This window comes from Streptomyces sp. NPDC089799 (assembly GCF_040684755.1).
GTDB lineage: Bacteria > Actinomycetota > Actinomycetes > Streptomycetales > Streptomycetaceae > Streptomyces.
In genome coordinates this window covers 1-55,518 of record NZ_JBFBGR010000045.1, presented here as the reverse complement: position 1 = coordinate 55,518, position 55,518 = coordinate 1, and the positions used below count along the sequence as shown (strand labels likewise).

Genomic DNA, 55,518 nt, shown 5'->3' with positions numbered 1-55,518 from the left:
GATGTCGTCGTAGGCGAGGGCCCCGAAGTCGATGCGCTCGGCCTCGCCCGCCCGGCCGGGCGGGAAGACCGCCTCACCGTAACGTCCGCCGCCCGTGGCGCCGGTCATGTCTCGGTCGCGGCCGCGGCCGGTGTGCCGCCCCGGGCCCCGTGGAGCCCGGGAAACGGTGACGGCAGCGGGTCGTCTGGGAGTGTCATGGCCGGACCTCTTCGTGCGGTGGTGCGTGCCGGGCGGCCCGTCCCGTGGCCGCCACCCACACCGATCCTCCACCGGCGGCCGCCCGTACGGCCGCCCGCACGGCCGGGGCGCGCCGGGCCTGAGCCGATCGGCCCACGCCCGGGCCCGGGGCCCTATCCCACGGCGTGCCCGCTCGCGGCGCCACGGCCCGCTGCCGCACGAGCGCGCACGCGTACCTCCCTGCGTTCCCGCCTGGCCCGGCTCACCAGCGACTTCGCGGCGCCGTCCCACTCGGGATACGCGAAGGTGAACCCGGCCGAGCAGAGCCGGCCCGGCACCACCCGGCGGCTCTTGAGCAGCAGCTCCGTGTCCGTACGCAGGGCGAACGCCCCCAGCTCGGCCATCCGGCGCGTCGCGGGCAGTCCCACCGGTACGCCCCAGGCCGTGCGCAGCGCACGCATGAACGCGCGGTGCGGGAGGGGGCCGGGCGAGGCGAGGTTCACCGGCCCCTCGATGTCCTCCCGCCCGATCAGGAACTCCACCGCCCGCACGAAGTCCGCGTCGTGGATCCACGAGACGTACTGCGCGCCGCCGGCCACCGGTCCGCCCAGACCGAGCCGCGCCAGCCTCGACAGCACGTCGAACACACCGCCCCGGTCCGGGCTCATCACCATGGCCGAGCGCAGCGCCACCCTGCGGGTCGCGGCCGTCGTGGCCTCGGCCTGCGCCCGCTCCCAGTTCTTCGCGATCTCGACGCTGTACGCCCAGTAGTCCGGGACCCCGGCCTCCGCACCGCCGATGACCCCGGTCGTCTCGTCGTGCGCCGCGTCGAAGCGGTGGGCGTAGACCGTCGCCGTGCTCATCTGCAGCCACAGCCGCGGCGGCCGCGCGGCGGCGGCGATCGCCTCGCCGACCACCCGGGCCGAATCCACCCGGGAGTCCATCATCGCCCGCAGGTTCCCGGGGGTGTAGCGGCAGGAGACGCTGCGGCCGGCCAGGTTGATCACGACGTCGCTGCCGTCGACCGCCTCCGCCCACCGCCCGAGCGTGACCCCGTCCCAGCCGATGTCGCGGGCGCGGGCAGGACGCCGTGTCAGCACGGTGACCTCGTGGCCGGCCGCGGTCAGTGCACGGTCCAGGATCGTGCCGACCTGTCCGGTTCCTCCGGGCAGCACTATCTTCATCGGAACCCCCTCGGATTGGTTCGGCACCAGCATAGCCGCCTTTTTTGAACAGGTTCAACGAAGTGGATGTGCGGTTCTTCGTACCGAACGTGCGGGTAACAGGGCATGGTCCGCCCGGATTTGATAGGTGTGGACCGTATGCCGCGCAGAGCCTGCCGGCTCGGAAGCTCGGAGAGGGGGCTGTGATGGGGCTGCTCCCCACGACCCTGCATCGGTGCCGGGTGTGCCGGGCGGACGAGAACAGCGGACAGGTGCGCACCGTGGTGGTCGTCGAGGGCGGGCTGTCGGTGACCTGGCACCTGGCGCGCTGCCCCCACTACCGGGCCGACCTCATCCTGGCCGGCCGCGACACCTGACCCCTGCCACCCTCCCTCCACCCCCGATGAGCTGTTGCGAAACGGTCATTGATTGGCCGTCAGAGCGCGGGTGACACTGTGGTTCCCGCGGTGTCAACTTCTTCCCGCGGGCGATCGCCAGTCCTCCAGGGGGAATTGACGTGCGCACATTTCGCAACCGGCGGTCGGGGGCGGCCGCCGTGGCGGCCCTCGCCGCCATCGCGCTCGCGGCGGGCCTGACCACACCTGCCGCGGCCGCACCCACACCCGGCCCCTCCGACGCCCCGCAGGGCCGGCAGCCCGCCCGGCCGGGGTCCACCACCCAACTGACCCTGATCACCGGGGACCGCGTCACCGTGGACGACCGGGGCCGCCCGGCCGGCTTCGTCCCGGCCAAGGGCCGCGAGAAGATACCCGTCTCCGTACGCCGCGAGAACGGCCGCACCAGCCTCGTCCCGCTCGACGCCCAGAGCCTGATCGACTCCGGCCGGCTCGACCCCCGGCTCTTCGACCTCACCGAACTCACCCGCCCCGAGTACCTCAAGGCCCGCGGTGAACGCCTCCGGTTGATCGTCCGCTACGACGGTGCCGCCCCGGCAGCCCGGTCCGCCCTCCGCTCCACCGGCGACCTGCGCCCCGACCGCACCTACCCCCTGCTCAACGCCGAGGCCGTCACCGCCACCCCGGCGAAGGCCGCCACCCTCTGGGAAGCCCTCACCGACCGGCAGTCCGGCACCACCCGCCGCGCCACGGCCTCCGGCATCGCCGGTGTCTGGCTCGACGGCGTCCGTACCGCACGCCTGGACAAGAGCACCCGGCAGATCGGCGCCGACAAGGCGTGGGCCGCCGGATACGACGGCACCGGAGTCAAGATCGCCGTCCTGGACACGGGCATCGACAGCACCCACCCCGACCTGGCCGGCGGCAAGGTCGCCGCCGAGAAGAACTTCTCCGCCTCCGCGGACGCCAAGGACCACTACGGCCACGGCACGCACGTCGCCTCCATCGCGGCCGGTACGGGCGCCAAGTCGGGCGGGAAGTTCAAGGGCGTCGCCCCCGGCGCCAAGCTCCTCAACGGCAAGGTCCTCGACGACAGCGGTTTCGGCGACGACTCCGGGATCCTGGCCGGCATGGAATGGGCCGTGGCCCAGGGCGCCCAGGTCGTCAACCTCAGCCTCGGCGGCCCCGATTCGCCCGGCGTCGACCCGCTCGAGGCCGCGGTGAACAAGCTCTCCGCCGACAAGGGCGTCCTCTTCGCCATCGCGGCCGGCAACGAGGGCGAGGCCGGCCCCGGCACCATAGGCTCCCCGGGCAGCGCCGACGCCGCCCTCACCGTCGGCGCCGTCGACGACGCCGACGTCCTCGCCCCCTTCTCCAGCACCGGCCCGCGCACCGGCGACGGCGCCATCAAGCCCGACGTCACCGCACCCGGGGTGGACCTCACCGCGGCCGCCGCCCCCGGCAGCGTCCTCGAGCGCCGGTTCGGCCAGAACCCGCCCGGTTACCTGACCCTCTCCGGCACCTCGATGGCCACCCCGCACGCCGCCGGCGCCGCCGCCCTGCTCAAGCAGCAGCACCCCAAGTGGACCGGCGCCCAGCTCAAGGGCGCCCTCGTCGGCTCCGCCAAGCCCGGCGCGTACAGCCCCTTCCAGCAGGGCAGCGGACGTATCGCCGTCGACAACGCCATCCGCCAGTCGGTGATCGCCGAACCCCTCTCGCTCTCCTTCACCGGAGGGCAGTGGCCGCACGAGGACGACGCCCCCGAGACCCGCAAGGTCACCTACCGCAACCTGGGCACCGCCCCGGTCACCCTGAACCTGTCCGCCACCGCCACCGGCCCCGACGGCAAGCCCGCCCCGGCCGGGTTCCTCGCCTTCGACAAGGCGAAGCTCACCGTCCCCGCGGGCGGCACCGCCTCCGCCGGGCTCACCCTCAACACCCGCCTCGGCGGCTCCGTCAACGGCCGGTACACCGGCCGGGCGGTGGCGACCGGCGCCGGGCAGAACGTCCGCACGGCGGTGGTCGCCGAGCGCGAGGTCGAGTCGTACGCGCTGACCCTCCGCCACACCGGCCGGGACGGCAAGCACCCCGCCACCTACTATTCCGCCCTCTACGGCCTGACCGGCCCCGCCACCGGCCTGCGCTTCGAGAACCACGAGAACTCCCCGTCCGAGACCATCCGCGTCCCCAAGGGCAGCTACCTGCTCGACTCCCGCGTCGTCGTCGACCCGGAGGACTTCGAATCCGGCCTCGACTGGATCTCCCAGCCCCGACTCGACGTCACCCGCGCCACCACCGTCGCCGTCGACGCACGCACCGCCAAGCCGGTCGACGTCACGGTGCCCTCACCCACCGCCGTCCAGGAATTCGTCGCCCCCGGCTACGAACTGCGCGCCGGGGAGACCACGTACGGTTTCGGCTGGTGGCTGACCTCCTACGCCCACCTGCGCACCCGCGGCCAGGGACCCGAACCGGTCGCCGGCACCACCCTGTTCCAGCAGTGGGACACCCACTGGCGGGCCGAGGACGGCGGCTACCACGCCGCGCTCGGCGGCCCGGTGCGCCACCTGGGCACCGGCTACACCCGCCACCTCAAGGACTCCGACCTGGCCACCCTGCTGGTGACCCACGGCGGATCGGCCGGCGGCAAGGAAGGCGCCCTGCGGGCCGTGGGCCGCCTCCCCGGGGGCGGCAACGAGAACGCGTCGTTCTCCTGGGGAACCGTGCCGAACACGGTGAAGTGGCGCCTGTCCGCGGTCGACGGCGCGAAGTGGGAGCTGTCCGCGACCCAGTACGCCGTGAACGAGGACGGCACCCAGGAGGAGGAGATCACCTACGTCGGTGACGGCCCGCGCGCCTACCAGGGCGGCCGCACCCACACGGAGCGCTTCGGCACCGCCGTCGTCGGCCCCCGGGTGGACACCGCGGCCGGACTCGGCCTCTACCGGGAGGGCGACCGGATCCGGGGCACGCTGCCGCTGCTCGCGGACGGCGCGGGACACAACGGCGCGGACCTCCTGGCCAAGGGCAAGACGGTGCTCTACCGCAACGGGGTCGTCGTCGGCAGCAAGAACGCCGAACTCCGTGACGCCGGGCCCTTCACCGTCCCCGCCGCCGAAGCCTCCTACAAGCTGGTGGCCACGTCCATCCGGCCCCAGACCGTCACCCGCACCTCGTCCAAGGTGACCGCGACCTGGTGGTTCCGCTCCGGCACCGCCCCGGCCGGGACCCAGGCGCAGCTGCCGGCCTCGGTCGTCCGCTTCACCCCGGACATCCGTCCTGAGGGCACCGTCAACGGCGGATACCCGCTCAAGGTGCCGGTCACCGTCCAGGGTCCGGCGGCCGGCAAGGGTCTGAAGTCCCTCACCGTGTCCGTCTCCTACGACGACGGGTACACGTGGAAGAACCTCCCGGTCCAGGACGGCGCGGTCACCGTGCAGGGTCCGGCGGCCGGCGGCCACGTCTCGCTGCGCGGCACGGTGGTCGACACCGCCGGCAACAAGTCCGAGGTCACCGTCATCCGCGCGTACCTCACCGACTGACCCGTACCCGCCCCTCGTCCCACTCCCCGACGGCACGGGCCCGGAGACTTCCGTCTCCGGGCCCGTGCCCGCTCCTGAGACGGCTCCGCGCCCCCTGCACGATCATTGATATGACTGTCCGGTCGAAACGCGCGCCTCGCCGGCGCGCCCGTGAACCGGGGGGATCACCATGGAGCACGCCTACTCGTCCGACGGCACGGCCATCGCGTACGACCGGCAGGGAGCGGGTCCGGTACTCGTCCTCGTCGGCGGCACGCTCATGACCCGGGCCCGGCACGCCGCGCTCGCCGCACTGCTGGCCGAGGAGTTCACGGTCGTCTCCTACGACCGCCGCGGCCGCGGAGACAGCGGGGACCACGCCGAGTACCTGGTCGCGCGTGAACTCGACGACCTGGACGCCGTGATCGCGCAGACCGGCGGCGGCCCCGTCCTCCTCTACGGCATGTCCTCCGGCGGGGTGCTCGCGCTGGAGGCGGTGGCCCGGGGGAGCGCCGTATCCCGCCTCGCGGTGTACGAACCGCCGCTCGTCGTCGACGACAGCCGCCCCCCGCTGCCGGAGGACTACGTCGAGCGCGTCACCGAACTCCTGGCAGGAGGCGACCCGGCCGGGGCGCTCACCTACTTCCTGACGGCCGGCCTGGCCATGCCCGCGGAAGCCGTCGCCGGCATGCGCGGCATGCCGTTCTGGCCGCACTGGGAGGCCACCGCCCGCACCCTCCCCTACGACGGGAGGGTGATGAGCGGCCTGATGTCCGGCCGGCCGCTGCCCGCGGACCGCTGGCGGTCCGTGTCCGTGCCCGTCCTCGTCGCCCACGGCGACGCCGGTGACCCCGCGATGAGCAGCGCGGCGAAGGAACTCGCCTCCCGCGCAGACCACTTCACCCTGCGCTGCCTGCCCGGCCAGAACCACAACGTCGACCCCGGAGCCCTCGCCCCGGTGCTGACCGAGTTCTTCACCGCCACCGCCCGTACGCGCAGCTGAAGCCGGTCAGCCCTCCGGCTCCCGCTCCGCTCCGTCCCGCCGCAGGTCGGCATCGGTCAGGGGTTCCAGCTCGCCGCGGGCGTCGAGCCGGTACAGCAGCGCGACGGCGGGGAAGACCAGCACCACGGCCACGGCCGTCACGATGACCAGCCAGTGCAGCGTGGACGGCGCGCCCGCCCCCTCCGCCACCGTCAGCGAGCGCGGGACGAGGTAGGGCCGCTGTGCGAAACCCCATGCGAGCACGGCCGAGGCGATCACGCCCACGGCCGTGACCCGCGACCAGCCCCCGGCACCGCGCAGCAGCAGCCAGGCCGTCAGGACGGCGGCCACCACCGCCACGACGACGAAGAAGAGCCCGACACCGTGGGTGAGGCCGTGCCACACGTGGGGGGCGTCCTCATGGGTGAAGACGAGGGCGAGTACCGCCAGTACGGCGAGGGTGGCCAGGGCGGCCAGGGCCCGCCGCCGGAAGTAGGGGCGCAGACCGGGGAGGGCGAAGCGCACCGAGTCCGCGGCCAGGAACACCGCCCCCAGCAGGGCCGCGCCCACGACGGCCACCAGCCCGAAGAAGACGGAGGTCGGATTGGCCCAGGCGTGCGCCGACGGAGCGGTGCCCGGGGCGGCGCGGCCGGAGGCGATCCCGCCCGCCGCGGCACCGAGGAAGAAGGGGGTGAGGAGCGAGGAGACCGCGAACACGGCCCCGTAGACGCGCCGTCCGGCGATCCTGCGGGTGGGCTTGCGCAGGGCGAACCCGGCGCCGCGCAGCACGATCCCGACGGCGGCCAGGGCCAGCGGCAGCCACATGGAGGAGAACACCGCCTGGAAGAACACGGGGAACCCGGTCCACATGATGACGAAGACGAAGATGAGCCAGACGTTGTTGACCTCCCACACCGGGGCCATGGCGTGGTCGATCAGCCCGCGGGGGCGCCTGCCGCGTTCCGCCCCGCCCGCGGTCAGGTCCCAGAAGCCCGCCCCGTAGTCGGTCCCGCCGGCGCAGGCGTACGCGGCGACGCCGAGCAGCATGACCACGGCGACGAGATCGGCGGTCACCGGCCACCACCCTCCGCGGACCGGGGCCCGTCGCCGCCGTCCGGCGGGGCGGCGTCACCGGCGGGAACGTCACCGGTCGGAACCTCACCGGCCGGAACGGCCGCCCGCGGCCCGTAGGGGGTGTAGGCCTCCGGGCTCCCCACCACGGCCGGCTCTCCCCGCCCCTCGTCATCGGCCCGCCACCGGGTGCGCATCCGCAGCAGAACGGCCAGGAAGGACCCGAAGATGAAGACGTACACCACGACGACCAGCCCGAACATGGCCCACAGGGCGGGGGAGCGGGTCGCGGTGACCGCCTCGGCGACCCGCATGTTCTCGTAGACGATCCACGGCTGGCGGCCCACCTCGGTGGTGATCCAGCCGCATTCGACGGCGATGACGCTGGCCACGCCGGCGCAGGCGGCGCCGCGGTAGAACCAGGGGGAGGCCGGCAGGCTCCGCCGGCGCACCCACACGACCGCGTACCAGAGGGCGAGCAGCAGGAGCACCGAGCCGATGCCCACCATGATGTCGAAGGTCCAGTGGATGAGGGTGGCCTGGGCGACCGTCGGCCGGGTGTCCGCCGGTACGGAGGCCAGCCCGTGCACCTCCGTGTCGGGGCTGAACCCGGCGAGGATGGAGTCGAGCTGCGGGATCTTGATGCCCCCGGTGACCGTCCCGTCCGGGTGGAGCCGTCCGAAGAGGTACTCCGGAACGTGCGTGTCGGTGTTCCAGACGATCTCCATCGCGGCGAACTTCACCGGCTGCTCACGGAACACGGCCCGCGCGATGGCGTCGCCCAGCACGAACTGGACGGGCGTGAAGACGGCCGCGACGGTGAACGGAACGGTGAAGCCGAGGCGGTGGTAGCGGTCGCGGCGGCCGCGCAGCCAGCCGGTGGCGTACACCCCGGCCACGACGAATCCCGCGGTGACCAGCATCGCCACCACGAAGTGCCAGTACTGCGGCCCGAACATCGGAGTGAAGACGGCCTTGCGCACGTCCACGTCGACGGGGTTGCCCTCGGCGTCGAGGGTGAAGCCGCGGGGCGTGTTCATCCAGGAGTTGGCCGCCAGGATGCCGAAGGCGCCCAGCAGGGCGGTCGCCGGCAGTGGAACCCCGAGCAGGAAATGGGTGCGCGGCGGCAGCCGGCGCCAGCCGTAGAGGTAGATGGCGATGAGGACGGCCTCCAGGAAGAAGCCCCAGGCCTCGACACCGAAACCGATCCCGAACACATCGCCCCACCTGCCCATCAGGCCTGGCCAGAGCAGCCCGAACTCGAAGGACAGCACGGTCCCGGTGACGACCCCGATCGCGAACTGCACCGCCATCACCGCCGACCAGCGCCGCGCCAGCAGCAGCGCGGTCGCGTCGCCGCGGCGCAGCCCGTAGCCGTGCATGATCAGGGTGATCAGCGGCAGGGCCACGCCCATCGGCACCAGGAGGATGTGCGTGGCCAGGGTGAACGCCATCAGTGACCTGGCCGGCAGCATCTGCGGCGGTGCCTCGGCCAGCAGCTGGAGCGCGCTGTACATGCCTGCCTCCCCGGCGGCCGACGCGGCCTCCGGCGCCACCCAACCACCGGGACCGGCGGGTGCCGCCCCGCGGCACCCCTCGTTCCGCCACCCGGCCCAGCACCTTCCCCCGCCGGGCGGTGCTCACCGCCGGACCGGACCTCGCCCGGCAGGCGCCCGGCCGTGTCTCACGGCGCCTCTGCTGCCCGGCGAACCGCGGGCGGGCCCCGGCTTCCGGCGCCATGACCTGGCGCGGCTGCCGAGGCCTGCCGGACGTGCAACCTTCCGGGAAAGGGGGGTCAGTACGAGGCTTCCACCGGACTGATCTCGAACTGTCCGCACACCTGGAGGCGGAAGCGGATCTGCTCGGCCTGGAAGCTGTTCGGCGGGAAGACCTTGACGTAGGTCGACGTCGGTCGGCAGTTCGTCTCCACCACGTCCGGGGTGTTGGTGTGGATCAGGGCGGTGACGGTGTTGTCCGGGGCGATGGACACGGTGTTCACCCGCTCACCGGTACGGATCGCAGAGGTGCCGATCTGGCGGTGCCGTGAGTCCAGGACGCTCACGCCCGGGTACCCGCGCAACGTACAGGTGTGCGACGTGGTGTTGGTGAACAGGATGGGGTAGATGAGCGACCCTTCGCCGTCCGGCTGACCGATGGCCAGGTCCAGGTCGGCCAGACGGCAGGCCGGGGTGGCTTTGTGCTGCTGGGCCGACGCCTGGGTGGCGCCGACCGACGCGCCGGTGATGGCCAGGAGGGCTGCGGCAGCGACCGCCGCCGCCCGGGTCAGGACATTGCTCATGGCGCCAACTCCCGTGTCAGCGAAGTGAATTGCCCGCTTCGGAGTGCGACGGACTCCAGGTGGACGGAGCCGATGGCCAAGGGCCCGGTGGGGGAGCCGGTGATCCGGCTCGGCGTGTGCGTGCCCGACCGGGCGGTGCACTCCTGCGCCTGAACAGCGCGGGCCTGATGACATCACTCTACCGGTCCAAGGTCTCCCCGGCCTTTCGGCGGCGGTCTGCCCCGGCGCCGCGCCGACGCGGGAGCGGACTCCGCCGTCCGGCCCATCAAGGGCTCCGGTCACGAGGCCGAAGAGGATCAGGCGGACCCGTCCGCCGACCAGGCATCCCGTGTTCCGGACGGGCCCCGCGCCGCCCCCGCCGCCCCGCCCTCGCCGCCCCGACGGCGGCGGCCCGTACCCCGGCCGCCGTGGCCCGGAGGAGAACCCGCATGCGTGCCTTCCCGCCCCTGACCGCCCTCGCCACCGCCACAGCGCTCCTGCTCACCACGGCCACCGGTGCGACGCCCGCCGAGGCGGCCCACCACCCCGACGGCGCACCGCTGGTCAGGGTGTCCCACGGGGACCCGTACGCGGACTGCACCATCGGCGCGCGGTCCCCGGACAGCGTCGTCTACCCCGGCACCGAGGTCGAGCCGTACCTGTCCGTCGATCCCCGCCACCCCGAACGCGTGGTCACCGTATGGCAGCAGGACCGCTGGAACGACGGCGGCGCCCGCGGTCTGGCCGCCGGCTGGACCGAGGACGGCCGCACCTTCCACCTCAGCACGCTGCCGTTCAGCCTGTGCGCGCCGGGCGGCGCGGACTTCGAACGGGCCACCGACCCCTGGGTGAGCACCGGGCCGGACGGCATCGTCTACGCGAGCGGGGAGGGCGTCGACTTCACGAAGAGCACGCGCACCGGCCTCCTCACCGTCACCTCCCGCGACGGCGGCCGCACCTGGCAGAACCTCACCACCACGCACGTCGACGAGCAGCCGTTCTTCAACGACAAGCCCTCCATCACCGCCGACCCGGTCCGCAAGGGCACCGCCTACCAGGTCTGGGACCGCCTCGACAACCGTCCGCCCGGCCCCGGCCTGCTCGACGGCCCGGGCTACATCTCCCTCACCCGCGACGGCGGCCGCACCTGGAGCGAGGCCCGGCGGTTCGTCGACACCAGCGCCGTGCCCAACACCCAGACCATCGGCCACCTGATCGTCGTCGACCGCCGCACCGGCACCCTGTACGACTTCTACGACCGGATCACCGTCGCCGACGACCTGACCACCGTCCTCGATGCCCGTTACGAGGTGGTCACCTCGACCGACGCAGGAGAGACCTGGAGCGATCCGGTCACCGTGGCCCGCGACACCTCCGTGCCCGAGGTCGACCCGAACGACCCCGCCAAGCCGCTGCGTGCCGCGTCCACCCTCCCCAGCCCGGCCGTCGACCCCGTGACGGGCACGCTGTACATGGCCTACGAGGGCTCGGACTTCTCCGGCGGCCGCTTCAACTCTGTACAGCTGGTGCGCTCCACCGACGGCGGACGCACCTGGGGGGCCCCGGAGCTGATCAGCCCGGAGGAGGTACCTGCCTTCTCCCCGTCGATCGCGGTCGACGAGCGGGGCACGGTCGCGCTCACCTACTACGACCTGCGCTTCCTGGAGCCGGGCAACACCACCACCCTGCCCACCGCCTACCAGCTGGCCACGCTGCCGCACGGAGACCCGGAGCTCCGGACCGAGCGGCGGATCTCGCGGGTCTTCGACTGGCTGCAGGCGCCGTTCGCCGGGGGCTACTTCCTCGGCGACTACCAGGGTCTGGTGGCGGTCGGCAAGGGCGTACGGGCGGTGCTCACCGAGACCCACTCCGACGCGCCGGAGAACCGTACGGACGTGTACAGCGGCACCTTCCGCACCGGCTGACCGGCCGCGAGGGCACGGCAGGGGGCGCGGTCAGCGCAGGGTCGGGACCCGGGCGGCGGGACGGTCGGTGCTCCGCCCGCCGTGCGGACCGCGCCGCACGATCCCGCCCCCGTACGCCCGGTCCGCCGGCGCCGCGGGGACGGGGGACGCCACGGGCCGGGTCAGCAGCAGCACCCCGCGGGCCGCCGTCGCGGCGCCGGCCACGCACAGCAGCAGCCCCGCCGCCCCGCCCTGCAGCCGTTCGCCGAGCAGGACCACGCCGATGGCGGCAGCGGCGAGCGGATTGGCCAGGTTCACCACCGCGAGCGGCGCGCCGAGGCCGCCCCGGTAGGCGCGCTGCGACAGCAGCAGGCCGGCCCCGGCGAAGACCAGGACGAGCAGTGCCACCCCCGCGACCCGGAGGCTCGGCAGCGATCCGTCACGCCCCGCGGCCGTGGCAACGGCCACGGTCTGGGTCAGGGCGGAGGCGACGGCGGAGGCCAGCCCGGAAGCCGTGGCGTGCCGCAGCCCGGAGCGGGAGGCGCGGGCGGCGGTCAGTGCCAGGATCACCCCGGTCGTCGCACCGGAGACCGCGAGCGCCTCGGCGAGGGAGAGGGTGTCCTCCGGGGCCGGCCCGGAAGCGGGGAGCAGCAGCAGGGCCAGCCCGGCGACGGTCGCCAGGGTCCCGCGCCACTCGGTGCGGGTGACCCGGCGGCCGGCCCGTCGCGCCCCGAGCGGCATGGCGGCGACCAGGGTGAGCGCCCCCAGCGGCTGGACCAGGGTGAGCGGGCCGTAGCGCAGGGCGGCGGCGTGCAGCAGCGCGGCGCCGGCGTTCAGGGAGGCCGACCACCACCAGGCGCCATTGCCGAGCAGGGCGCGGGCGGTCCCGGCGGCGGAGGTCCGGGCCAGCCGTTCCTGCGCGACGGCGGCGGAGGCGTACGCCAGGGAGGAACCCAGGCTGAGGCCGATGGCGAGCGCGGTGGCGTTCACCGTACGCCGCCCACGCTGCCCGGGCCGCCCACGACGCCCACGGCGCCCATGGCGTCCCCCGGCCCGGGCCGGGGGACCAGCAGCAGGGCCGCGCCCAGCAGCACCGCGGCCACGACCGAGTCGAGCCAGTAGTGGTTGGCGGTGCCCACGATCACCAGCAGGGTGACGAGGGGGTGCAGCAGCCAGAGGGTGCGCCAACGGGACCGCGTCACGGCGATCATCCCGAGGGCCAGCATCAGGGCCCAGCCGAAGTGCAGCGACGGCATCGCCGCGAACTGGTTGGCCGTGGTGTCCGCGGCGGGGGAGGCCCCGTAGACGGACGGCCCGTAGACCTGCGCGGTGTCGATCAGACCGGCGGAGTGGAGCATCCGCGGCGGCGCGAGGGGGAGCGCGAGGTGGAGGGCGAGCGCCGCGCCGGTGAGGAGGGTCAGCACCCGGCGGGCCCACAGGTAGTGGGCGGGCCGCCGCAGATGGAGCCAGACCAGGAAGAGCGCGGTGGCGGGGAAGTGGACGGCCGCGTAGTAGGTGTTCGCGGCGCGCACGAGGGTGTCCCCGTACAGCAGCAGGCCCTGCACGACGCTCTCGCCGGGCAGGTGCAGGGCGCGCTCGGCGTGCCGGATCCACTCGGCGTTGCGGAAGGCGTCGCCGGTCCGGTCCGCCGACAGCGTCCGGCCCGCCTTGTACACGGCGAAGAGCGCGGTCACCAGCAGCAACTCGCGTATGAGCCGGCGGCGCGCACTCCCGGATCCGGCCGGCCCCGCCGCCTCTTCCCGTTCCGCGGGTCCTGGAGGACGTTCCGGTGCATCCGGTCCCCCGGGTCTTTCCGGCCCCTCCGGGCGTGCCAGGGGTCCGGCCTCGATGCCTTGGGCGGTCATGGCCGGCCCTTCTTCCTGTCGTACACAATCGAAACACTCGCGTATCGGTACACTATCGTATCGATACGGTGTTGTATCGATACGCGGGTGTTCCTTAGACTGCCCCCATGACGTCGACCAGCGCGCGCCGCTCCAAGATCACACCGGAGCGGGAGCAGGAGTTCTTCCGTGCGGTCCTGGACGAGCTGCGCGAACACGGCTACGACGCGCTGACCATGGAACGCGTCGCGGCCCGGGCCAGCTGCGGCAAATCCACGCTCTACCGCCAGTGGCAGACCAAGCCCCGGCTCGTCGCCGCCGCACTGCGCGCCAACCGGCAGGGAGCCGTGGCCGCGGTCGACACCGGTTCGCTCGCCGGAGACCTCCGGGAAACCGCCCGGAACGCAGCCGGCACCTCGGGCCGCGACACACGGCTCACCCAAGCCCTGGGCCACGCCGTCCTCTGCGACGAGGAACTCCAGTCGGCCCTGCGCGAAGCCCTCGTGGAGCCGGAACTGGCCGCCTACGACGCCATGATCGAGCGGGCGGTGGAACGGGGCGAAATCAGCGCCGACCACCCCGCCGCGGAGTTCCTGCCGGCCCAGCTGATGGGCGTACTGCGCATCCGGCCGCTCCTGGAAGGCCGCTACGCCGACGCCGAGTACCTGGTCCGCTTCGTCGACACGGCGCTGCTCCCGGCACTGGGCCTGGCCGCTCCGCCTCCGCCGGATTCCCGAACCGCTTTGTAGGCTCACGCGGGAGCGCCCGACGCGCTCGGGTACGTACACGCTGCGAGAGCACGGGACGGCGGCCTCATGACCACAGCACGGGATCTGCTGATCGTCGCACTGGACGGCAGGGCGGAGCGGGTCGTCGAACAGGGCGACCTCTCGCTGGCCCTCGCCGGTGCCGAAGTGATCGACCTCCTGCAGGCAGGGGCCCTCCGGCTGGCCGACGACCGGATCGTGCCCGCCGGCGAACCGGCCCCCCGGGACGGGCTGTTGGCCGAGGCGGCCGCATCGCTCGTCCGGACCGAGCCGCACGAGTCGCTCGACGACTGGCTGTGGCGCCGGGGCCGGGGCCTTTCCACGGCCTACCGGTCCGTGCTGGAGGCCGAGGGGGAGCTGACCAGGGAGTCCCGCCGCGGACTCTTCGCACGCGCCGGTGAACACGTTCCGGCGGACTCGCCGGCCCGTCACCGGGCCCGGGAACGCCGGGCCGCCGCCGAACCCGTCCTGGCCGCCCTCGCCGAGGCCGCCGGGGTCCACGGCGAACGCACCGGGGAAGCTCCGGACATCACCGATGACGCGGTCGCGGCCGTGCTCGCCGCGGTCAACGACGCCGTGGTGGAACTGGCGGCCGAACGGCAGCGGCGCGCCATCGACGAGGCCGCCTTCGACAACATCTGGCGCGGTCCGGCCGGCTGACGCCACGAAACCCGCCCCGTCCCGGCCCGCCCCCGGCCTGCGGTGGTCCACCCACCGGACAGGTACAACCATCCGCCCGCCCCCCGCGTCACATCTGCATGAGTCACTACCAGCCCTCCTCCGGCTCCGGATACCCCCGTCCCCAGCAGCCTCAGCAGCCCTGGCAGCCCCAGCAGCACGGGCCCGCCGGCATGCCCACGAGCAAGAAGATCGGCATCGGCTGCGGGGGCCTCGTGGGGCTGCTGCTCCTGCTCGCCGCGTGCGGCGCGATCGTCGGCGGGGACAAGGACTCCAAGAAGAACCCGAAGCCGGCCGCGTCCGTCGGCGCAAGCCCCACGGCGACCGCGCAGACGCCCGGATCGGCAGTGCCCTCCACCGCGGAGACCCCGGGACCGGACGGGAGCACACGGACTCCGGGCAGCAGCCGTTCGTCCGCCAGGACCCAGGAGAAGCGCTCGCAGGCCCCGGCGCCCCGAACCTCCACCCAGGCACCCCGTACGAAGCCGACCCCGACCCCGACCCGCGACAACGGAACGAGCGGCGGCAGCGGGGGAAGCGGAGGCGGCGGCAGCGCGGGGACGGTGACCCCGGGCGCCTACTGCTCGACCCAGGGCGCGACCGGCCGCACGAAGGCCGGGACGCTGATGCGCTGCACCAAGAAGGCAGGGGAGGCGCGGGCCCGCTGGCGCGCGGCGTGACCGCGAGCCGACGGGTACCGGGCCTGCCCGGTGAGCCGTGAACGGCAGGGGTCAGCCGGAGGCGGCCAGGGCGCGCAGGTGACGGCCCAGCAGCCGGGCGTAGCCCCGCTGGAGGACGGGGACGAGCGGGCCCGCGAAACGGGTGTACCAGGCGGCGGGGCGGCTGAAGGCGGTCACCTCGAACCACACGGTGCCGTCGGCGGCGATCTCCACCAGGAACGACTCCTCCCCGCACTCGGGGTGGCCGGTGAGGGTCCCGTAGGCGAAGCCGGCCCGGTCGGGGTCCTCGGGCACCCAGATGACCTCGCACGGGACGCCGATCCGCAGCGGGCCGGCGCCGAGCGAGATCTCCACCCGGGCACCGGGGACCGCCGGGCCGTCGGCCCGGACGCGCGCCCCGGTCGCCCGGTGCATCCGGAAGTCCGTGACGGCCGAGCCCGCCGCCGCGAAGACCGCGCGGCCGTGCCCGATCCGGGTGCGGTGGCGCAGGTGGTGGTACCCGGCGGGCAGCGGCCGCAGCCGGGTCGCGCCCCGTTCGGGGTAGGTGAGGACGGGCCGGCCGGGGTCGCGGAGGTCGGTCATGGTGGGGGTCCTTCGTTCCGGAGCGGGGGCCGAATGCCCTTGAACGCGTTCAAGTCTCTGCCGCGACCCTACGGGTTCTCTTGAACATGTTCAACACCGTGGTGGATCCAGTGGAACTGGCGGGCTCGGCGGGCTGGAGGTCAGGAACCGAGGAGGTCGGTGAGGTCGTCGGCGTGCTCCTCCTCCTCCTCGAGGATGGATTCGATGAGGCGCCGGGTGGTGGGGTCGTGGTCGCCGAGCCAGCGGGCGATCTCCTGGTAGGTGGAGATGACGATGCGCTCGGCCAGCAGGTTGTGTTCCAGCATCGCCTTCAGGTCCTTCTCGTCCGGCGCGGTGTAGTCGGTGTGGGCACGCCGGGCGAGGGTGGCGGGGTCGAAGTCCGGTTGGCCGCCGAGTTGGGCGATCCGCTCGGCGGCCCGCAGGCCGTGCTGCATCTCCTGGGACGTCCGCACACGCCTTCCCGACCGCCGGGAACGGCATACCGGATTGATCCCGAGACCACCGTTTCGCACCGGAATCAGCGGAACGCCGGTGCGGGCGCCGGAGCCGGTGCCGGCACAGCCGGCTCCGCCGGCAGTGGCCCGGCCCGGTGCGGCCGGCTCAGCCGGCGTCGGGCAGGCGTACCTGGAGGTTGCCGTCACCGTCGGTGCGGGTGTCGAAGGCCGGCTGCGGGGCGGTGGCCGGGCCGCCCACGTTCCAGCCGTCCGAGAGGCGGAAGACGCTGCCGTGCCAGGGACAGGTCACGCATCCGTCGACGACCTCGCCCTGCGAGAGCGGGCCGGAGGAGTGGCTGCACCGGTCCGCCAAGACGTGGAAGACGTCCTCGGACTCCCGCACCACCAGCACCGGCACCTCACCGACCATCCGGCGCACCCCCTCGCCCGGGGCGAACTCCCCGACGGCTCCGACCGTGTGCCAGCCGGGCGCCACCACATGGGCCACGGGCTCGGCCTTGTTCGCACCGGCGGCCTGGCGGTAGGCCAGGTGGCCGCCGAGCGCGGCCCCGCTGCCGGCCGCCGCGAGTCCCGCGACCCCCAGCGCGCGCCCCAGCCCGTCGCGGCCGCGCGAGCGGGCGGCCCACGACGCGCCGTACAGGGCCACCGCGGTGGCGATCGACGCGGCGTGCAGCAGGCCGGTGCGCCTCTGCTGCGGTTGCGCCTCGGCCCAGTCGACCCAGCCCGACCACGCCGCCGGGGCGGCGGCGAGGAGGCCGACCCCGACGAGGCGCCGCGCAGCGCGCTCCGAGCCGGGCACCAGGTCGAGAACGCCCGCGGAGATCCACGCGCCGACCGGGATCTGGACCAGCGCCGGGTGCAGCGGGTGGCCGAGGGGGAGACCGTGCAGCAGGTCGCGCAGCCGCCCCAGTGGCAGGGCCCGGACGGCCCGGCCCAGCGGCTCGGCGACCGCGTCGAGTTCCTCGGCACGGGCCACCGCGTCGAGCGCCTTCAGAATCCGGACGCCGATACCGTCACTGTCGTCGCCGCCGTCCGACCGGGCGGCGGTGACACGGCCGATGAGGGTTCCCATGAGGACCAAGCTGCCCGCTTTCCCGCCCCCGTGCGGTCCCGGCTGAGCCGGACGGCGTAGCAGACGACGGTGACGACGGGGCGGGACGGGGGAACCGCCGCGGTCACTGCAGCGGTCGGCTCAGACCCCCCGGCCCGTGGCTCCGGGGTGGGTGGGTGCGTCCGTCCCGCGGCCGTGGAGAACGCCCGGCAACGGTGGGGGCCAGACCGGCCGCCCCCGGCCGGCCGTGCGCCGAACGGTGGCCTCCAGGGCGCCGAGGTGTGCAGCCGCCAGCGCCGCTTGGGCGGTCCGCCCTCATTCCGTCGCGGAGCAGAGGGTGAACAGCCCGTCCGATCCGGTGAGTTCGAGCACCCTCACCATCTGGTGACTGGGCGCCGCGAGTCTGATGCGGACCCCGCGTTCCCGTGCCTGCTGCCGGGCGGCCAGCAGCGCGTTGAGCCCGGCGGAGTCACAGAAGGACGAGTTCCGCAGGTCCACCACCACGTCCGAGCCGGCCGGGGCCCGGGAGAGGACCGCCGTGAGCGTCTCACGTAGCCGATCCGCATGTTCGAAGTCCATGTCACCGCGTACGGGGACCACGTACCGGTCGGGGCCCGCGAGAGCGGTCAGCGGATCCGTGTGCTCCTTGCTGGTCATTTCGGCACACCTCCTGCACCGGTCGTCTGCCCCTCGCCGGGTGTCGCATGCATGCGGGTCCGGGGCCAGGCTCGGTGCGGCGCCGGCCGAGTGCGTTGCGCCGTTCTACGGCGCTGCGGTCCGGCCGGGGCCGGGGCCGGTCGGCGGGAGGGCGAGGCGGGCCCACACCGTCTTGCCCGTGGCCGCAGTGCCGGTGCCCCAGTGGTGGTGGGTGAGCCTGTCGATGATGCGGATGCCGTGGCCGCCGATCCGGTCGGGCCGGGGTCGCCTCATCCGGAGCGGACCGGGGTGCGTGTCGGACACGGCGATCCGCAGGTGATCGCCGTCGTGTTCGAGGGAGAGGCTCCGGGGACCGTCGGCGTGCCGGATGGCGTTGGCGAGCAGCTCGGCGGCGACCAGGACGGCGCCGCAGTCCTCCGCGGCATCGGTCAGGTGCCAGTCGGCGAAGGTCTGCCGGGTGAAGGCGATCCCCTCGTCGTACGCGCAGGGGTCTCCCGGTGGAAAGGTGAGCTCGCGGTGCTGTGCGGAGGTGAGGCCCATGGCGGTTCCCGGCGGGCGGTCCAGGCGGATCCGTTCGGTGGGCACCTGCCCCGCCCGGCCCCTCCCATACCGCCCGGCCCGCCCGGTGCGTGATGTGCGCGGGGCCGGGCAGACGCGACATCAGGGCACTCATCCCAGGAGGCAGCGCATGTCACACGTCAAGGAATCCATCGAAGTCGACGTCCCCGTCCGCACCGCGTACAACCAGTGGACGCAGTTCGAGTCGTTCCCGCAGTTCATGGTCGGCGTGGAGCGGATCGAGCAGCGCAGCGACACCCTCACCCACTGGGTGACGAAGATCGCCGGTGTCACGCGGGAGTTCGACGCGGAGATCGTCGAGCAGATTCCCGACTCGAAGGTCGCCTGGGTCACCGTCGGCGGCGAGTCGGAGCAGTCCGGGCTGGTGACCTTCCGGCCGCTCGACCCGTCCCATACCGAGGTGACGCTGATGATGGTCTTCGATCCGGAGGGCATGGCGGAGAACATCGGGGACAAGCTCGGCTTCGTCGACCGCCAGGTCAAGGGGGATCTGACGCGGTTCAAGAACTTCATCGAGGACCGGGGGAGGGAGACCGGAGCCTGGCGGGGCCACGTCTGAGGGCCCCACCCGTGAGGAGGCGGCAGCCGCCATGCCCCGTACGGTGCTCATCGTCATCGACATGCTCAGCACCTACGCGCACGAGGACGCCGAAGCCCTGGTCCCGTCCGTCCGCAAGGCGCTCCCGGGGATCGTGACGCTGCTGGGCAACGCCCGTGCCGGCCCGTCCCCGGTCATCTACGTGAACGACAACTTCGGGGAGTGGCGTTCTCACCACGGGGAGATCCTGCGGGCCGCCCTGGCAGGGCGCCACGCGGACTTGGTGGAGCCGATCGCCCCCGACGGCCAGTCGCTCTTCGTGGTCAAGGCGCGGCATTCGATCTTCTTCGAGACGCCTCTGGCGTACCTGCTGGGCCAACTCGCTGCAGAACGGCTGGTCCTGTGCGGACAGGTGACCGAGCAGTGCGTGCTGTATTCCGCTCTGGACGCCCACATCCGGCATTTCGGAGTCGTCGTGGCGGAGGACGCGGTCGCCCACATCGACGCGGATCTGGCCGAGGCGGCCCTGCGGATGATGAGCCTCAACATGGCGGCGGAGATCCGCACGGTGAACGACATCGCCTTCGACACTGACCGGCCCGGTCAGTCCGGCCCGGTCAGGCCGGCTGGGGGTGCAGCAGCACCTTCGTCCAGCCGTCGGCCCGCCGGTCGAACCGGTCGTAGGCCTCCGCTGCATCGTCCAGGGGCAGTTCGTGCGAGGTGATCACGCCGGGGTTCGCCCTGCCGTGGGCGATCATGTCGCGCAGGCGGCGGTTGTAGCGCTTCACGGGACACTGCCCGTGTCCCATCGTGATGTTCTTGTCGAAGACGGTCCCGTAGTCGAAGGCCACACGGCCTTCCTTCGCTCCCTCTTCCGCAGCGCCGTGGTCCTGGGGGACGTAGACGCCCACGACACCGATGCGTCCGGTGGAGCGGACCGCCTCGACCAGCCGGTCGAGGACCATCTCGGGATGCTCGTGCCCGGCGGCGTCATGGGCCTGGTAGCCGACGGCCTCGATCCCGCAGTCCACCCCGACACCCCCGGTGGCGTCGCTGATCACCTCGACGGGGTCGGTGCCGGAGAAGTCGATGCCGGTGGCTCCCAGGGACTCGGCCGGCACCACCCGGTCGGCTTCCCACTCGGTTTCGCGCGCAGACATGCCTGGGTCCAGCCGTCGTTGCAGTTGCGGGACGTCCCGCACGAGATGTTGAACGGCACGGACACCCGGTCGCCGACCGACACGCGCTCCACGCCCGGTCCAGTTTCGACGACCACGCCCATGTTCTCGTGGCCGAGGACCATTCCCTCGTCGAGGGGCGCCCGCCCCTCGTAGGGGTGCAGGTCCGACCCGCAGATGTTCGCGGTGGTGATGCGGACGATCGCGTCCAGCGGCTCCTCGATGCGCGGATCCGGCACTTCCTCGACGGCAACCCGGTACGGGCCCTGATAGACGACGGCCTTCACGACGCCTCCTCCTCCGACACTGCGTCAGCCCCCCCGCGCCCCGCACCGACGGGTGCCCGAGCGCCCGGTGGTCGGGGGTGGGGGGCGGGCCCGGCTTCCCTCCCCGGCCTGCCGCATCCGCTCACGGGCAGCGCCTGCCCGCCGCTCCGGAGCCGAAACGGCCGGGGCGGCCACACGTGCGGTTCGCCGCTGCGCAGCGGAACCGCGTGCGGGCCCCGGAGGCCGTGACGGCTCCGGGGCCCGCTGCCGCCGGCGGGGTGCTGTTCCCGGGGAGGGCGGTCAGAAGCGGCCCAGCGGCGCGTCGCCCCAGTAGCCGCCGATCTCGCGGTGGTGGTCCGGGTCGCCGAGGTCCCTGTCGCGGACGAAGTCCGGCGAGCTCTTGACCTGTTGCCGGGTCAGGCCGACGTACACCTTCTCCTCGGCGGTGTCGATGCGGAGGATGGTGCCGGCGGGAAGGAGTACGTCCCTCCCGAAGATCCACGGTCCGGTGTCGACGACGATCCACGAGGCATCGGTCTCGTCGGAGTGCTTGTCGACCTTGCCGATGGTGCCGTCGACGGCCTCCACCGCGTAGCCGGTCAGGTCGGTTCCTTCAAGACGGGCGACGGTGAGGCGGTAGGCCCAGACGTTGTCGGTCATCGTGTGGAATCCCTTCTCGCTGCGTCTTCGCTTCTTCCTTCGGGTGTGCTGCTTCCCCGGGTCTGCCTACTTCGGCTCTGTTCGCCCGGTGCCGGGCCGGCCGCGCCGGCCGCGGGCCGGATGGCCCCTGGTCAGGCTGTGGACGAGGACGCCCAACGCGTAGGAGAGCAGGAGCAGATGGAGCCAGAGCGGCCCCGGCGGGGCGGCGTCGGCGAGCGGTGTGAACGGGATCGCTGTCATGCAGCGCGCCTGCCCCCGGTCCGGCGGCGCGACACACCCCGGTTCGGGAACGGCCGGGCACCGGCGCCCGGCCCCGGACGTTACGCCGGGCTGCCGGCGGCAGGGTCGACCACCGGGGCTGCCGCCGAGTCGACCACCGGGTCGACCAACGGGGCGGCAGCCGAGTCGGCCACCGGGGCCGTCAGGGGGGCGGCGAGGTAGGCCAGCAGTCCGGCGATCTCGCGGTCGGCCTCCGCGGGATGGCGGAACCGCGCGCCGGGGGCGACGACGTAATGATTGCGCCGGCCGTCCCGGGTCCGCGTCAGGTACCCGTCGGCCTGCAGATCGGTGACGATCGCCTGCACGGTGCGCTCGGTCAGGTCGCAGGTCGCCGCGATGTCGCGCAGCCGGATCCCGGGGTCGCGCGCGATGGTGATCAGTACCCGCGCGTGGTTCGTCAGGAAGGTCCAGCGGCTCCGGCGGGACGCCGTGCCGGGCGTGCTCTCGTTCTCCACGCTGGCATTCTTGAGTGCTGACTCGTGAAAAGCAAATCCAGAACTGTTTTTCCGGTATCCCTTGACGTGTGTCCGTGGTCCCGGCAGGGTTCAGGGAAGCGGAAGCCGACTTCCGCATGACTGGACGATCACGCAACGCGCCGCAAGCACCCGTGCCCAAGGAGCGAAGACGATGACCCTCACGGCGACCCTCACGGCCGCGACAGATGTCCCGGCCCAGGCAGCACACCAGGCCCCGGCCCGGGCGACAGCAGCGACGGCGGCACCGGCAACGGCAGAGACGACGGCAGCGACCACGGGCACCGCCCCCACCGGCGGAGCCGGACACGCCTCCGTGCCGGCCGGGCTGCCGGAAATCGCCTGCCCGCGGGAACTGTCCACCTCCGACGCCCGCCGCCTGACCCGCGTCTTCTTCGAACGGCTGCGGAGCCTGGAGGAAGGGACCCGGGAGCGCCAGTACGTCCGCAACACCCTGATCGAGATGAACGTCTCGCTGGTGCACTTCGCCGCCCGCCGCTTCCGGGACCGCCCCGGCGGCCCCGAGTACGAGGACATCCTCCAGGTCGGCACCATCGGGCTGATCAAGGCCATCGACCGGTACGACCCCGACCGGAACACGCAGTTCACCACGCTCGCCCTGCCGTACATCACCGGCGAGATCAAGCGCCACTTCCGCGACACCACGTGGGCGGTCCGCGTCCCGCGCCGCCTGCAGGAGATGCGCGTGCAGCTGGCGAAGGCCACGGAGGAGCTGACCTCGCTCCTGGACCACGAACCGGCCCCCGCGGAACTCGCGGCCCATCTGGACCTCACCGAGGACGAGGTCCGCGACGGCCTGGTCGCGGCCAACGGATACTCGACCCAGTCCCTCGACGCGCCCCAGGAGGCCGGCGCCGGCGGCGGCACGCAGTCGGCGCTCCCGGCCGGCCGGTCAACGCGCTCCCTCGCCGACACCCTGGGCGACGTCGACCCGGCGCTCGAATCGGTCGAGGACCGGCACGCCCTCGCGCCCCTCCTCGCCGACCTGGACGAGCGCTGCACCCGCATCCTGGAACTGCGCTTCGGCCGGGAGATGACCCAGGCGGAGATCGGCGCGGAGATCGGCCTCTCCCAGATGCACGTCTCCCGCCTGCTGAACCGCACCCTGGGCGCCCTGCGCGAGGAACTCCTCCACGCCTGACCCGGCGCCCGCGTTCCCCGTTCCCTTACCTCCGAGGAGTCATGAACAGCCTTCTCCGACTGTCTGCCGTCATGGGCGGCGCGATCCTGCTCACCCTCGCCGCAGGCTGGCTCACCGACCTGCTCCTGCGCCGGGCGGACGCCCGTCACCCCGAGACACCCCTGTGGAACCTGCTGCGCCGCTGCGGCCCGTCCGTACGCGTCCTGCTGCTCACGGCCGTGCTCAGCGGGACCTACCGGCAGACCGGCTGGCTGCCGCTGCGCGAGCACGAGGCGGCCGTGGGCCGGATCCTGACGCTGGTGCTCATCGGGGCGAGCGCCTGGCTGGTCGTCCGCGTCACCTCCGCCGTGGTCGAGTCCACGTACGCCCGCTACGCCTCGGGCACCCGCGAGCCCTCCCGGCTCCGCCGCGTCCGTACCCAGGTGACCCTCGTCATGAGGATCGTCACCGCCGTCGTCGGCGTGATCGCCGCGGCCGCGATGCTGCTCACCTTCCCCGCCTTCCGCGCCGTCGGGACCTCCCTGCTGGCCTCGGCCGGCATCCTCGGCATCGTCGCCGGCGTGGCCGCGCAGTCGACCCTCGGCAACCTCTTCGCCGGCTTCCAGATCGCCTTCGGCGACATGGTGCGCATCGGCGACACCGTGGTCGTGGGCGGCGAGTGGGGCGTCGTGGAGGAGGTGACGCTGACCTTCCTGGCCGTCCGCACCTGGGACGAGCGCCGGATCACCATGCCCGTCTCCTATTTCACCGGGCGGCCCTTCGAGAACTGGTCGCGCGGCGGGATCCAGATGACCGGCACGGTGTTCCTGCACTGCGACCACACCGCCCCCGTCGCCCTGATGCGCGAGAAGCTCAAGGAGATCCTCGACGGCTGCGGGGCGTGGGACGGCCGCGGCTGGGACCTCGCGGTCACCGACACCACCCCCACCACCATCCTGGTGCGGGCCATCGTCACCGCCAAGGACCCGGACGACCTGTGGACCGCCCGCTGCGCGGTACGCGAACAACTCGTCGCCTGGCTCGCCGAGAAGCACCCCTACGCCCTGCCGCGGGTCACCACGTCCACGGCCGTCCCCGCACCCGGCGACGGCCCTGCGCAGGAGGTGTTCCGCGAGGTCCGGGCGGGCCGGACACACCAGGGATGACCACCACGAGCCCGAAGAGAACCCGGAACCCAGGAACCCGGGAACCCGGGAACCCGGAAGAGAGGATGCGGCACATGCCGAACGTGACACGTCTGCCCGGGCGGGCCGACCACCACTGGCTCTGGCAGGAGGACGCCGCGTGCAGGAACCTCGGCACGGAGCGGTTCTTCCATCCCGTGGGGGAGCGCGGCGAGGCACGCTCCGTACGGGACCAGGCGGCCAAGGAGGTCTGCGCCCTGTGCCCGGTCCAGGTGGAGTGCCTGCGCCATGCGCTGCGCGTGGGCGAGCCCTACGGAGTGTGGGGCGGCCTGACCGAGACGGAACGGCGCGACCTGGAGGTACGCGCGGCCGGCTGACACCCGGCCGGCCCGCGGAAGCACGGGCCTGCGGGCCGAACACGGCTCGCAGGCCCGCCGCTCCGGGGAGCACTCAGTGCTTCTTCGGGTCCTCGGCGTTGCGCCAGACGGTGAGGTCCACCGTGATGTAGTTGCTCGCGTCCTTGGAGTCCGACTTGCCGCGGTACGTCAGCACGGCGATGTGTCCGGCGTCGCTGAGCACGCAGATCTCCGACCCGTCGGTGAGCTGGTCGAGGCCGATCTTCTCGGTGTAGCGGGTTTCCGAGCGGCAGGTCTCCAGCGAGCCCTTCTGCGCGTTGTTCAGCACGACCAGCTTGCCGTTGCTGGTGCCGACCTGCTTCGAGCCGAACAGGGTGTCGTAGTAGAAGTAGAAGTCGGCCGAGTTGTACATCACGCCTGCATTGCCGCCCGTGGTGGGGCGCGGCGGGTTGTCGGCGAGCATGATCTGGTAGTTGGCCGTGATGTCGATGCCCTGGTACGAGGCGGGGGCGGGGTCGGGACGCTTCTGGTTCTTGTTCTGGGATCCGGAACTTCCGGTGGCGGGAGTGCCGCCGGGCGACGTCGCCCCGGTGCCGGTGCTGCGGTCTCCGCCGGCGCTGCTCTTGGCGTCCTTGTCGGAGCCGTCCGGCAGCAGGGAGCCGATGACCGCCAGACCAATGACCGCACCCACGACCGCCCCCGCGATGATCAGCCCCTTGGACCGGGCGCGCTGCGGGACGGGCGGATGGCCGGTCTGGTGGAACGCCGACTGCGCGGGGTAGCCGGGCACCTGTCCGGCTGCCGGCGGAACCGGGTAGCCGGGGGCCGGTGTCGGGTAACCGGGGGCAGGGGTCGGGTAGCCGGGGGTCTGGTAGCCGGGGGCAGGGGTCGGGTAGCCGGGAGGCGGCGTCTGATAGCCCGGCGGGACCGCGCCGGGGACTGAGCCGGAGGCCGGCACCGCACCGGGCACCGCACCCGGGGCCGGGACCCCGCCCGGGGCCGTCGCCGGGGCCGCCGGTGCGGCCTGCGTCGGCGCGTAGGCGGGGGCCGGGGGCTGCGCAGGAGGCGCGGCCGGCTGCGGCGGCGCGGACAATTCCGTCGGGGTGGGCGCGGCGGGGGCCTGGGGCGGCGGGGTCTTCGCCGGCTCCGGCAGCTTCAGGCGCTCGGTGATGGAACCCACGACCGCCTTGGGGAGCCAGTCCTCGCCCTGGCGCAGCGGCTCGGGGGAGAGGCCGTGGCACATCTCGATGACCTCGGTCAGCGAGGGCCGGCCGTCGGGGTCGCGGCTGAGGCAACGGGTCACCAGGGGCCGCAGCTCCTCGGGCAGTGCACTGAGGTCGGGGTCCTCGTGCACGATGCGGTAGAGGATCGCGTGCGAGTTGCCGTCGCCGTAGGCGGGTGCGCCGATTGCGGCGAAGGCGATGATCTGGCCGAGGGCGAAGACGTCGGTCCGGGCGGTGACGGTCCCGGCGGACGCCTGCTCGGGCGCCATGAACGCGGGCGTGCCCACACTGACCCCGCTGCTGGTCAGGGACGTGGCGTCGGCCGCGCGCGCGATGCCGAAGTCGATCACGCGGGGGCCGTCGGAGGCGAGGAGCACGTTGCCGGGCTTCAGGTCGCGGTGCACGATGCCCGCGCCGTGGATCACGTGCAGCGCCTCGGCGACGCCGATGGCCAGCAGCAGGACGCTGCGCAGCGGCAGCCTGCCGTGGCTGCTCACGGCGTGCGCGAGCGAGGGGCCCGGGACGTACGCGGTGGCCAGCCACGGCTGCCCGGCCTCGGTGTCGAAGTCGATGACGGGCGCGGTGTACAGGCCCTGCACCCGCTGCGCGGCACGCACCTCCTGCTGGAAGCGCCGCCGGAACTCGGGGTCCTCGCTGAACTCGGGCCGGATCACCTTGAGGGCCACGGGCCGTCCGCCCAGCGTGTACGACAGGTACACCTTGCCCATGCCGCCGGAGCCCAGCACGGCCGCCAGCCGGTAACCGCCCACGGTGGCGGGATCGTCCTGCCCGAGCGGCTGGAACAGCCCGGCCGCCGGATTTGTGCCACTCATGAAAAAACCGTCCCCCATCAGGTAGTTCAAAGCCGGCCGACGCCCCGAAGCCAACCGGGGGAGAGAGTATCCAACTCCCGGAGGCGCCGCGGGCGAGGCCCGCGCACCTGCGCCGCCGGCGCCCCGGGGCCGGTGGTGTTGAATGGGACCCGCGGCGCGGGCCGCCTGCCGCCCCGTTCCGCCGAAAGGTGTTCCACAGGGGGAGGGCGCAGCGATGACCGCGGACGTCACGGGCGGCGTGCCCATACGGCTGGCCGGCTACCGGGACCACTTCAATGCGCTCTTCGCCGACTACTTCGACGCGCTGGCACAACAGCGGCCGTCCCGCAGCGTGTTCGTCCCCGAGGCCCTGGAACTCGTACGCGACATGTCGTTGCGCGGCGGGAAGCGGCTCCGGGTCGCACTCCTGCACGAGGCAGCGCGACTGGTGACCCCCGATGCCGTCCCGGGACTGGACGAGGCCGCACTGAGCATCGAACTGCTCCAGACGCACGGGCTCATCCACGACGACATCATCGACGACTCGCCCCTGCGCCGCGGTGCGCCGTCGGTCCACCACGCCTACCGCAGCAGGTACCCCGACCGTCCGCAGACGGCCCTGGGGCTGGCGGTCCTGGCCGGGGACCTGGCCGCGTTCCTCTCCGTGCAGGTGCTGCTGACCGCCCCCGTGCCGGCCGGCCTGCGCCAGGCGATGGCAGCCGTACAGGCGACGGCCGGGGCCGACACGGTCATCGGACAGGTCCTCGACCTGGAACGCGACTTCGGGCCGCCCCCCGGCCGGGAGGCGCTGGACACCGTGTCCGACTACAAGAGCGCCCGCTACTCGATCCTCGCCCCGCTCCGGCTCGGACTGCTCGCCGCGGGCGAGGACCCGGCCGCCCACGATCACGAACTCGCCCGCTACGCCCGCCTGGTCGGAGTCAGCGGACAGATGCGCGACGACTACCTCGATCTCTTCGCGGACACGGCCGTGACCGGCAAGGAGGCCGGATCCGACCTGCGCGAAGGCCGCCGCAGCTACGCGGTGTGCGCGGTCCTGGAGGCGACGACCGGAGAGGAACGCGCGCTGGTGGAATCCGCGCTCGCCGAATCCGGCTGCACACCGGAAACGGTCGCGCGGATCCAGGACCTCGCCCGACGCCACGGCGTCGACGAACGGCTGCGCGGCGACATCCGGCGCAGTGCCGAGGAAGCGGCCGCGGTCGCGGCGGGCTGGCGGCCGAGGTGGCGGGCCGAAGCCGTCGACTTCTTCCGGCAACTCCCCTTGTGGGCCTCGCAACACGTCGGCTGACCGGCCGCGGGCGACACCGGCCGGACGCCGTGCACCCGCTGCCCGACACGGTGTGCCGACGGCCGCCCCCCGCCGACCATGAGCCGACCCCGGCACCGACCCCTGCCGACCCGCACCAGGAGAGGACCCGAACCCCATGTCCATGTGGCCTTCGATCGTCGCGGTGGTCGGCACCCTCGCCGGCGCCCTGACCGCCGGAATCCTCCAGCACCGCGCCGCCGTCACCGCCCGCGCCGAGCAGCGCGCCGACGCCCACCGCCAGGACCGGCTCGGCGCCGTCACCGACTTCGCGGCAGCCCTGGACGCGCACCGTTCGGCGATGTTCCACCGGGAGCGCCTGGCCCTGATCGAGGCCGGCACCGAGCACCGGCTGGAAGCCCAGACGAAGTCCCACGACACCCGGACGGCGATCACCGTGCCCCACGTCCGCCTCCAGGTCCTCGTGCCCGAGCTGGCGGGCCCCGCGCAGCAGGCCGCCGATGCCACGTACGCCCTGCGCGGTGCCGACGGCCGGGCCGAGCTGGACACCCTGCGCCGTACGGCGAAGGAGGCGACCGCGGCCTTCATCACCGCCGCCGCCGCGCTGCTGAACCCGCAGCACCGCTGACGGTGGCAGGGGACGGGAGGGCAGGCACGGACACACGCGGCCGGCCATCGCGACCCCTCCCGTACCCGGTTCCGCCCCCGGCTCCCGCCCCTGCCCCGGGTCCGGGGATGCGGCCGCTCAGCCCCGCAGACCCGCCTGCCTGAGCGCCAGTGCGGCCAGGTCGCCGATCGCCCGCTCGTCCCCCCGCCGCCACGCATCGGCGAGTCCACCCGCCGGCACCGGGACCGAGGCCAGGTCCTTCACCGGCCCGGTCAGTGCCCGCAGCGCCAGCAGATCGGCACCGCCGGGGGCCTCGTGCAGTTCGCGGATCCGGGCGCTGCGCCGGATCCAGCGCACGCGCGGGGGCAGCCAGAGGACCAGCACCAGCCCCACGGAGAAGACGATCAGGGCGAACGCCGTCAGGTCGGCCACCCGGCCCACCACGTCCTGCATCGACTGCCCGGCATCGGACAGCCCCTGGCCGGCCTCGGCGGCGGACTGCAGCGGCCGCTTCAGGACACCCCCGATCAGCGGTACGTTCGACGCCGCGTCCCCCGCATTGCCGAGGCCGGAGGCGAGGCTTCCGCCCGCGTCCTCCACTTTCCGCCCCGGCTCGGCCAGCAGCATGATCCCCTCGTGGACGGCCAGTGCGAAGCGCACCGCCAGGGCCACCAGCACCAGGGCCGTCAGATCGGCCAGCACCTGCCGGCAACGACGTGCTCGGGTCTGGGCGTAGAGCTGCATCGGCGTCCTCCTCTTCCGGCGGCATCAACGGACGAGACCGGTCGGTCACCGACCCGGGAGGCGCGACGGCCGTGACGGCACGCCGTGCTCCCCCCGCCCGACGGTACGTGGTCACCTCCCCCTCCGGGCGGCTCCCCATGCCGGTGCACCTTCCTGCCGCACCGGCCCGGCCGCGGCAGGACCGGGCCACGGCCGCGCATGCGGGGCAGGGTCACGGCCGCGCATGGGGGCCACGGTCACGGCCATGCAGGGGCTCCACCTCCACGGCCACGCATGCGCGCCACCTCCACGTCCACGCCTACGTCTGCCGCTGCGGTGCGAGCCGTTCGACCGCCACCAGCGCCGCGTCATCGCCGAGGTGCCCACCCGCGTACGCCTGCAAGTCGGCCCGCAGATGGCCGAGCAGGGTCGGCGGGTCGTCCTCGGCCCAGGCCGTGAGCCGCTGCGCCAGGGGGTAGAAGGCGCGCGAGCCGTCGCGTGCCTCGACGACCCCGTCCGTGTAGAGCAGGAGCACGTCGCCGACGCCGAAGGGGAAGGTCTCCACCGTCATCTGCGGGGACAGGACGTCCGACAGCCCCAGGGGAGGACTCGCCTCGCCCGTGTCGAGGGGGATCACCCGCCCCGCTCGCAGGAGCAGGGGCGGCGGGTGCCCGCAGTTCACGAGCCGGACCACCGGCTCGTGGTCGGGGATGTCGAGCACGAGCGCGGTGACGAAGGCCTCGTCCGTGTGGCCGGCCTCCGCCCGGTCGCCGGCGCCGGCTCCCGGCCCCGGCGGACCGTGGTCGTCCTCCGCGGAGCCGACCCCCGCCTCGAGGTGGCCGACCAGGTCGGGCAGCTCCTGCTCGCGGCGCGCCGTGACCCGGAAGGCGCCCAGGACGAGCGAGGCCTCGCTGATCGCATCGAGACCCTTTCCCCTGGCGTCCCCGATCAGCAGCCGGGTGCCGGACGCCGTACGGACCGCCGCGTACAGGTCCCCTCCCATCTGGGCCTCTTCCTCGGCGGCCAGGTACACCGAGGCGATGTGCAGCGGTCCTGCCCGGTGGGGGAGCGGGCGCAGTACGACGCTCTGGGCGGCGTGGGCGATGGAGCGCAGCCGCGTGACCGTGCTTTCGTCCCGCTCCCGCAGATATGCGAAGAAGGTCGCGATGACCGAGATCAGGACCAGCGCGACGATCTGGTAGGTGTGGTTGAGGTCCGTGAGGTTCGTCCGCGCGACCGCCACCACCGACTGGGCGGCGACCGCGTCCGCACCCACGGCGGCCGTCGTACGCGGCCCCGCGAACGAAGCCGTCACCGCGGGCGCGGCGATCAGGAACGGACCCAGGTGGACTTCCGGCGGAGACAGGACGTCCACCACGGTGACCGCCGCGATCAGCGCCAGGGGCGCGGCGAGCAGGAGCCGTCCGCCGCGCCGGGGGAGGCGGGGGACCAGTACGCGCCGGCGGAGACCCATGGGTAAGGCCTACATCAGGCGGCGGGGCATGTCCCGTTGCCCGGCCCACGGCGCGGCAGGCCCCACGGGGAACCGCGAGGACCCGCGAGGACCCGCGCCGGAGCGTGGCGACACGGCGTGTCCCCGATCGGGCCGGAACCCCGTCGGCCGGCGTGTCGGTCGGTGAACGGGGCGGTGAGCGGGTCGGTGAACGGGGCGGTGAGCGGGTGCGCGAGCCGGCCGGCGAACGGGTCGGCGAACGGGCCGGTGGGTGGGTCGGCTAAGGCACGGGGAACGGCCGCAGGACCATGAGCGGGCCCTCCGGGGCCGCCACCATGGCGAAGGGAAACCGGTCGAGCTCGAGACAGAGCGCGACGTCATCGGGATGGACTCCCTGACGGACCCCCTCCGTCAGCTCGGAGGCGGCCCGCGACGCGGCGGCGCGGTCGAGGTACCCGGCCGCGTCCGTGCCGGCGCCCGCCGCCCTGCCGGCGATGTACTGGGCACACGCCAGATCTTCGTCGGCCCGGCCGTCCTCGCCGGTGACCACGAACGTGACCCTGTCGCACTCGCGCGTCCGAAGGAGCCGGGCCGTGGCCTCCGCCACCACGAATCCGGCGCACAGCACCAGTGACGCGTCCTTGACCGCAAGGGCGCCGACCGTTCCCGCCGTCGTCTTCTGCACGACGGTCCGTCCGCCGAGGTCGGCCGATCGCAGCATCCCCGGCGAGTTGACGAGGTCGAACCCGGGCGCCGGAGCACCGTCCTTGAGCGTCACCCAATCCGGGTGGCGGGCCTTGAGCGCCAGGGCAGCCTCCGGCGAATCCGCAAGGACGATCTTCTCCGCCCCCTGGGCGAAGGCCCAGGCGGCCACCGTGAAAGCCCGCATGACGTCGACGACGACCGCCACGGACGGGACTTCGACCAACTCATCCATGCCGAGGAAACGCGAGTCCATCCCCTCATGATCGCGTACGCCCGCCCGGCGGAGGAGGCCGGGGCCACGGACGGCTCCCGGTCCCCGGCGCATCGATCCGGGCTCCGCGGGTAGGAGCGCCGTACCGGATGCGACCCTGGCCACCAAGGCTGCGACGGGGGCCGCATCCGGCCGCTCACCGTCGGCAGCCGGCACCCCCGGCCGGCGCCCCCGGCCGGATCCGAGGCTAGGCTCCGGGGATGGAACGAGCTGAGATCCTGAAGCGAGTGATCGGCATCCTGACGGAAGCCCAGGAAATCCGTCGTGCCGTGGAAGCCGGTGAGGACGCAGAGGGATCGGAGCTGGAATCGCTCGCGGTCACACAGATGCTCAACGAGATGCTGCCGGCCGTCAGCGTGCCGGCCGATGCCACTCCGCACGAGGTGGCCCGCCTCTTCGCCCACGCTCTGGGCCCCGCTCTGCAGACCATGATCTCGGGCTTCACCCTGGCCTACACCAGCCTGGCCATGGCCCACGACGGTGGCCGGACCGACGTCTCCTCGGTCGAGGTGCTGCAGACGCTGGCCCTCCAGGTGGAGGCCGGACTGTTCGACGAGGGCTCCTGACGGGTCGGCCGGCGGCATCGACCGGCGGCGTCGACCGGCGGTGTCCGAACGAGCGGCGTGCGCAACGACGGCCGCGGAAACGGCCTGTCCACGGCACGGAGTTGACTCCCGCCCTGCGGTTGGGTAACCCATGACCGCGTGAGTCGGTCCACGACCACCGCCGACGTGATGCACCGTCCGGTGCCCACGTGAAGCACTGACGGAGAGAGAGCGATGAGCAGCGAACTGGAACGGCCCGAGATCGAAGCACCGCGTGGCGCGGCGCCCGAGTACCTGGACATCACCGACCTCGTGGTGGGAGACGGTGACGAAGCGGTTCGGGGCAGCACCGTCGAGGTGCACTACGTCGGGGTGGCCCACTCCACGGGCGCCGAGTTCGACGCCAGCTGGAACCGGGGCGAGACGTTCTCCTTCACGCTCGGCGAGGGCAACGTCATCAAGGGCTGGGAGATGGGTGTCAAGGGCATGCGGGCCGGCGGGCGCCGCAAGCTGGTCATCCCGCCGCACCTCGGCTACGGCAACCGCGGCGCCGGCAGCGCCATCAGGCCCGGCGAGTCCCTGATCTTCGTCGTGGACCTGATCGCCGTGAAGTAGCGGGCCCACTCCCGCCCCCGTGCTCTGACCGCCCGGACCGGACGGTCGGAGCCGGACGGCCTGAACCGGACGGTCGGAGCCGGACGGCCTGAACCGGACGGTCGGAGCCGGACGGCCTGAACCGGACGGTCGGAGCCGGACGGCCGGAACCCGGCGGTTGGAGCCGGACGGCCTCCCCACCGCCGGTCAGCGGCGCCGGGCGATCGTCACGCCGTCGCGTACCGGCAGCATCACCGCGTCCACCCGCTCGTCGGCCGCGATCATGTCGTTCAGGCGCCGCACCGCCACGTGGTGCTCCTCCCCGTAGGCGGGGTCGAGGACGCGGCCGCCGAGGAAGACGTTGTCCAGTACCACCAGCCCGCCGGGACGCAGCCGGCGCACGATCTCCTCGTAATAGGCGGGGTAGTTGCCCTTGTCGGCGTCGATGAAGGCGATGTCGATCACCGGCTCCGCGTCCAGGGCGCGCAGCGTATCCAGTGCGGGGGCGACGCGCAGGTCGATCCGGTCGGCGACGCCGGCGCGCTCCCAGTACGGTCGGCCGATCGCGGCCCACTCCTCGCTGATGTCGCACGCGATCAGCCGTCCGCCTTCCTCCAGGCCGCGGGCGATGCAAAGGGCCGAGTAGCCGGTGAAGACGCCGATCTCGACGGCCAAGCGGGCGCCGGTCAGCCGGGTCAGCATCGTCAGCAGTGCGCCCTCGTCCGAGGAGACCTGCATGTGCGCGGCATCGGCGGCGGCCTCGCGGGTCGCGACGGCCAGCTCGCCGAGTACGCCGTCGACCGGCGTGTGATGGGCGAGCAGGTACTCGCCGACGACGGGGGCCGTGGGCTCCAGCTCGCCGCCGTCGATCGCGGAGGTCCACTCGACGGCGAGTTCCTCCTGGGTGGCGAAGCGCACCAGGTGCCGGGTGATGACGTCCTGGACCCGTGCCAGCGACGGGGCGTCGACCGCGGTGGCGGTGAGCTCCAGCCGATCCGCCATGGGGCTGAGGGTGCAGGTCCCGGAAGTGAGGGTGATCGTTCCGCGGCCGTCGGGTGCGAGTGTGGCGGCAACCTTGTGGCCCATGTGCGAGACGAGCTGCTTGACGTAGCGGGAGGGGCGGGTGGTGGTGACGCGGGCCGTGGCGAGGGGCATCGGACTCCTGTGGATTCCCGGGGTTAAGTGGCGAGAATTCCCGCCACTTGCTTCGTGGAGGATTGTGGGGCCGCCGCGGCGGAGTTGTCAAAAGTGTTTATTTTCGTGGACACTTTCGCCATGGCAGAAGATCAGGCCCCCGTGCACGGGAGCGATGCCGACGAGGACGAGCGCCACGGTGACCGGCACCGCCGCGATGAGCGTCGCGGTGACGACTCCCGCCGCGATGAGCAGGACCACGATGACCAGGACCACGATGACCAGGACCGCGATGAGCAGGACCGGCTCGTGCTGCGCGCGCCCGAGCAGTTCAAGGCCCTCGGGCACCCGGTGCGCCACCGCATGGTCAACGTGTTGCGCCAGCGTCCCGCGACGCTGCGCCAGCTCGCCGACGTCCTGGGGATGAGCAAGGGCACGGTCGGCTACCACGTACGGGTACTGCGCGAGGCCGGACTGGTCCGGCTGGCCGAGACCCGTCGGGTGCGCGGCGGTACCGAGCAGTACTTCGCGCTGGTCAGCCGCGGCTTCGAGGTGCCCGAGGACGCGTTGGTCGGGCCGGAGTTCCTGATCAACGCCGCACTCGGCGAAATGCTGCCGGCCCGACCCGGTGAGCCCACGCACACCGAACTGCGCCACCTCTGGCTCACCGAGGCCGAGGCGCACGCTCTGCAGGGCCGGCTGACCGCCATGGCCGAAGAGCCGCATGCGGCCACCGACCGCGCGAGCGCCACACCGTACGGACTGCTGGTCAGCCTCTTCCGTGCCGACGTCCCCAGCCTGCCACCGGACGACGAGGGTTGAGGACGAGCACTGACGACGAGCGCCGACGGCGAGCACTGACGACGAGTCCTGCCGCCGGCCCGGAGCGGCCCGGCGGCGTCGGTGCAATCGGGGCGTGCGGAAATGGATCACCGCGACGCGCTGTTGTCAGGGACGTGTCTCTCGATCTTCAGCGGACCGACCAGGTCCACGCCCTGCTGGCCAACCGCTTCAGCCCCTACGCCTTCGACCCGTCCGGCCTGGTCGATGACCACGCCCTCCACCTGCTCCTCGAAGCGGCGAGATGGGCGCCCTCCGCGGGCAACTCGCAACCGTGGGGCTTCCTCCCCGTCAGACCCGGCGAGCCGGACCATGCACGGGTGGTGCCCCACCTCGCGCCCAGCTCGGCCCGGTGGGCGAAGGATGCGGGACTGCTCGTCGTCGCGCTGACCCGCCGGTACGTCGAGGACTCGGACATCCTCTACTCGGAGTTCGCCGACTACGACCTCGGGCAGGCGGTTGCCCACATGGGCCTCCAGGCCCAGGCGATGGGACTGGCCACGCACCAGTTCCGGGCCTTCGACCTGGAGGCCCTGGCCGCGGAGCTGCGCCCGAACCCCGGGTGGGAGATCGTTTCCATGATCGCGATAGGCAAGGCGGCCGACGAACCCCCGGCGCGCCGGGAGCGTCGCAGCGCCGTCGACCTCCGCACGGCACCCTGGTCGACTCCGCCGGCGTAGGCCCCCACGGCACGGCACGGCACGGCACGGCGCCGCACGGCGTGGCATGGCATGGCTGTGCGCCCGCCCACCCCCTGTGGCGACCGGCCGGATCCACGCGGCCCGGAACTGCGCGGCCCCGCCGGTTCGGCCGGCAACAGCCCTATGCCAAAGCGGAGTTCTGCTTCGCCAACAGCTCCAGCAGCGTCGCCCGGTGGAGGGCGGCGACCGGCTCGACGAGGTCGGGGTGGCGCAGGAAGGGTGCGGCGTGGCGTTCGCGCTCGCCGGGTCGCACGAGACGGGTGACCTCGCCGACCAGGCTGCCGTCGACGAGGTGCCGGGCATCGACGGCGAGTGCGGCGTCGGCCAGGAGGCAGGCGGCCCAGCTGACCACGGTTTCGTCCACCCAGGTGCGCCAGGCGCCGTCCTCGGGGTCCTGACCGGCGCCGGTCACCCAGTCCAGTCGGGCGCTTCCGCCCGGCCCGAGAAGGTGCAGCAGCTGTACGTCGAGCGCGGTCGGGTAGCGCAGACCGGCGGCGAGGGTGACGGCCTGCCTGGCCTGGGCCTCGGCGAGGGCCTGGCTGAACGCGCCGGGGGCGGGCGGGAAGGCGGTCAGCAGCCAGCGGGTGCCGGCGGCCATGACGGGTGCGAGATCTGTGGACACGGCGGCTTCCTCGGGAGCGTGCTCGCCCTGCCCGTACCGGGCCGCGAGCGGCGGCTACGCGAAGCTGCGCCGCTCCGCTCGTGGCCGACCAGTGTGGCACGGAAACCCGGCGGCCCGAGTGACGCACGTCGCCTGTCGCCTGTCGCCTATCGCCTGTCGCCTGTCGCCCGCTCGGCGCCGGCGTCGGCCCCCGGTGGGGTGATCGACACCGGCGGGGTGATCGACACCGGCACCCTGCGGTTTTCCGCAGGGTGGGCCGGGCGGGAAACCGGACCGGCTCGGGCGGCCATCCTCATACCGTCCCTGAGCTGCGGTTTCCATCATGAAGGGCAGAGGGGCGGACAGCCCCGGACGTACGGATCGCGCCCTGTTGCGCCCCACCACCCTTTCCCGGAGGCCACACCATGCACCCTCTCCTCCTCGCTGCGCTGCCCCAGCAGCCCGCCGACGGCTTCGCCGGCTGGGCCGCAGACCTCGTCGACACCATGGGCGGCCCGGGGGCGGGACTGGCCATCGCCCTGGAGAACCTCTTCCCGCCGCTGCCCAGCGAGGTGATCCTGCCGCTGACCGGCTTCGCCGCCGGGCAAGGCGTACTCAGCCTCGTCTCCGCCCTGTTCTGGACCACGCTCGGCTCCGTGGTGGGCGCGCTCGCCCTCTACTGGACCGGCATGCTGTTCGGCCGCGAGCGGATGCACGCGATCTGGGCCAAGCTCCCGCTCGTGAAGGCGTCCGACCTGGAACGCACCGAGCAGTGGTTCGCCCGGCACGGCACCAAGGCGGTCTTCCTCGGCCGGATGGTGCCGATCTTCCGCAGTCTCATCTCCGTGCCGGCCGGGGTCGACCGCATGCCGTTGCCGCTCTTCCTGATGCTGACCGCGCTGGGCAGCCTGATCTGGAACAGCGTCCTCGTGCTGGCCGGCTACTGGCTGGGCGACCGGTGGGACGTGGTGGAGACCTACGTCGGCATCCTGTCCAAGGCAGTCCTGGTGGTGGTCGTGGCGGCCGTGGGCGCCTACCTGACCGTCCGGCTGCGCGGCCGCAGCCGCGCCGCCCGCCACCGCCGCACCCCGTGACCGCGCCGCACCCCGCGACAAAGCCCCACCCCATGCCCGCGCCGCACCCCGTGACGCCCCACCCGGCACCCGCCAAACGATCTTGCCCGGCCCGCACGGCCGCACTAGGCTCGGGCCCCGTGCAGGGGGACACGACGATCAGTGGATCGGTGCGGCCGGGCACGGCCCGGACGCACACATCCCGGCCGCCCTCAAGGCCGCTCCGCGCCTGCGGAGTGCTGATCGGCTGCGCCACCGCCCTGCTGGTCCTGGCGTACTTCCTCGTCACGGGGGCTGCCCTCGGGCCCTTCCTCCTGTGGCCCCGCACCCGCCCGGACGCGCTCGGCTTCCTGATGGGCGGCGCCCGCCGGCTCGCCGCGCTGGAACACCGCCGCCGCTCCGTCTTCTTCGGGGACCGCTTCCCCGAGCACTACGAGGCATCCGGCCCCAAGATCCTCCGCTTCCTGGCCGTCCGCTGCTACGACGGCCTGCTGTGCACGATGGTCCTCGCCCTGCTCGCCTTCGGCGCGGCCCTGGCCGCTCTCCTCGTCTCGGGCGCCGTACGGGGCACCCTGGACTGGGCCGAACTGCCCACGCAGGTGCTCCTGGGCGGCGTGCTGCTCTTCCTCGACCTCCAGGGCCTGCTCTCCCTGGTCTCCCTCGATGCGCGGATCGCCCGGGAGTGCTTCGGCCCCTCCGAGCACGAACGGCTCCGCGCCCGCATCGAGGAACTGGCCGTCAGCCGGGCCGCAGTGGTCCGCGCCGTGGACGCCGAGCGGCGCCGGATCGAGCGGGACCTGCACGACGGGGTCCAGCAGCGACTCGTGGCCCTCGCCATGCTCCTGGGCAGGGCCCGCCGCTGCCGAGAGCGGGACCCGGAGCGGGCGGACGCCCTGCTGCTCCAGGCGCACCGGGAGTCCCAGGACGTACTGACCGAACTGCGCGAGGTGGCCTGGCGGGCGTACCCGTCCGCCCTGGACAGCCTGGGTCTGGAGGAGGCCCTGGGCGGGGTGGCGGAGCGGTGCGCGATCCCCCTGCGCACCGAGTACGACGTCGCCGGGCCGCTGCCCGGCCCGGTGCGCACCGCCGCCTACTTCGTGGTCTGCGAGGCCGTGACGAACGCGGCCAAGCACTCCGGTGCCTCCGCCGTCTCCGTCCGGGTGGCGCGGCGCGGACCCGTCCTGACCGTACGCGTCGAGGACGACGGTTCGGGCGGCGCGGACCCCGCGGGCAGCGGCCTGTCCGGCCTGCTCGGCCGGGTCGCCGCCCTCGACGGCGTACTGCACCTCGACAGCCCCCCGGGGGGACCCACCACCGTCACCGCGGAGCTGCCGTGCGCGTGATCCTGGCCGAGGACTCGACCCTGCTGCGGGAGGGCCTCGTACGGCTGCTCGTCGAGGAGGGGCACGAAGTGCTCGCTGCGCTTCCCGACGCGGACGCGCTGGTCGAGGAAACCGCCGCGCGGCGGCCGGACATCGTCGTGGTGGACATCCGGATGCCGCCGACCCACACCGACGAGGGCCTGCGCGCCGCCGTGGAGATCCGTGAGCGGCTGCCGGAGGCAGGGGTACTGGTGCTGTCTCAGCACGTCGAGCGGAATTACGCGGCCCGGCTGCTGGCGGCGAACGCCGAACGGGTGGGATACCTGCTCAAGGACCGGGTGGCGCAGGTGGACGAGTTCCTCGACGCGCTGGAACGCATCCACGCGGGCGGAGCGGTGATCGACTCCGAGGTGGTGCGTCAGCTGGTCGTCCGCAGTGCGCACGGTGACCCGCTGTCCCGGCTCACCCCGCGCGAGCGCACGGTGCTGGAGGCCCTGGCACGGGGGTTGACCAACACGGCCATCGCGAAGGAGCTGCACATCTCGGTGAGTGCGGTGGAGAAGAACCTCAACGCGGTCTTCGACAAGCTGGAGCTCGCACACACCACGGACTACAACCGGCGTGTGCTGGCAGTGCTCCGCTATCTGGAGTCCTAGCCGGGACGCCCGGACCGCTCACCGCGTGAGGATCACCCGCCGACGGACCCATGCGCCGCCGGTCGCGGCTGAGAGCAGGAAGTCCGCGACGTCGGCGCGGCTGATCCTTCCGCCTACGCGCCCCCGGGTGCCGTCCAGCGGGATCGTCTCGTAGTCGCCCGTACCCGGGCCCTCGCGGAACAGCACCGGCAGGGCAATGGTCCAGTCGCGGTCGCTGCGGGCGATGGTCTCGTCGGCGATGCCCTTGTCCGCCATCAGGGTGCCCATCACCAGCTTCGACGCGGCGGCCTGGAAGCGCGACTGGCGCCGGGACGTGGCACCGGAGCCGAGAGCCGAGAGCCAGACGAGACGCTCCACCCCGGCGGCGGCCATGGCCTCCAGGACCGGACCTGCGGTGCGGGTGGCGAGCGTCGACTTGTAGTCCTTGCCCGGCCCCAGGGCGCAGATCAGGGCCTGGCTGCCGCGCGCCGCCTCCTCGACGTCCGCGGCGGAGGCGGCATCGCCGACCACGACGGTGACGCGCCCGTCGTCCCCCTGCGGCAGCCGGGCCGCGTCCCGCACCAGCACGGTGACCCGGTGCCCGGCCGCGAGGGCCTGCCGGAGTACCAGCCGGCCGATGGGGCCCGTGGCACCGAGGACGGTGAGCTGCATGATCAGGCATCCTTCCGTACGCGGGCCGTACGCGGGCCGGCCCTACGGCCGGGACCCGGGACCCGGCCCGGACTCCGGTGGTACGGCTCTCACGAGAGCCGACCGGTGACCTGCGTCGGCCGGCCACCGGGAGGGTCGGGCAGCCGGCGGAGTTCGAGCAGAGCCATGGCGATCTTCACCGCGGCCGAAATCGTCAGGGCCTGCAAGAACGGCATCCCCATGAGCCACAGGGCCACCATCATGACCGTGAGCACCAGGAACGCCGGCAGCAGATTGGTCCGCCTGAGCGCAGCCCGCAGCCGGCCGACCCTGCTCCGCCCCCGATCCGGCCCGCTGACCGGGCGTGCGGTGACGCCTTCTTCCTCGGCTTGCGACATCGTCCGGCGCCCTTCCCTCGTGTGCGTCCCCGGCGACGAGTCTTCGATGCGAACCGGCGGACTGCCACCGCAGCCACGCCTGCCCGCCGCCATCCGGGGACGGGTTCACCTCACCAGCGCCGAAACGGTGCGCGCAGCGCGCCGGCCCCGCCGCTCTCCACGGCGGTGGCCGCCCCTCGGGCGGCAACGCGACCGGGGGTGGGCACGAGGAATCCCCCTGGGGCTGGCACCAGTGTGCCGTCGGTCAAAGCCCGAGAGGCTGAACGTGCCTTGCCGAAACCATGTTTGGAGGAAATCGTGCCCATCCCCGCCTCCCCGTCCTCCCGCGGCGCAGTCCGATACCGCGGTGGCCTGCGCGCACTGGGAGCAGCCGTCTGCTGCGGCTTGATCCTGAGCGGGCCGATCGTCGCCACTGCCGCCGCCGCGCCCGCACCCCGTGCCGCGACCCAGGAGCACCACGGGGAGCACCGCGGTGAGCAATACCGGGGCACGCTGGTGTCCGCCGAGGAGCTGTACACGCTCGCGACCCCTCAGGAGGTGTCCGCCGAGCTGAGAGCGGCCGGGTTCGAAGACGACACCGTCCGGCACGGCGTGGTCGCGTACCGGCTGGTCTACCGGACCGTTGATCCCCACGGCCGCCCCACCACGGCGAGCGGACTGTTCGTGCTGCCGCTCAACAGTGCCAAACGCCTGCACGCGGTCTCCTTCGCGCACGGAACCGGCAGCCACAAGGACGACTCCCCGTCCATGCAGCGCCGCGCCTTCGTGTCCGCACCGGTGATCGCCCACGCCGCGGCAGGTGCCGCCGGGATCGCGCCCGACTACCTCGGAATGGGGAAGGGGCCGGGCCTGCACCCCTGGATGGACATCGGCTCGGAGACCACGGCGTCCCTGGACATGCTGCGGGCGGCCCGGGCCTTCGCGCCCCGCACCGGACACGTGCTGGAGCGGAAGGTCATGGTCACCGGCTTCTCGCAGGGCGCCTCGGCGGCACTCGGCCTCGGCCGGGCTCTCCAGGCAGGTGAGGACCGCTGGTTCAGGCTCGGCGCACTGGCACCGGTCAGCGGCGCGTACGACTTCGGCGGCACGGAGCTGCCCGCCCTGCTCGGGGGCAGGCTGGCACCCAAGGCCGGCGTGCTGTACGCGGCCTACACCCTGGTGGCGTTCCAACGGCTCCACGCCATCTACGACAGCCCGGGTGAGGTCTTCCGAGCCCCGTACGACAGCACCGTCGAGGCGCTCTTCGACGGCGCGCACACGGGAGAGCAGCTGATGCGGGGTACCCCCGGCACCCTCGACGAGCTGCTGACCGAACACGGCCGCGAGCTGCTCGCGCATCCGACGGGCCCGCTGGCGGCGGCGCTGCGCAGCACCGACGCGGTCTGCACCGACTGGGCTCCGCGCGCCCCCGTCCGGCTCTACATGGCGAGCGGGGACGAGCAGGCCGTCACCGCCAACACCAACCGCTGCCGATCCGCCCTGCTCGGCAACGGGGTGGACGCCCCGGTTGTCGATCTCGGAGCCGTCGACCACCACGGATCCCGTCATCTGGGCTCCAACGTCGCCGCCACGTCAGCGATCGTGCGCTGGTTCGGGGAGCTGCGCCGGCAGTGACGCGAACGCGGGAGCCGGCGTCGCCCCCACCTCGCCCGTCCCTCCCGCACACCCGCCCTGACACCCCGCTCTCACGCGCCGCCGCCGAGCTGCAGCACCGCTATCCCCACCAGGACGGCGGCGCTCGCGGCGAGGCGCCGGTGGCCGAGCCGTTCACGGAACACGACCGCGCCGATCAGGGCGCCGAAGACGATGCTCGTCTCACGCAGCGCGGCGATGGTGGCGAGGTCGCCGCGGGACTGTGCCCATACGACGAGCCCGTACGCCACCAGCGAGATCAGTCCGCCGGCCAGCCCCCGGCCGTAGAGCGGGCGCAGCGTGGTGAGCAGTGACGGCCCCCGGCGGGCCCAGGCGATGACCGGGAGGACGAGTCCCTGGCAGAGGTAGAGCCAGGCGATGTAGCCGAAGACACTGCCGGAGACCCGGACCCCGCTGCCGTCGACGAGGGTGTACGAGGCGATCATCACCCCGGTGCCGAGCGCGGCGGCCAGCGCGGGCACATGGGCCCGGCCGGGAACTCCGTCGGCGAGGGCCAGACCGGCCAGGCCGCAGGAGATCACGGCGATGCCCAGGGCCTGTGCGGCGGGCAGCGAGTGGCCGAGGACGGTGGTGGAGACCAGGGCCACCACCAGGGGCGAGGTGCCCCGGGCGGTGGGGTACATCTGCCCGAAGTCGCCGAGCTGGTAGGCGCGCAGGAGCAGGAGCTGGTACGCGACCTGCAGCGCGGCGGAGGCCGCGATGTACGGCCAGGCCGCCGGGTCCGGGAGGGGCGCCAGGCAGACGAGGACGGCCCCGCACCCGGCGGAGGCCAGGCTGATGAGCGTGAAGCCGGCGAGCTTGTCGCGCAGGCCGTGGGTGAGGCCGTTCCAGACGGCGTGCAGCACCGCCGAGGCGAGGACGACGACGGGCACGGCAGCCGAGCCCGACATGGACGGCACGATTCCCGGCACGTTCGCTCCCCGTGGCAGACCGAATCTGGAACAGAATTCCTTGCTAAGGTAATCATATGGAAATTGATTCCAAGACCGGCGGGGCGGCCCCGGTGGGCGACGGCGGGCTCGCCGCCCACATCCGCGCCCACCTGTCCGACCTGCGCGACACCGAGGCCCGGGTGGCCCGGGTCGTCCTGGACAAGGGCGCCGGGCTGGTCCACCTCAGCGTCAGCGATGTCGCGGCCCTGGCCGGGACCGCGCCGTCCTCGGTCGTGAGGGCCTGTCAGCGGCTGGGGTTCCGCGGATACCAGGAGCTGAAGCTCGCCGCCGCCCGGCAGGCGCCCGCCCAGGAGCCCTCCCGGGACCGGGACCCGGCCGCGCGTGCCCTGGCCGACACGGTCCGCGCCGGCCGGGAGGCCCTGGACGGGGTGGCGGCGACGGTGACCCCGGAGCGACTGCGCACGGCGGCCGTCCTGCTCGACCCGGCTGCCCGGGTGCTGGTGGTCGGCGCCGGACTGTCCGGCGCTGTCGTCCTCGACACCGCCTACCGGCTGCGCGCGCTCGGCTTCGCGGTCGACGCGCCGGCCGACCCGCTGACCGCGCAACTGGCCGCCTCGCAGCTGACGTCCGCCGACGTCTGCCTGGCCGTCAGTCACACCGGCGCCACCCGCAGCACGGTGGACGCCGCCCGCCGCGCACGTCAGGCGGGGGCCCGCGTCGTCGCCCTCACCAGCTACGCCCGCTCGCCGCTCAGCGAGGCCGGCGACTGCACACTCGTGGCCGGCGGCCAGGACCTGGTCTTCGGCCTGGAGACCGTCGCCAGCCGTCTCGCCCACCTCACCGTGATCGACGCCCTCACCCTCGCCCTGCTGCACCTCCGCGGAGCCCCCGCCGAAGAGGCCCTGCGCCTGTCGGCGGACGTCACGGTCGACCACTCGTACTGACACCCGCCCGGCGCGAGTTCGCGGTGGGCGGCGAGGGGCGCGCCCAGGGGCCCGGCCGACCGCGCAGGCCATCGCCGGTGCGTGCCCGACGCTCCACCCGGGCGGGAGGACGCGACCGAATCGAGCCTGACCGAATCGAACCCGACCGAACCGCAACACGACCGAATCAATGACTTGGCGCGTGCATGACAATGCGGCAGTGTTGCGGTCCGTCCCCCCATCCGCCACCCGTCCCGCCTGGAGCGCCATGAGATCCCCATTGCCGCCGAGATCGCGCGCCCTCCTCACCGCCTGCCTGGGAGCCGCCCTGACCGTCCTGGTCGCGGCCGGTACCGGCACGGCCGCCCCACCGCCGAATCCGGCCTCCACGACCGGTAGCGCCCTGTCGGCCACCGGCAAGGGGACCGGGACCGGGACGGCAGCGGCCGACCTGGAGAACTGGATGGGGCAGAGGGGCAACCGGCTGCACGACCGCCCGCTCAACGCCATCGCCATGCCCGGCAGCCACGACGCCGGCAGCTGGAGCATCCGCCCCGGCAGCGGCCTGTGCACCTCCGGGGACGCATACGACGTGGCCCGGGCCTACCCGGCCGTGGCGGCGAGCATGGCCCGCACCCAGAGCGGAAGCCTGACCGACCAGCTCGACGGCGGCGCCCGCGTGCTGGACCTGAGGCTGTGCAAGCAGGACGGCCGCTGGTACACGTACCACGGCTCACCTCTGGGCAACCTGTTCTTCGACGCCGACGGACGCACGGGCGAGGTGGCCGGAGTGGCCGACTGGCTCCGTCGCCATCCCGCGGAACTCGTGCTCCTGCGCATTTCGGTCACCGCGCCGGCCGCCGAGCTGCCCACGGCCCGGGGCGCTGCGGCGGACCTCCTCATGGACGCGGTCGGCCGGGACCGCATCGCCCCGAGGTCCGCGTACGACCCGCAGAGCCCCTACGGATCCTTCGTCGACGCCGGGCGGAACGTCATCGTCATGGGCGACGGGCGGGAGGACCAGCGCGGCCTGCTCTGGCCGTCCTCCGACTCCGCCGACCGCGGCAGCTACGCCTACGCCTCGCTCTCCTGGTACGACTACCTGGGCGCGCTGTTCGACAGCACCGGTGCGGCGGAGCGCACCTACGCCTCCGCCCTCACCCTCGACGACCGCGCCCTCAACTGGCCCCAGGCAGCCCGCCCGGCAGGACTGTTCTCGCTCAGCGGCCTCATCACCCCCGACATCACCGTCCCCGGAGCCGTTCTCGCGCAGTGGGGCGCGGCGATCGGCGCGGTGCCCCGTGAGGCGGCCGACGCCTACATGCTCAACCTCGCCCACGGCTTCAACGCCCGGTTCCTCACCCTGCTGACCGGCCCGTGGCAGCAGCACCCGGCCGTGGACCAGTTCAACGTCGTGATGACGGACGACGTCAACCAGAACGGCGCGGGCGTACCCGCCGGCGCCCTGCAACGGGCGGTGATCGCCCTCAACGACATCGCCCGGCAGAACGCCTGCGGTGACCCCGAAGCCACCCCGGCACAACCGGGCCGCACCATCCGCTACCAGGCTCACCTGCGGGACACCGGCTGGCAGGACGTCACCGGAGCGGATGGCGCCGGCGTCGGCACCGTGGGCCAGAGCAGGCCGGTGGAAGCACTGCGCCTCTCGGCCACGGGAACCGGCGGCCTCTGGGCCCGTGCCCACGTACAGAACATCGGCTGGCAGCCATGGGTCAGGATCCCGGACGGAGCCACGGCCGAAGTCGGCACCACCGGCCGGTCGCTACGCCTGGAGGCCCTGGAACTCCGCACCGACCACGGCACCCTCGCCGGCCGGGCCCACGTACAAGGCATCGGCTGGCAGCCCAGGACCCGCGGACAGGAGATCCACCTGGGCACCACCGGCCGCAGCCTGGCCATCGAGGCCCTGACCCTGACCACCTGCGACTGACCACGCCCTCGACCCACCGCCGAGCGCTGCGGCAGCGCATGCGGCCAGGCCTGTGACACTCCATTGAGCTAGCCGGACTTCAAGCGGCGGACCATCTCGTCGCTCACCTGTTTCTGGAGTTCGGCCAGCTCCTCATTGGTGTACTGCGTGAGGTCGCCCGCTTCCCGTGGGTTCTTCGGGCGTGCGGCCTCCTGCTGTTTCTGCTGCTCCCGGCGCCGGAGTTCCTGTTCCTCCGGGGAGCCGGGCGCCGCGTACGCGCACCGGATCAGCGCGCCGTCGGCCGCCTTCAGACAGGTCGCCTCGCGTCCGGCGAACAGCCCCCGCCCCTCCACCCGGTAGCGGATGTTCTGCTCGCTGCCGACGGTCGCCGTCCACGTACTGCCTCCGGTGGGTGTCACCTCGAAGACCTCGTCGTCGTTGTAGCAGCAGACGTCCCGGTACTCCGCCTTGATCAGCGCGACCAGCGCCTTGGGGGACGACCAGGTCGGGTCGAGGCGGTGGATCGTCATCGGCGCGAGCCCGCCACCCCGGTGGCGGGTGGGTACCGTCGACACGGCCACGACCGAACTCGCCTCCCCCTGCGGGGTGAGCGGGGTGACGTACGCACTGCCCCCGTCCCCGTCCCGGTACCGCAGCGTGAACTCGGACTCGTTGCCCTCGTTCGCCCCGTCCTCGGAGGCGTCCCACCCGCTCCGCTCGAACCACCAGTCGCTGAAGCCGCCCACGGCGGCCGTGCCCTCCCGCTGCCGTGCCGCGAGGCTGATGGGGTAGGAGGGTCCCGGGACCGCGGACGTGTCGTCGGTGATCGTCAGCTTGCCCGTCCGGCCGTCGTAGAGCGCGGCCCCGGCCGGCCGTTCGGTCACCACGAAGAGCCCCGTCTGCCGCTTGAGGGGGACGACCACCACCGGCGTGCCGGCCGAGCAGGTCACGTACGCGTCGTCGGCCTCGAAGCGCACCCAGCGCTTCTTCGCCGAGATCTTCCGGCCGAGATTGTGGGAGAACCAGCCGCTGATCCGGGCATCGGCGGCCGACACGTCGAAGGCACAGCGCTCCTGGCTGCGGCTGCTGCCGCCCAGCGGAACGTCCTGCACCAGACCGACCTCGTAACCGGCCAGCCACCCGCGCCGCTCCACCAGGGTGGCGAACCGGTCCGAGTCGGGCAGGTAGGTGATGTCCGCTATCTCACCGGTGACATCGCCGAGGTGCGGTGCGGCCTGGGCCTTGCCCACGACGTACGGGGCACGGGCCGTCAGCGCGGGCACGGGATCGCTCACCACCGTGGCGTCGGCCATGTACGCCCGGTCCTGGAGGTACGCGCCGTACACCAGCCAGACCGCGGCGAGCCCCAGCCCGACGACGGCACCCAGGCAGCCGAGTGCGCCGGCGTGCTCCATGCCCACGGTGTGCCCGGCCCGGCGACGGCGCCACCGCACCAGCAGCGACACCCCCACGACGCCCGCCAGGAACAGCAGCGGCAACGCCAGCCAGGCGAAGATCTTCCGTAGCTCCCACACCAGGATCGTGGTGTAGTACGAGCCGTACCAGAACAGGAATCCGGCCACGGCGATGCCCAGCCCCCACCGCAACACCCGACCGCCCATCAGCGCCCCCGCCCTCCGCCGCATCCAGGTCCCCGATCGATTCTCCACCCGGGGCCGGTCCGTGTCACCGGACCGTCGGAGACCTGTGGACGACCGCGACGGAGCATGCCGCGGCTGCGGTCAGAGGGCGAGGCCGCCGCGGGCGATGACGGCCGCGTACCAGTGGGCGCTGCTCTTGAACGTCCGGCGCTGCGTGGGGAAGTCGACGTGGACGATGCCGAAGCGCTTGCTGTAGCCGTAGGACCATTCGAAGTTGTCCAGCAAGGACCACAGGAAGTAGCCGCGCACATCGGCGCCGTCCTCGACGGCCCGGTGCACGGCGGCCAGATGGGCGTGCAGATAGGCCACCCGCTCGGGGTCCCTCACCTGCCCCGAGGGGTCGGCGTAGTCCTCGTACGCCGCCCCGTTCTCGGTGACCACCAGCGGTACGTCCGGGAGCTCCTTCCGCAGCCGGAGCAGCAGCCCGTGCAGTCCGTCGGCATCCACCGGCCAGTCCATGGCCGTGCGCGGCCCGGGGACGGACACGAAGCGGACGTGCCGTTCCGCACCTGCCCACGGGGAGGGTGCCGGGGAGCTGCCGGCCGCGACGGTGGTGGGGGAGTAGTAGTTGACGCCCAGCGAGTCGACGGGGGCGGCCGCCGTCCGGAGGTCCCCGTCCCGCACGAAGGACCAGTCGGTGAGGGCCGCCGTGTCACGGACGAGGTCGTCCGGGAGGCGTCCGCGGAAGACCGGGTCGAGGAAGATCCGGTTGCCGACCGCGTCGATCCGCCGGACCGCGTCCAGGTCCCGGGGCGATTCGCTACGGGCGCGCAGGGAGTGGAGGTTGAGCGTGAGCGACACCTCGGCCGCATCGGGCACGGTGCCGCGCAGTGCACGGACGGCGAGCCCGTGGGCCAGGTTGAGGTGGTGGGCCGCGCGCAGCGCGTCGACGGCGCTGGTGCGGCCCGGGGCGTGCACCCCGCTGCCGTAGCCGAGGAAGGCCGAGCACCAGGGCTCGTTGAGGGTGGTCCAGGTCGCCACGCGGTCGCCGAGCGCTTCCGCCGCGAGGCCCGCGTACTCGGCGAAACGGTACGCCGTCTCCCGGTTCGGCCACCCGCCGGCGTCCTCCAGCTCCTGGGGCAGATCCCAGTGGTAGAGGGTGGCCACGGGCCGGATGTCCGCCCGGCGCAGCTCGTCGGTGAGGCGCCGGTAGAAGTCCAGGCCCTTTTGGACGACGGGTCCCCGGCCGGCCGGCTGGACGCGGGGCCAGGCGATGGAGAAGCGGTAGTCCGTCACGCCGAGTTCCCGCATGAGCGCGATGTCCTCGCTCACCCGGTGGTAGTGGTCGGCGGCGATGTCGCCGGTGTCGCCGTTGCGCACCTTGCCCGGCGTATGGCTGAAGGTGTCCCAGATCGACGGGGCACGGCCGTCCTCGCCCGCCGCTCCCTCGATCTGGTACGCGGCGGTGGCCGTGCCCCAGCGGAAGTGATCGGGGAACCGGAGTGTCGTCCCCGCGCGGGGACGTGCGTCGAGCGTGGTCATGAGGGTGTGTCTCCCATGGGTGAGAAGGTTCTCCGACGGAGGCGGCGGCGCTGGTCCGGAGCCGGGGCGGGGACGTACGGATGCCGGCCCACGCGTGCTCAGCCCTTGACCGCGCCCTGCATGATGCCGCCGACGATCTGCCGCCCGAGCAGGCCGAAGACCAGCAGCACCGGCAGGGTCCCGAGCAGGGTGCCGGCCATGATGACGGACTGGTCGTTGACGTAGCCGCCGCCGAGCCGGCGCAGGGCGACCTGCACGGTCGGCTCGGAGGACGAGAGGGCGACGACGGGCCAGAAGAAGTCGTTCCAGGCGGCCATGAAGGTCAGCAGGCCGAGTACGGCCATGCCGGGCCGGGCGACGGGTACGACGATCGACCAGAAGATCCTGGCGGTGGAAGCCCCGTCGACGCGGGCGGCCTCGATCAGTTCGTCCGGCAGTGACTGGGCGAGGTACTGGCGCATGAAGAACACGCCGAACGCGGAGACCAGTCCGGGCAGGATGACGGCCTGGAGCTGGTTGACCCACTGCAGTTCGGCGATCAGCATGAACAGCGGGATGACGCCCAGCTGCGGTGGGATCATCATGGTGCCGACCGTGAGTGCGAGCAGGGCCCCGCGGCCGCGGAAGCGGAGTTTGGCGAAGGCGAACCCGGCGAGGGTGGAGCACAGCACCGTGCCGAGCGTGACCGACCCCGACACGATGAGGGAGTTGACCAGCGCCTTGCCGATGTCGGCCTCCTCCACCACCGCCTCGAAGTTGCGCATCAGGTTCGGCCCGGGCAGGAGCGCCGGCGGCACCTGCGCCAGTTCGGCGTTGGAGCGGCCGGCCGCGACGATCGTCCAGTAGAAGGGGAACGCGGAGACGAGCACGGCGAGGACCAGGATGGTGTGGGCGAGCACCCCGCCGCGCATCGTGCGCCCGGCGCGCGAGCGGCGGTCGCCGCCACGCCGGGCGGATCTTCCGGGGGCCGGGCGCTCGACCGGCGGATCGACGACGGCGGTCATCGGCCCTCCTCGGGTCCACGGGAGCGGCGCCGCACGAGCACGGCGTTGGCGCCGACGACCAGCAGGATCAGCAGGAACATCACCCAGGCGATCGCGGCCGCCCTGCCCAGGTGGAAGAAGCCCCAGCCCTGTTCGTACATGTAGAGGCCGAGCGTCTGGTACTGGTGGGAGATGCCGCCCGAGACGGATCCCTCGAACAGCAGCGGCTCGCCGAAGAGCTGGGTCGCGCCGATGGTGGAGACGACGACGGTGAAGAGGATCGTCGGCCGCAGCCCGGGCACGGTGACGTGGAGGAACTGGCGCCACCGCGATGCCCCGTCCATCTCGGCTGCCTCGTAGAGCTCGTGCGGGATGGACTGCATGCCGGCCAGGTAGATCAGCGCGTTGTATCCGGTCCAGCGCCAGATGACGATGGAGGAGACGGCGATCTGGGAGGCGACCGTGCCGTTCTGCCAGTCGACCGGCGCGATGCCGGCCAGCCCGAGCACGTGGTTGACCAGGCCGAAGTCCCGGCCGTAGAGCTGGGCGAAGACGAGCGTGGCGGCGGCGACCGAGGTCGCGTACGGGAGCAGCATCGCGGTGCGGAAGAACGTCCGGCCGCGCAGCCTGTGGTTCAGCAGGTGCGCGAGCCCGAGGGCCATCGCCAGCTGGGGGACGGTGGAAAGCACCCCGATGGTGAGGGTGTTGCGCAAGGCGGTCCAGAAGAACTCGTCGCCGAGGAGGGCGGTGTAGTTGCCGAGGCCGCGCCACTGCATGTCCCCGGGCGTCTGCAGCTCCACGCGGTACAGCGACACGTACGCGGTGTAGAGGAGGGGGAAGAGTCCGAAGGCGGTGAACAGGGTGAAGAACGGGGCGATGTAGGCGTACGGGGAGACCTTGTGCCACGTACGTCGGAGGGGGGACGGCCGGTGCCCGGAAGGCCGCCGGTCCGGCGCCGTCCGTGCGTCTGCTGTCAGGGTCACGATGCGGCCCTTCGGGAGGTGCCCGCGGGAGGGGATGCGGGAGGGGAAGGCCAGGGGCGGGAGAGAGCAGGGGTGGGAAGGGGCAAGAGGAAGGCCGGCGGCGGCGGTGACGGCGTCGGCAGCGACAGTGGCAACGCCGGCGGCAGCCTCGGCCCCAGCCTCAGCCGATGGTGTTCGCCACGCCCTTCCTGGCGTTGGCCCACGCCTGCTCCGGTGCCGTGCCCTTGCGCTCGACCTCGCCCAGGGCATTGGTGATCTGCTGGGCGATGTTCTGGTCGTGGACGCCGAGGACCTGCACCGGGGCGGCCTTCGCGGCCTCGCCGAAGATCCTGCCGATGGGGGCGTCGGAGAAGTAGGGGTCCGTCGCGCCGGAGATCTGCGCGATCGCACCGGTGGCGGACGGGAAGTTGCCCTGCTTCCGGAAGAGCTTGGCCTGCTGCTCGGGAGCCGTGAGCCAGGTGATCAGCTCGTACGCCTCCTTCTTGTGCTTGCCGGCCCGCGGAAGGGCGAGGTACGAGCCGCCCCAGTTGCCCGCCCCGGCGGGCAGCTTCGCGACGTCCCACTTGCCCTTGCCGGCATCACCCGCCTGGCCCTTGATGTAGCCGAGCATCCAGGCGGGGCAGGGGAGCGTGGCGAAGGAACCGGCGGTGAACGCCTGGTTCCACTGCGGCGACCACTGGTCCAGCTTGGCGCTCAGCCCGCCCTGCGCCGCCGCGACCGCCGCCTCCCAGGCCTTCTTCAGGGGCGGGTTGGTCTCCCAGACCAGCGTGCCGGAGGCGTCGTAGTAGCGCTCCTTCTGCTGACCGATCATCACCGAGTAGAGGCTGCCGACGCTGTCGATCCAGGCGCTCCTGCCGGGGGCGTTCGCCTTGTACTGCCGGCCGAGCTCCAGGTACCCCTCCCACGTCGACCACTTCCGTGCGAGCTCCTCGCGGTCGGTGGGCAGGCCCGCCGCGGCCAGCAGGTCGGTGCGGTAGCACATCGCCTCGGGGCCGACGTCGGTGCCCAGGCCGAGGACCTCGCCCTTCCGTCCGGTGGCCGCCGCCCAGGTGGCCTCGGCGAACCCGCCCCTGAGCGAGTCCGCTCCGTACGCGCGCAGGTCCTCGAACCTGCCGCTCTGCTGCTGTGCGACGGACGCGATCCGGCCCACCTCGACGGCCTGGACGTCGGCGAGACCGCCCCCGCCGGCCAGCCGGGTCTGCAGCGACTTCCAGTAGTCGGCCTCGTCCTCGGTGTCGGTCTGCTTGACCGTCACACCCGGGTGCAGGCTCTCGTACTCCGCGTAGAGCCCGGCCTCCTCGTAACCGAAGGACCCGAACAGGTCCACGGTGATCGTGACCTTGCCGGCCGTGCCGCCGGAGGCGCCGCCCTCGGAGGAGCTGCCGCAGGCGGCGAGCAAGGCCCCGGCGAGAACGACCGCCCCCAGGCGGACGGCGGGTCGGACAGTGGGCATGGGAAGCCTCCCTGGGCTCCGGGGGCGAACGGGAACACGGTCTGAGAGCGCTCTCAGCCGGCGAGGGGAGCGTGCCCGCGGCGGACGTGATCCGTCAAGACTCGAAGCCGCAATGGCCTGGAATCTGCCCCAACTTCCCTTGTTCCGCGCTCTCTTGACACCCACGTTTCGGGAGTCTTACGTTTCCGGCCAGCTGAGAGCGCTCTCATCCACAAGTCCCGGACACGACCCCACCGCGATGACATGAGGTGTGCACCCATGCCAGTCCCCCACTCGCGCCGAGCCGCCCCCCTCGTCCTGGCCGCCGCCCTGGCGGTCCTCGGCCTCGGACCGGCCGCGAGCCCCGTGGCAGCCACCACGATCCCGCCCGTCACGCCCGTCACAGCCGTCCCAACCGTCAAACCGGTGCCGGCTGCCGAAGCCGTGCCGGCCACCACGGCTGCCGCCGTCCCCGTCGGCGCCGGAAGCTATTCCGACACCCGACCCGCCGGAACCTCCGGCCCCACCACCAACACCGGCACGCCCGTCACCCCCAAGGTCACCCCCGCAGCAGCAGGCAAACCGGTCCCCACCAACGACTGGTGGTCCTCGCTCGCCTTCCAGCGCTACGGCGACAATCCGTACTCCACCCCCATGTACGGCCACCCCCTCACCTACCAGGCCGTCGCCGACGGCCTGGAGATCGGCTACCCCACCACCCCCGCAGTCGTCGGGGACGGCCGCCAGTACGAGTTCGCCCACCGGCGCGACCTCACCCTCGGCCTCACCGGACTGAACTCGCCCGACACCAGGGCCGACTCCTGGTCCGACTGGACGGTCACCCCCCTCTGGTCCGACGGCACCCGCACCCTGCGCACCACCATCGGCCACGGCAGCCCGTTCGTGTACGCCCAGGCCACCGGTGGCGACGCCCGCATCACCACCGCCGGCACCCCCACCGTCTTCGCCGATCGGGGCAACGTCCTCGGGATCACCGTCGCCGGCCACCACTACGCCCTCTTCGCCCCGACCGGCGCCGACTGGAACGTCTCCGGCACCACCGTCAGCACCGCTCTCGGCGGCCGGAACTACTTCTCGGTCGCCGTCCTGCCCTCCACCGACGCCCTCGCCACGTACACGAAGTACGCCTTCAGCTTCGTCACCGGATCCCGGGTCGACTGGAGCACCGCCTCCGGCACCGTCCGCGCCACCTACACCCTCACCACCGAAGCCAAGGAGGGCACCGAACGCGGCACCCTCCAGGCCCTCTACCGGCACCAGTGGCTCCACACCGCCGACCCCCTCACCCCCTACACCTACGCATCGCCGCGCGGCACCATGAAGGTCCGCGAGGGCACCGCCTTCACCACCGTCCAGAAGACCGCCCCGGTGCTCCCCGCCCTGCCCCGCACCGGCGACGTCGACGCCGCCCGGTTGCGCGCCCAGCTGAACGAGGTGGCGTACGCCGCCGACCCGTTCTCCGGCGCCACCGACACCTACTGGACCGGCAAGGCACTCGGCCGCCTCGCACAGCTCGTACCCCTCGCCGACCAGATCGGCGAGACCGCCACCCGCGACCGGCTCCTCACCCTCCTCAAGGGCCGCCTCCAGGACTGGTTCACCGCGGGCGGCGCCAACGAGTTCTCCTACGACCGCACCTGGAAGTCCCTCACCGGCTACCCGGCCTCCTACGGCAGCGACACCGAACTCAACGACCACCACTTCCACTACGGCTACTACGTGTACGCGGCCGCGATCGTCGCCCAGTACGACCCCGGCTGGGCCGCCGACTCCGCCTGGGGCGGCATGGTGAAGACCCTGGTCCGCGACACCGCCAACGCCTCCCGCACCGACGGAGCCTTCCCCTTCCTGCGCGGATTCGACGTCTACGCCGGCCACAGCTGGGCCTCCGGGCACCAGGGCTTCGCCGCCGGCAACAACCAGGAGTCCTCCTCCGAGTCCACCAACCTCAGCGCCGCCCTCGTGCTGTGGGGCTCGGCCACCGGCGACACCGGCCTGCGCGACCTCGGCTCCTACCTCCTGGCCACCGAGGGCGAGGCGATCGCCCAGTACTGGTTCGACGCCGACGGCCAGGTCTTCCCCGCCTCCTTCGGCCACGACACCGCCGGAATGGTCTGGGGCAGCGGCGCCGCCTACAGCACCTGGTGGACCGCCAACCCCGAGGAGATCCACGGCATCAACGTGCTCCCCGTGACCGGGGGATCGCTCCACCTGGGCGGCCACAAGGACGCGATCCGCCGCAACATCGGCGAAATGGAGCGGGAGAACGGCGGCCCCGCCGTCGAATGGCGCGACCTCCTCTGGGAGTTCCGGTCACTGGCCGATCCGGGCGCCGCGAAGGAGCAATGGGACGCGGGCAACGCCGGATACACCCCCGAGGCAGGCGAGTCCAAGGCCCACACCCACCACTGGATCACCTCCCTGAACGCCCTCGGCGCCCCCGACCCGTCGGTCACCGGCGACATCCCCACCTCCGCCGTCTTCAGCAGGAACGGCACCCGCACCTACACCGCCCACAACCACGGCACCGTCGCCCGTACGGTGACCTTCTCCGACGGGAAGACCCTCAGCGTGCCGCCCCGTTCCACCGCCACCGCCACCGGGACGGGCACCGACCCGGACCCGGACCCGGACCCCTCCGGCGGAGGCACGTACCACCTCCGCTCCGGCGGCGTGCTCACCACGGCCGCCGGCGGTACGCCCGGCATCGACACCATCCCCTCGGCAGGCGGTGCCAACCACGACGGCACCCCCTACGAACCGGTGGTCTACGAGGCCAGGGGCGTGAACGGCACCCTCCGGCCGGGCGGCACGACCGCCTTCCGCCTCCCCGTGGACGCCGGCCCCGCCGTCGGCCTCGGCCAGCAGGTCAGGGTCGGCTACGACCTCACCGGCGACGGCACCTTCGACCGGACGGAGACCTACCACTACTTCGCCACCGACCCGGTCGCGGGCTGGGAGGAGTACGACCAGACCCGGGGCGTGAAGGCCGCCACCGGCACGCTCGGCGACCTGCACGGCGGCACGGTACGGCTGGAGGTCTGGAGCGCCATCGGCACCGCGGACTCCCGGCTCCGGACGGGCACGGACACCTCCGTGCTGGTCATCCCCTACGACTGACCTCCCCGGGCACGGCGGCAAAAGACCTTCCCTGTGTTGTTGAACGCCGCAACCCTCGCGCGCCCCGAACACAGAGC

Annotated in this window: 53 protein-coding genes and 2 pseudogenes (1 of these 55 only partly in view); 25 read left to right on the top strand and 30 right to left on the bottom strand. The window is 73.0% G+C overall.

Going from position 1 to position 55,518, the window contains the following annotated elements:
* Positions 1-108, bottom strand: the 5' portion of a protein-coding gene (locus AB0O36_RS33250) for a class I SAM-dependent methyltransferase (protein WP_365116788.1). The gene continues 690 nt to the left of window position 1, outside the view; the window shows 108 of its 798 coding nt (coding positions 1-108); the start codon lies at positions 106-108; its stop codon lies beyond the left edge, outside the window.
* A gap of 242 nt (positions 109-350) precedes the next feature.
* Entirely contained in the window at positions 351-1,361 is a 1,011-nt protein-coding gene (locus tag AB0O36_RS33245; protein WP_365116787.1) for a TIGR01777 family oxidoreductase, read from the bottom strand.
* A gap of 185 nt (positions 1,362-1,546) precedes the next feature.
* On the opposite strand from AB0O36_RS33245, the gene AB0O36_RS33240 reads away from it, so the two are divergent.
* The 3 genes from AB0O36_RS33240 to AB0O36_RS33230 all read left to right on the top strand — a co-directional run bounded on the left by AB0O36_RS33240 (position 1,547) and on the right by AB0O36_RS33230 (position 6,220).
* Complete coding sequence (locus AB0O36_RS33240) at positions 1,547-1,717, top strand: hypothetical protein (RefSeq protein WP_365116784.1); 171 nt, start codon at positions 1,547-1,549, stop codon at positions 1,715-1,717.
* A gap of 140 nt (positions 1,718-1,857) precedes the next feature.
* Positions 1,858-5,238, top strand: coding sequence for a S8 family serine peptidase (locus tag AB0O36_RS33235; protein ID WP_365116783.1), 3,381 nt, complete (start codon positions 1,858-1,860; stop codon positions 5,236-5,238).
* A gap of 169 nt (positions 5,239-5,407) precedes the next feature.
* Complete coding sequence (locus AB0O36_RS33230; RefSeq protein ID WP_365116781.1) at positions 5,408-6,220, top strand: alpha/beta hydrolase; 813 nt, start codon at positions 5,408-5,410, stop codon at positions 6,218-6,220.
* Positions 6,221-6,226: 6 nt separating this feature from the next.
* On the opposite strand, the gene AB0O36_RS33225 is transcribed toward AB0O36_RS33230, so the two are convergent.
* The 3 genes from AB0O36_RS33225 to AB0O36_RS33215 all read right to left on the bottom strand — a co-directional run bounded on the left by AB0O36_RS33225 (position 6,227) and on the right by AB0O36_RS33215 (position 9,569).
* Positions 6,227-7,273, bottom strand: a complete 1,047-nt coding sequence (locus AB0O36_RS33225) for a cytochrome d ubiquinol oxidase subunit II (RefSeq protein ID WP_365116779.1) — start codon at positions 7,271-7,273, stop codon at positions 6,227-6,229.
* On the bottom strand, positions 7,270-8,787 hold the full coding sequence (locus AB0O36_RS33220) for a cytochrome ubiquinol oxidase subunit I (protein ID WP_365116776.1): 1,518 nt from the start codon (positions 8,785-8,787) through the stop codon (positions 7,270-7,272). The genes AB0O36_RS33225 and AB0O36_RS33220 overlap by 4 nt, the downstream gene beginning before the upstream one ends.
* A gap of 278 nt (positions 8,788-9,065) precedes the next feature.
* A complete protein-coding gene (locus AB0O36_RS33215) occupies positions 9,066-9,569 on the bottom strand; it encodes a DUF4232 domain-containing protein (protein WP_365116774.1) in 504 nt (167 codons plus the stop codon).
* A 428-nt stretch (positions 9,570-9,997) separates the two neighbouring features.
* On the opposite strand from AB0O36_RS33215, the gene AB0O36_RS33210 reads away from it, so the two are divergent.
* Positions 9,998-11,473: a sialidase family protein gene (locus AB0O36_RS33210; RefSeq protein ID WP_365116773.1), complete on the top strand. Its 1,476-nt coding sequence runs from the start codon at positions 9,998-10,000 to the stop codon at positions 11,471-11,473.
* Positions 11,474-11,503: 30 nt separating this feature from the next.
* On the opposite strand, the gene AB0O36_RS33205 is transcribed toward AB0O36_RS33210, so the two are convergent.
* Together AB0O36_RS33205 and AB0O36_RS33200 are read right to left on the bottom strand one after the other, a co-directional pair.
* Entirely contained in the window at positions 11,504-12,442 is a 939-nt protein-coding gene (locus AB0O36_RS33205; protein WP_365116770.1) for a DMT family transporter, read from the bottom strand.
* Positions 12,439-13,164, bottom strand: coding sequence for a phosphatase PAP2 family protein (locus AB0O36_RS33200; RefSeq protein ID WP_365116802.1), 726 nt, complete (start codon positions 13,162-13,164; stop codon positions 12,439-12,441). Before AB0O36_RS33200 ends, AB0O36_RS33205 begins: the two co-directional genes overlap by 4 nt.
* Before the next feature lie 260 nt (positions 13,165-13,424).
* On the opposite strand from AB0O36_RS33200, the gene AB0O36_RS33195 reads away from it, so the two are divergent.
* The 3 genes from AB0O36_RS33195 to AB0O36_RS33185 all read left to right on the top strand — a co-directional run bounded on the left by AB0O36_RS33195 (position 13,425) and on the right by AB0O36_RS33185 (position 15,421).
* Positions 13,425-14,045 (top strand): TetR/AcrR family transcriptional regulator, encoded by a 621-nt coding sequence (locus tag AB0O36_RS33195; RefSeq protein WP_365116767.1) that lies wholly within the window; start codon positions 13,425-13,427, stop codon positions 14,043-14,045.
* 66 nt (positions 14,046-14,111) lie between these two features.
* Positions 14,112-14,723, top strand: coding sequence for a GPP34 family phosphoprotein (locus AB0O36_RS33190; RefSeq protein WP_365116765.1), 612 nt, complete (start codon positions 14,112-14,114; stop codon positions 14,721-14,723).
* 98 nt (positions 14,724-14,821) lie between these two features.
* Positions 14,822-15,421 (top strand): hypothetical protein, encoded by a 600-nt coding sequence (locus tag AB0O36_RS33185; protein WP_365116764.1) that lies wholly within the window; start codon positions 14,822-14,824, stop codon positions 15,419-15,421.
* A gap of 51 nt (positions 15,422-15,472) precedes the next feature.
* Here the strand turns inward: AB0O36_RS33185 and AB0O36_RS33180 are convergent, their stop codons facing one another.
* From AB0O36_RS33180 to AB0O36_RS33160, 5 genes are all read right to left on the bottom strand, one after another.
* Positions 15,473-16,003, bottom strand: coding sequence for a DUF1990 domain-containing protein (locus AB0O36_RS33180; RefSeq protein ID WP_365116761.1), 531 nt, complete (start codon positions 16,001-16,003; stop codon positions 15,473-15,475).
* A 140-nt stretch (positions 16,004-16,143) separates the two neighbouring features.
* Entirely contained in the window at positions 16,144-16,455 is a 312-nt protein-coding gene (locus tag AB0O36_RS33175) for a ferritin-like domain-containing protein (protein WP_365116759.1), read from the bottom strand.
* Between the two features lie 148 nt (positions 16,456-16,603).
* Positions 16,604-17,530: a Rieske (2Fe-2S) protein gene (locus AB0O36_RS33170; RefSeq protein WP_365116756.1), complete on the bottom strand. Its 927-nt coding sequence runs from the start codon at positions 17,528-17,530 to the stop codon at positions 16,604-16,606.
* 294 nt (positions 17,531-17,824) lie between these two features.
* Positions 17,825-18,166: an STAS domain-containing protein gene (locus AB0O36_RS33165; RefSeq protein ID WP_365116754.1), complete on the bottom strand. Its 342-nt coding sequence runs from the start codon at positions 18,164-18,166 to the stop codon at positions 17,825-17,827.
* A gap of 105 nt (positions 18,167-18,271) precedes the next feature.
* Complete coding sequence (locus AB0O36_RS33160; protein WP_365116751.1) at positions 18,272-18,751, bottom strand: ATP-binding protein; 480 nt, start codon at positions 18,749-18,751, stop codon at positions 18,272-18,274.
* Positions 18,752-18,854: 103 nt separating this feature from the next.
* Between AB0O36_RS33160 and AB0O36_RS33155 the strand changes: the two genes are divergently transcribed.
* Entirely contained in the window at positions 18,855-19,304 is a 450-nt protein-coding gene (locus tag AB0O36_RS33155) for an SRPBCC family protein (protein WP_365116749.1), read from the top strand.
* Between the two features lie 31 nt (positions 19,305-19,335).
* Positions 19,336-19,848: pseudogene (locus AB0O36_RS33150) on the top strand (isochorismatase family cysteine hydrolase); the annotation flags it as partial.
* A 52-nt stretch (positions 19,849-19,900) separates the two neighbouring features.
* Here the strand turns inward: AB0O36_RS33150 and AB0O36_RS33145 are convergent.
* From AB0O36_RS33145 to AB0O36_RS33130, 4 genes and pseudogenes are all read right to left on the bottom strand, one after another.
* Positions 19,901-20,748, bottom strand: a pseudogene (locus tag AB0O36_RS33145) (alcohol dehydrogenase catalytic domain-containing protein).
* Between the two features lie 279 nt (positions 20,749-21,027).
* Complete coding sequence (locus tag AB0O36_RS33140) at positions 21,028-21,387, bottom strand: PRC-barrel domain containing protein (protein ID WP_365116746.1); 360 nt, start codon at positions 21,385-21,387, stop codon at positions 21,028-21,030.
* Between the two features lie 66 nt (positions 21,388-21,453).
* Positions 21,454-21,627 (bottom strand): hypothetical protein, encoded by a 174-nt coding sequence (locus AB0O36_RS33135; protein WP_365116744.1) that lies wholly within the window; start codon positions 21,625-21,627, stop codon positions 21,454-21,456.
* Positions 21,628-21,707: 80 nt separating this feature from the next.
* Positions 21,708-22,121 carry a helix-turn-helix domain-containing protein gene (locus tag AB0O36_RS33130; protein ID WP_365116741.1) on the bottom strand — a complete coding sequence of 138 codons (414 nt, stop codon included), beginning with the start codon at positions 22,119-22,121 and terminating at the stop codon, positions 21,708-21,710.
* 172 nt (positions 22,122-22,293) lie between these two features.
* On the opposite strand from AB0O36_RS33130, the gene AB0O36_RS33125 reads away from it, so the two are divergent.
* From AB0O36_RS33125 to AB0O36_RS33115, 3 genes are all read left to right on the top strand, one after another.
* On the top strand, positions 22,294-23,301 hold the full coding sequence (locus AB0O36_RS33125) for a SigB/SigF/SigG family RNA polymerase sigma factor (RefSeq protein WP_365116738.1): 1,008 nt from the start codon (positions 22,294-22,296) through the stop codon (positions 23,299-23,301).
* Between the two features lie 41 nt (positions 23,302-23,342).
* Positions 23,343-24,446: a mechanosensitive ion channel domain-containing protein gene (locus tag AB0O36_RS33120; protein ID WP_365116735.1), complete on the top strand. Its 1,104-nt coding sequence runs from the start codon at positions 23,343-23,345 to the stop codon at positions 24,444-24,446.
* 74 nt (positions 24,447-24,520) lie between these two features.
* On the top strand, positions 24,521-24,802 hold the full coding sequence (locus AB0O36_RS33115; protein ID WP_365116733.1) for a WhiB family transcriptional regulator: 282 nt from the start codon (positions 24,521-24,523) through the stop codon (positions 24,800-24,802).
* A gap of 73 nt (positions 24,803-24,875) precedes the next feature.
* Here AB0O36_RS33115 and AB0O36_RS33110 read toward each other — a convergent pair whose 3' ends face one another.
* On the bottom strand, positions 24,876-26,837 hold the full coding sequence (locus AB0O36_RS33110; RefSeq protein ID WP_365116731.1) for a protein kinase: 1,962 nt from the start codon (positions 26,835-26,837) through the stop codon (positions 24,876-24,878).
* 214 nt (positions 26,838-27,051) lie between these two features.
* On the opposite strand from AB0O36_RS33110, the gene AB0O36_RS33105 reads away from it, so the two are divergent.
* Positions 27,052-28,128, top strand: a complete 1,077-nt coding sequence (locus tag AB0O36_RS33105; protein WP_365116729.1) for a polyprenyl synthetase family protein — start codon at positions 27,052-27,054, stop codon at positions 28,126-28,128.
* 136 nt (positions 28,129-28,264) lie between these two features.
* On the top strand, positions 28,265-28,735 hold the full coding sequence (locus tag AB0O36_RS33100) for a hypothetical protein (RefSeq protein WP_365116728.1): 471 nt from the start codon (positions 28,265-28,267) through the stop codon (positions 28,733-28,735).
* Between the two features lie 117 nt (positions 28,736-28,852).
* On the opposite strand, the gene AB0O36_RS33095 is transcribed toward AB0O36_RS33100, so the two are convergent.
* The 3 genes from AB0O36_RS33095 to AB0O36_RS33085 all read right to left on the bottom strand — a co-directional run bounded on the left by AB0O36_RS33095 (position 28,853) and on the right by AB0O36_RS33085 (position 31,848).
* Positions 28,853-29,458: a hypothetical protein gene (locus AB0O36_RS33095; protein ID WP_365116727.1), complete on the bottom strand. Its 606-nt coding sequence runs from the start codon at positions 29,456-29,458 to the stop codon at positions 28,853-28,855.
* 298 nt (positions 29,459-29,756) lie between these two features.
* On the bottom strand, positions 29,757-30,911 hold the full coding sequence (locus AB0O36_RS33090) for a PP2C family protein-serine/threonine phosphatase (protein WP_365116724.1): 1,155 nt from the start codon (positions 30,909-30,911) through the stop codon (positions 29,757-29,759).
* A gap of 259 nt (positions 30,912-31,170) precedes the next feature.
* Positions 31,171-31,848 (bottom strand): 2-phosphosulfolactate phosphatase, encoded by a 678-nt coding sequence (locus tag AB0O36_RS33085; protein ID WP_365116721.1) that lies wholly within the window; start codon positions 31,846-31,848, stop codon positions 31,171-31,173.
* 218 nt (positions 31,849-32,066) lie between these two features.
* On the opposite strand from AB0O36_RS33085, the gene AB0O36_RS33080 reads away from it, so the two are divergent.
* Positions 32,067-32,432, top strand: coding sequence for a hypothetical protein (locus tag AB0O36_RS33080; protein WP_365116719.1), 366 nt, complete (start codon positions 32,067-32,069; stop codon positions 32,430-32,432).
* A 213-nt stretch (positions 32,433-32,645) separates the two neighbouring features.
* Positions 32,646-33,026 carry an FKBP-type peptidyl-prolyl cis-trans isomerase gene (locus tag AB0O36_RS33075; RefSeq protein WP_365116718.1) on the top strand — a complete coding sequence of 127 codons (381 nt, stop codon included), beginning with the start codon at positions 32,646-32,648 and terminating at the stop codon, positions 33,024-33,026.
* A 186-nt stretch (positions 33,027-33,212) separates the two neighbouring features.
* Here the strand turns inward: AB0O36_RS33075 and AB0O36_RS33070 are convergent, their stop codons facing one another.
* A complete protein-coding gene (locus AB0O36_RS33070) occupies positions 33,213-34,160 on the bottom strand; it encodes a DUF2218 domain-containing protein (RefSeq protein WP_365116715.1) in 948 nt (315 codons plus the stop codon).
* 120 nt (positions 34,161-34,280) lie between these two features.
* On the opposite strand from AB0O36_RS33070, the gene AB0O36_RS33065 reads away from it, so the two are divergent.
* Positions 34,281-34,961 carry a winged helix-turn-helix domain-containing protein gene (locus AB0O36_RS33065; RefSeq protein ID WP_365116713.1) on the top strand — a complete coding sequence of 227 codons (681 nt, stop codon included), beginning with the start codon at positions 34,281-34,283 and terminating at the stop codon, positions 34,959-34,961.
* Between the two features lie 134 nt (positions 34,962-35,095).
* Positions 35,096-35,659, top strand: coding sequence for a nitroreductase family protein (locus AB0O36_RS33060; RefSeq protein ID WP_365116710.1), 564 nt, complete (start codon positions 35,096-35,098; stop codon positions 35,657-35,659).
* Positions 35,660-35,801: 142 nt separating this feature from the next.
* Here AB0O36_RS33060 and AB0O36_RS33055 read toward each other — a convergent pair whose 3' ends face one another.
* Complete coding sequence (locus AB0O36_RS33055) at positions 35,802-36,302, bottom strand: hypothetical protein (RefSeq protein WP_365116708.1); 501 nt, start codon at positions 36,300-36,302, stop codon at positions 35,802-35,804.
* Positions 36,303-36,706: 404 nt separating this feature from the next.
* Between AB0O36_RS33055 and AB0O36_RS33050 the strand changes: the two genes are divergently transcribed.
* The 3 genes from AB0O36_RS33050 (at position 36,707) to AB0O36_RS33040 (ending at position 39,332) form a co-directional block, all read left to right on the top strand.
* A complete protein-coding gene (locus tag AB0O36_RS33050; RefSeq protein WP_365116706.1) occupies positions 36,707-37,375 on the top strand; it encodes a DedA family protein in 669 nt (222 codons plus the stop codon).
* A 215-nt stretch (positions 37,376-37,590) separates the two neighbouring features.
* A complete protein-coding gene (locus AB0O36_RS33045; RefSeq protein WP_365116799.1) occupies positions 37,591-38,697 on the top strand; it encodes a sensor histidine kinase in 1,107 nt (368 codons plus the stop codon).
* Positions 38,688-39,332: a response regulator transcription factor gene (locus AB0O36_RS33040; protein WP_365116703.1), complete on the top strand. Its 645-nt coding sequence runs from the start codon at positions 38,688-38,690 to the stop codon at positions 39,330-39,332. The genes AB0O36_RS33045 and AB0O36_RS33040 overlap by 10 nt, the downstream gene beginning before the upstream one ends.
* Before the next feature lie 18 nt (positions 39,333-39,350).
* Here the strand turns inward: AB0O36_RS33040 and AB0O36_RS33035 are convergent, their stop codons facing one another.
* Both AB0O36_RS33035 and AB0O36_RS33030 read right to left on the bottom strand, forming a co-directional pair.
* Positions 39,351-39,983 (bottom strand): NAD(P)H-binding protein, encoded by a 633-nt coding sequence (locus AB0O36_RS33035; protein ID WP_365116700.1) that lies wholly within the window; start codon positions 39,981-39,983, stop codon positions 39,351-39,353.
* Between the two features lie 89 nt (positions 39,984-40,072).
* Positions 40,073-40,360: a hypothetical protein gene (locus AB0O36_RS33030; protein ID WP_365116697.1), complete on the bottom strand. Its 288-nt coding sequence runs from the start codon at positions 40,358-40,360 to the stop codon at positions 40,073-40,075.
* A 297-nt stretch (positions 40,361-40,657) separates the two neighbouring features.
* Here AB0O36_RS33030 and AB0O36_RS33025 point away from each other — a divergent pair, with 297 nt between their 5' ends.
* Positions 40,658-41,974, top strand: coding sequence for a lipase (locus tag AB0O36_RS33025; RefSeq protein WP_365116694.1), 1,317 nt, complete (start codon positions 40,658-40,660; stop codon positions 41,972-41,974).
* A gap of 71 nt (positions 41,975-42,045) precedes the next feature.
* On the opposite strand, the gene AB0O36_RS33020 is transcribed toward AB0O36_RS33025, so the two are convergent.
* Positions 42,046-42,903, bottom strand: a complete 858-nt coding sequence (locus AB0O36_RS33020; protein ID WP_365116798.1) for a DMT family transporter — start codon at positions 42,901-42,903, stop codon at positions 42,046-42,048.
* A 77-nt stretch (positions 42,904-42,980) separates the two neighbouring features.
* Here AB0O36_RS33020 and AB0O36_RS33015 point away from each other — a divergent pair, with 77 nt between their 5' ends.
* On the top strand, positions 42,981-43,850 hold the full coding sequence (locus AB0O36_RS33015; protein WP_365116691.1) for a MurR/RpiR family transcriptional regulator: 870 nt from the start codon (positions 42,981-42,983) through the stop codon (positions 43,848-43,850).
* Positions 43,851-44,097: 247 nt separating this feature from the next.
* On the top strand, positions 44,098-45,780 hold the full coding sequence (locus AB0O36_RS33010) for a hypothetical protein (RefSeq protein ID WP_365116689.1): 1,683 nt from the start codon (positions 44,098-44,100) through the stop codon (positions 45,778-45,780).
* Between the two features lie 68 nt (positions 45,781-45,848).
* Here the strand turns inward: AB0O36_RS33010 and AB0O36_RS33005 are convergent, their stop codons facing one another.
* The 5 genes from AB0O36_RS33005 to AB0O36_RS32985 all read right to left on the bottom strand — a co-directional run bounded on the left by AB0O36_RS33005 (position 45,849) and on the right by AB0O36_RS32985 (position 52,321).
* On the bottom strand, positions 45,849-47,429 hold the full coding sequence (locus AB0O36_RS33005; RefSeq protein ID WP_365116686.1) for a hypothetical protein: 1,581 nt from the start codon (positions 47,427-47,429) through the stop codon (positions 45,849-45,851).
* Positions 47,430-47,501: 72 nt separating this feature from the next.
* Complete coding sequence (locus tag AB0O36_RS33000; RefSeq protein WP_365116683.1) at positions 47,502-48,902, bottom strand: GH1 family beta-glucosidase; 1,401 nt, start codon at positions 48,900-48,902, stop codon at positions 47,502-47,504.
* A gap of 98 nt (positions 48,903-49,000) precedes the next feature.
* A complete protein-coding gene (locus AB0O36_RS32995; RefSeq protein WP_365116680.1) occupies positions 49,001-49,906 on the bottom strand; it encodes a carbohydrate ABC transporter permease in 906 nt (301 codons plus the stop codon).
* Entirely contained in the window at positions 49,903-50,868 is a 966-nt protein-coding gene (locus tag AB0O36_RS32990) for a sugar ABC transporter permease (protein ID WP_365116679.1), read from the bottom strand. Before AB0O36_RS32990 ends, AB0O36_RS32995 begins: the two co-directional genes overlap by 4 nt.
* Positions 50,869-51,028: 160 nt before the next feature.
* Positions 51,029-52,321, bottom strand: coding sequence for an extracellular solute-binding protein (locus AB0O36_RS32985; RefSeq protein ID WP_365116676.1), 1,293 nt, complete (start codon positions 52,319-52,321; stop codon positions 51,029-51,031).
* Positions 52,322-52,579: 258 nt separating this feature from the next.
* On the opposite strand from AB0O36_RS32985, the gene AB0O36_RS32980 reads away from it, so the two are divergent.
* Positions 52,580-55,441 (top strand): glycosyl hydrolase, encoded by a 2,862-nt coding sequence (locus AB0O36_RS32980; protein ID WP_365116674.1) that lies wholly within the window; start codon positions 52,580-52,582, stop codon positions 55,439-55,441.
* The last annotated feature ends 77 nt before the right edge of the window (positions 55,442-55,518 follow it).

Coding starts and splice junctions, on each gene's coding strand:
- AB0O36_RS33245 (WP_365116787.1), bottom strand. CDS start 1,361: ATGAAGATAGTGCTGCCCGGAGGAACCGGACAGGTCGGCACGATCCTG.
- AB0O36_RS33240 (WP_365116784.1), top strand. CDS start 1,547: ATGGGGCTGCTCCCCACGACCCTGCATCGGTGCCGGGTGTGCCGGGCG.
- AB0O36_RS33230 (WP_365116781.1), top strand. CDS start 5,408: ATGGAGCACGCCTACTCGTCCGACGGCACGGCCATCGCGTACGACCGG.
- AB0O36_RS33220 (WP_365116776.1), bottom strand. CDS start 8,787: ATGTACAGCGCGCTCCAGCTGCTGGCCGAGGCACCGCCGCAGATGCTG.
- AB0O36_RS33215 (WP_365116774.1), bottom strand. CDS start 9,569: ATGAGCAATGTCCTGACCCGGGCGGCGGCGGTCGCTGCCGCAGCCCTC.
- AB0O36_RS33210 (WP_365116773.1), top strand. CDS start 9,998: ATGCGTGCCTTCCCGCCCCTGACCGCCCTCGCCACCGCCACAGCGCTC.
- AB0O36_RS33195 (WP_365116767.1), top strand. CDS start 13,425: ATGACGTCGACCAGCGCGCGCCGCTCCAAGATCACACCGGAGCGGGAG.
- AB0O36_RS33190 (WP_365116765.1), top strand. CDS start 14,112: ATGACCACAGCACGGGATCTGCTGATCGTCGCACTGGACGGCAGGGCG.
- AB0O36_RS33185 (WP_365116764.1), top strand. CDS start 14,822: ATGAGTCACTACCAGCCCTCCTCCGGCTCCGGATACCCCCGTCCCCAG.
- AB0O36_RS33180 (WP_365116761.1), bottom strand. CDS start 16,003: ATGACCGACCTCCGCGACCCCGGCCGGCCCGTCCTCACCTACCCCGAA.
- AB0O36_RS33170 (WP_365116756.1), bottom strand. CDS start 17,530: ATGGGAACCCTCATCGGCCGTGTCACCGCCGCCCGGTCGGACGGCGGC.
- AB0O36_RS33165 (WP_365116754.1), bottom strand. CDS start 18,166: ATGACCAGCAAGGAGCACACGGATCCGCTGACCGCTCTCGCGGGCCCC.
- AB0O36_RS33155 (WP_365116749.1), top strand. CDS start 18,855: ATGTCACACGTCAAGGAATCCATCGAAGTCGACGTCCCCGTCCGCACC.
- AB0O36_RS33140 (WP_365116746.1), bottom strand. CDS start 21,387: ATGACCGACAACGTCTGGGCCTACCGCCTCACCGTCGCCCGTCTTGAA.
- AB0O36_RS33135 (WP_365116744.1), bottom strand. CDS start 21,627: ATGACAGCGATCCCGTTCACACCGCTCGCCGACGCCGCCCCGCCGGGG.
- AB0O36_RS33125 (WP_365116738.1), top strand. CDS start 22,294: ATGACCCTCACGGCGACCCTCACGGCCGCGACAGATGTCCCGGCCCAG.
- AB0O36_RS33120 (WP_365116735.1), top strand. CDS start 23,343: ATGAACAGCCTTCTCCGACTGTCTGCCGTCATGGGCGGCGCGATCCTG.
- AB0O36_RS33115 (WP_365116733.1), top strand. CDS start 24,521: ATGCCGAACGTGACACGTCTGCCCGGGCGGGCCGACCACCACTGGCTC.
- AB0O36_RS33110 (WP_365116731.1), bottom strand. CDS start 26,837: ATGAGTGGCACAAATCCGGCGGCCGGGCTGTTCCAGCCGCTCGGGCAG.
- AB0O36_RS33105 (WP_365116729.1), top strand. CDS start 27,052: ATGACCGCGGACGTCACGGGCGGCGTGCCCATACGGCTGGCCGGCTAC.
- AB0O36_RS33100 (WP_365116728.1), top strand. CDS start 28,265: ATGTCCATGTGGCCTTCGATCGTCGCGGTGGTCGGCACCCTCGCCGGC.
- AB0O36_RS33095 (WP_365116727.1), bottom strand. CDS start 29,458: ATGCAGCTCTACGCCCAGACCCGAGCACGTCGTTGCCGGCAGGTGCTG.
- AB0O36_RS33090 (WP_365116724.1), bottom strand. CDS start 30,911: ATGGGTCTCCGCCGGCGCGTACTGGTCCCCCGCCTCCCCCGGCGCGGC.
- AB0O36_RS33085 (WP_365116721.1), bottom strand. CDS start 31,848: ATGGACTCGCGTTTCCTCGGCATGGATGAGTTGGTCGAAGTCCCGTCC.
- AB0O36_RS33080 (WP_365116719.1), top strand. CDS start 32,067: ATGGAACGAGCTGAGATCCTGAAGCGAGTGATCGGCATCCTGACGGAA.
- AB0O36_RS33075 (WP_365116718.1), top strand. CDS start 32,646: ATGAGCAGCGAACTGGAACGGCCCGAGATCGAAGCACCGCGTGGCGCG.
- AB0O36_RS33070 (WP_365116715.1), bottom strand. CDS start 34,160: ATGCCCCTCGCCACGGCCCGCGTCACCACCACCCGCCCCTCCCGCTAC.
- AB0O36_RS33065 (WP_365116713.1), top strand. CDS start 34,281: ATGGCAGAAGATCAGGCCCCCGTGCACGGGAGCGATGCCGACGAGGAC.
- AB0O36_RS33050 (WP_365116706.1), top strand. CDS start 36,707: ATGCACCCTCTCCTCCTCGCTGCGCTGCCCCAGCAGCCCGCCGACGGC.
- AB0O36_RS33035 (WP_365116700.1), bottom strand. CDS start 39,983: ATGCAGCTCACCGTCCTCGGTGCCACGGGCCCCATCGGCCGGCTGGTA.
- AB0O36_RS33030 (WP_365116697.1), bottom strand. CDS start 40,360: ATGTCGCAAGCCGAGGAAGAAGGCGTCACCGCACGCCCGGTCAGCGGG.
- AB0O36_RS33020 (WP_365116798.1), bottom strand. CDS start 42,903: ATGTCGGGCTCGGCTGCCGTGCCCGTCGTCGTCCTCGCCTCGGCGGTG.
- AB0O36_RS33015 (WP_365116691.1), top strand. CDS start 42,981: ATGGAAATTGATTCCAAGACCGGCGGGGCGGCCCCGGTGGGCGACGGC.
- AB0O36_RS33010 (WP_365116689.1), top strand. CDS start 44,098: ATGAGATCCCCATTGCCGCCGAGATCGCGCGCCCTCCTCACCGCCTGC.
- AB0O36_RS33000 (WP_365116683.1), bottom strand. CDS start 48,902: ATGACCACGCTCGACGCACGTCCCCGCGCGGGGACGACACTCCGGTTC.
- AB0O36_RS32995 (WP_365116680.1), bottom strand. CDS start 49,906: ATGACCGCCGTCGTCGATCCGCCGGTCGAGCGCCCGGCCCCCGGAAGA.
- AB0O36_RS32985 (WP_365116676.1), bottom strand. CDS start 52,321: ATGCCCACTGTCCGACCCGCCGTCCGCCTGGGGGCGGTCGTTCTCGCC.
- AB0O36_RS32980 (WP_365116674.1), top strand. CDS start 52,580: ATGCCAGTCCCCCACTCGCGCCGAGCCGCCCCCCTCGTCCTGGCCGCC.